We start from the raw sequence: 57,671 nt of genomic DNA, 5'->3' as shown, positions 1-57,671 counted from the left end.
ATGCCCGACTGGAACCACACCCAGGTGTCGCGGATCTCGGAATCGGGGAACGTCCGGGCGATCTCGTGCACCATGGCCTCGGTGCCGATCAGTGCCACCTCGTACTCGGTGATGCCGGCCTTGATGGCACCGCGGATGGCCTCGCCGCCGAGGTCGCCGATCCGGGCACCGTGCTTGATGACCTCGATCTCCTCCGCGGACTTGATCATGCGCTGGCGCATGGCGGCCTGGGCCACGTCCACGAGGGTCGCGTTCTCGAAGGCCGCCTGGATCTTGTTGCGGTTGTCCAGCGGCAGCGAATCGTCCTCGACGCCGAGGCGCTTCGCCTTGATACCGCGGGTACGCAGCGCCTCCTGGATCGCGAAGATGTAGTTGTCGCGGCGCCAGTCCGTGTAGACCACGTTGTCGCCGTAGCTGCGGCGCCACGGCATGCCGGCGTCGATGTTCGCGGTGACGGTGACGGTGTCGTCCGCCGTGACCACCATGGCGTAGGAGCGCCCGAAGTAGGTGAAGAGGAAGTCGGAGTAGTACTTGATGGACTGGTAGCTCGTCAGGACCACGGCGTCGAGGTCCTTCTCCGCCATGATGCGGCGGAGCCCGCCGAGGCGACGCTCGAACTCGGCGTCGGAGAAGGTGAGGGAGACCTTCTGCCCGTTGTTGAGGGTCTTGAGTCGGTCGAGCTTCGCGACGTCGGTGACGGCCTGGTCATCGGTGGTTGTCATGGGAGGGCCTTTCCTGGGTGGTCGTACGAGGCGCGGGGAGTGCTCCTCGGGGTTCATGTTGCGTGAGGTGCAACACTGTTGTTTGGAGTATTGAGCGTTGCCCGACCGAAGTCAAGCCCCCTCGGGATGTTCCGCCTGGTCGAGACCGAACTCGGTGGTGATGTCCGCCGAGAGGTCCTCCACCACCTGGTCGAAGAGCAGTCGGCCCTTGTCGGCGTCCGAACCGGCAGGCGCCGACAGACAGCCGGAATCCGGGGTGCGGCCCGCGACGACGGGCAACCGGTCGAACCGTGGGAGCGATGCCGCCGGATGCTGTATGGCTCGATCGAGCGACACCAGCGAGGGCTCCAGATGCAGCATGAGGGACGTCTCGAGGACACCGCCGTGCTCGATCGCCCAGCCCGGGAACCCGTCGGGGTAGACCTGCGCGAGCGTGGGCTCCGAGACGTAGTCCCAGTAGGACAGCAGCAGCACGCTCCGGTCGTCACCGCTGCCGATGCCGAGCTCGTCGAGCGCGAGATCGACGCCCTCGTAGAGGAACTGGTAGTTCTCGAAGTGCCCGTTGACGAATACGATCCGGCGGACGTCCTGTTTAAGGAGCGACACCGTGACGGATCGCGTCAGGGCGATGAGGGCTGCGGCATCCAGGCTCGTGGTGCCCCGGAGGTGGTTGCCGCCGCCGGATTTCTGCTGCGATTTGTAGCCGTAGGTGAATGGCTGGGCCACCAGTCCCCGGGTTCGCCGAGCCACTGCCGTGGCGATACTCGTGGACAGGACGGCGTCCGTGCCCATCGGGAGATGAGGCCCATGCTGCTCCAGGGCGCCGACAGGCACCAGGACCGGGCCCGGTTGTTCCTCCAGCCAGGTACTGAAGGTATGGGCGTCCATCTCGGACATCAGGACACTGTTTCCTGCGACGGCTGGTTCCGCGTGTATGGCGAGCCTCCTTGACGTGGGGCGTGGGGTTTGGGGCGTGGGGCGAGCACGCAGCGCCGCGAGGCGTCGCGGCGCTGCGTGCTTCGGGCACTAGTGCTCTGCGCGGTGCGCCAGCGGAAGGCCGTCGGCGTCGAGCTGGTCGTCCTCCGCGCGGTGCGCGGGATCATTGACCTCCTTCTCGAGCCTCTTGACCTCCTTGTTGCGCTTCCGCAGCCTCCGGATGAGATTCGCGATCATCAGGAGGATCACGAAGGAGAAGGGGAAGGCGCCGATGATGGTGCCGGTCTGTACGGTGTCCACCACGGCCGTGCCGCCGATGGAGAGCAGGATCAGCGCGACGGCAGCGATGCTGACAACGAGGATCACCCTGAACCAGGGACCCGACTTGTTGGGCGCCGAGACGAACTCCGCCAGGGCATAGGTGCCGGCGTCGAGGCTCGTGACGTAGTACGTGGCCACCAGGATGGTCGAGATCACCAGGAGCAACCCACCCACGATGGGGACCATGCTGAGCATCGAGAACAGTCCGCTGGAGGTATCGGCCGCAACTCCGTCCGAGATGGAGCGGTTCGACTGGTCGTCGTAATAGACGGCGGCCGAGCCGAGGATGCCGATCCAGATCATCACGATCAGCGAGGGGATCACGGTGACGCCGATGACGAATTCACGAATGGTCCGACCACGGGAGATGCGGGCGATGAAGCCGGCGACGAAGGGCGAGAAGGCGATGACCCAGCACCAGATGAAGACCGTCCACCAGCCGTTCCAGCTGTCCTGCCAGCTCTCGATGGGAGCTGCAGCCGTGGGTGAATCGGTCCAGAAGCTCATCGGGATGAAGTTGTAGAAGAACGAGCCGAACGTCTCCGAGATGTTGGAGATGATGTAGATGGTCGGTCCGAACACGAACACGGCAGCCATCAGGACGATGCTCAGGATCGAGTTGGCCTCGCTGACCCTCCTCATGCCCTTGTTGACCCCGAGGAAGGCCGAGATGGCGGTCAGGCCGCCGAGCCCGACAATGACGGCGATCCAGAGGCCGGGGCCTGCGCTGAGGCCCGTGAAGGAGGAGAGGCCGGAGGTGAACTGGAGGGCCGCGAAGCCGAACGAGGTTGCCAGGCCGAGGACCGTCGCGATGATCGCGAGCAGTTCGACGATCACGCCGGCGCCGCGCTGGGTCCTCTTGGGCAGGATGTCCACGGTGGCTTCCCGGAACGTCAGGGTCTTCCCGAGATTGTGGTGCGAATAGGCGAGGCAGACCGCAACCACGCAGTACATGGCCCAGGCGGTGACGCCCCAGTGGAAGTAGGACCAGACGATCCCGCCGCCGGACGTGTCGGCCTGGGGTGCGATGACGGGGCTCTCGTCGCGGAGCATGATCGGCTCGGCGACGGACCAGAAGATGAGGCCGATGCCCTGTCCGCACGCGAACAGCATGGAGTACCAGGCGAAATTGCCGTGCTCGGGCTTGGCCTGCGGGCCGCCGAGGCGGATCTTGCCCACGCGGCTGAAGGCGAGCCAGCCACAGACACCGAGGGCCACGAGGGAGTAGAGGACGAACAGCCAGGTGAAGCCGGAGGTGACGAAGGTGCGCAGCTCGCCGATGACTCCGGCGGCACCCTCAGGGTTCAGGGTGACGGCTACCACGAGGCCGATGATGAGCAGCGGCGGCAGGATCTTGATGATGGCCCGGTCCAGCGGCGGGATGACTCGGCCGCGGAAGCGGGGTAGGTCGACCTGACGCGGGGGCTGTGTTCCGTCGCCCCGCGTCGCCTTGGTCGAGGTCGATGTGCTGCCGCCTTCGGCACCGGCCTCGTTTCGGGATGCCGCTCGGGCCGGATCCGATTGCTCGTTGATGGACATGCCAACGTCTCTTTCGTTGGGCGGCCGCACGTGGACGGCTGCGAGGTTGCTCTCGAAGATTCGAGACACGGGGTTGTTGCGGACGTTGCAACGGTGTTCCACAGATCGTACAGTGGTGGGCGTCACAGTCAAGAGGTTGGACGATGTGCGGCCCGGGGAGTCAAGCACTCCGCGCCGGCCGGCCAGATCAAGCGGGAGTCTTGACCCGATGTGATCTTCCTCCTATGGTGGGTGCAATCTGATATATCAGTTGTCGACGGAAAGGCAGGGACCTTCGATGGTTCAGGAAACGACGATCTCCTCCGAGGAGACCAAAACGAACCCGACGACGGCGGCAGCACAGGGCAACCGCGGACAGGTCGTCTCGGCGTCGCTGACCGCCGATCTCGCCGACCTCGATCCGGAGATCGCAACACGCATCGACGCGGAGCTCAGCCGTCAGCGTGAAGGCCTCGAGATGATCGCGTCGGAGAACCACACGGCGCAGGCGATTATGCAGGCGCAGGGCTCGGTGCTGACCAACAAGTATGCCGAGGGATATCCCGGACGGCGCTACTACGGCGGCTGCGAGCACGTCGACGTCATCGAGCAGCTGGCGATCGACCGGGTCAAGGATCTCTTCGGCGCGGGCTTCGCCAATGTCCAGCCACACTCCGGTGCACAGGCCAACGCCTCCGTGATGCACGCACTGATCAGGCCGGGGGACACCATCCTCGGCCTGAACCTCGCCCACGGCGGACACCTGACCCACGGGATGAAGATCAACTTCTCGGGTCGGCTCTACAACGTGGCTGCCTACGGGGTGGACCCCGAGTCGCACCTGGTGGACATGGCCGAGGTTGAGCGACTGGCCGTGGAGCACCAGCCCAAGCTGATCATCGCCGGCTGGTCCGCCTACCCGCGCCAGCTGGACTTCGCCGCCTTCCGGCGGATCGCCGACCAGGTCGGCGCCTACCTCCTCGTGGACATGGCCCACTTCGCCGGGCTCGTTGCCGCAGGCCTGCACCCCTCCCCGGTGCCGCACGCCCACGTGGTGACATCCACGACGCACAAGACGCTGGCCGGCCCGCGCGGCGGGATCATCCTGTCCAACGACACCGACATTGCCAAGAAGATCAATTCCGCGGTCTTCCCGGGGCAGCAGGGTGGCCCGCTGGAGCACGTCATCGCGGGGAAGGCCGTAGCCTTCAAGATCGCCGCCACGGAGGAGTTCCGCGAGCGGCAGGAGCGCACCCTCGAAGGAGCCCGCATCCTCGCCGAGCGCCTGGGTCAACCCGATGTCGCAGAGCGCGGCATCGGCGTGCTCACCGGAGGCACCGATGTGCACCTGGTGCTCGTGGACCTGCGCCACTCCGAGCTGGACGGGCAGCAGGGCGAGGACCTCCTGGCCTCGATCGACATCACCGTGAACCGCAACGCCGTCCCGTTCGACCCGCGCCCACCGATGGTCACCTCGGGTCTGCGCATCGGTACACCGGCGCTCGCAACCCGTGGCTTCAGCACGGAGGCCTTCGTGGAGGTCGCGGACATCATCGCCCTGACCCTCGTGGCCGGCACCCAGCAGGGGCCGGCCGACACCGCGGTCCTCGACGACCTGCGGGACCGCGTCCTCGCGCTCGCCCGGAAGCACCCGCTCTACCCCGACCTCGCGCCCCTCTCAACCCCGATCGGAGCCTAAGACCATGGCCGACAAACTCCCGGAGCACCCGGACTTCCTCTGGCACAACCCGGACCCCAAGCCCTCCTACGATGCGATCATCGTCGGTGGCGGCGGTCATGGCCTGGCCACCGCGTACTTCCTCGCGAAGAACCACGGGATGACGAACATCGCGGTCCTGGAGAAGGGCTGGCTCGCCGGCGGGAACATGGCGCGCAACACCACGATCATCCGGTCGAACTACCTGTGGGACGAGAGCGCGGCGATGTACGAGCATGCGCTCAAGCTGTGGGAGACCCTGCCCGAGGAGCTCGAGTACGACTTCCTGTTCAGCCAGCGCGGCGTGATGAACCTCGCCCACACGCTCGGGGACGTCCGCGAGAGCATGCGCCGCGTGGGCGCGAACCAGCTCAACGGCGTCGACGCCGAGTGGTTGGACCCGAAGCAGGTCAAGGAACTCTGCCCCATCCTGAACATCAGCGACAACATCCGCTACCCGGTCATGGGTGCCACGTACCAGCCCCGCGCGGGGATCGCCAAGCACGACCACGTGGCCTGGGCCTTCGCCCGCAAGTGCGACGAGCTCGGCGTGGACATCATCCAGAACTGCGAAGTGACCGGCTTCGTCAAGGACGGCAACAGGGTGACCGGCGTCAAGACCAATCGCGGGACCATCAACACCGAGAAGGTGGGTCTGTGCGCAGCAGGTCACAGCTCGGTCCTCGCGGAGATGGCAGGTTTCCGGCTGCCCATCCAGTCCCACCCGCTCCAGGCCCTGGTCTCCGAGCTGCACGAACCAGTCCACCCGACGGTGGTCATGTCCAACCACGTGCACGTCTATGTCTCCCAGGCACACAAGGGCGAGCTCGTCATGGGCGCCGGCGTGGACTCCTACAACGGGTACGGCCAGCGCGGCTCGTTCCACGTGATCGAGCACCAGATGGCGGCCGCCGTCGAGCTCTTCCCCATCTTCGCGCGAGCGCACGTCCTGCGGACCTGGGGTGGAGTGGTGGACACCACCCTGGATGCATCTCCGATCGTGGGGACCACTCCCGTGGAGAACATGTTCGTGAACTGTGGCTGGGGCACGGGGGGTTTCAAGGGTACACCGTCCGCGGGCTATACCTTCGCCCACACCATTGCGACCGGGGCGCCGCACGAGCTCAATGCACCCTTCGCACTCGAACGCTTCGAGACCGGCGCCCTGATCGACGAGCACGGCGCAGCCGCCGTGGCCCACTAGCCGCCGTCCGCGACCTCAGACCCCAGAAAGAAGAAGCACATGCTGCTCATCTCCTGCCCCAACTGCGGCTCCCGCGACGAGACCGAGTTCCACTACGGTGGCCAGGCCCACGTGCCCTATCCGGAGAACCCGGACGAACTGACCGACCGGCAGTGGGCCGAGTTCCTGTTCTACCGTGACAACACCAAGGGCTCGTTCGCCGAGCGCTGGCTGCACAGTACCGGGTGCCGCCAGTGGTTCAACATGCTCCGCGACACCGTCACCTACGACATCCAGGCCATCTACCCGATGGGTGCGCCACGGCCGGCGCCGAACACCGATCAGCCGGCCGATTTCGGCACGGCCAGTCTGGCCCCCGACAGCACCACCACGGGAACCACGGGCCCGAGTGTCGCCTCGACCGATCTCGGCCCCGCGGAACCCGCCGCCACCGCCCCGAAGGGAGCAACGCAGTGACTTCCCAGAATTCCCGCCTCGCCGAGGGCGGGCGTATCGACCGCACCATCTCCTGGCGTTTCACCGTCGACGGCGAGGAACTCTCCGGGCACCCGGGGGACACCCTCACCTCGGCACTGCTGGCCAACGGCCGGATCGGGGCCGGCGACTCGCTCTACGAGAACCGGCCCCGTGGCATCGTCTCCGCCGGGGTGGAGGAACCCAACGCCCTGGTCCGCATCTCCCCGCGGTTCCCCGGCGACGTCGCCGAGTCCATGCTCCCGGCGCCCACGGTGACCCTCGTGGACGGGTTGAAGACCGAGTTCCTCAACGGCCGCGGGCGGCTGGACCCCGAGGAGGACCGCGCCGAGTACGACAAGAAGTATGTGCACACGGACATCCTGGTGGTGGGCGGCGGACCGGCGGGCCTCATGGCCGCGCGGGAGGCCATGCGTACCGGTGCCCGCGTGATGCTGCTCGACGATCAGTCCGAGCTGGGCGGATCGCTGCTTTCTGGATCCACGGCTCCCGAGCTGGCGGAGGCCATCGAGGGCAAGCCCGCGCTGGCCTGGGTGAACGACGTCGAGGCCGAACTGGTCTCGGGTGCCGAGTGCACCGTGCTCAATCGCACCACGGTCTTCGGAGCGTACGACGCCAACTACATCATCGCGGTCCAGAACCGCACCGACCATCTCTCCAGTCCGGCTGCTCCCGGTGTATCCCGCCAGCGGATCTGGCACATCCGCGCCTCGCAGGTCATCCTGGCCCCCGGCGCACACGAGCGCCCGCTGGTGTTCGAGAACAACGACCGCCCGGGCATCATGCTCGCCTCCGCGGTGCGCACGTACCTGAACCGGTACGCCGTCGGGGCCGGACGCAAGGTCGTCATCAGCACCACCAATGACAGCGCGTACGCCCTCGCCGCGGATCTCGCCGCAGCCGGTATCGAGGTCGCGGCCGTCGTCGACGCACGTCCCGAGCACTCGGACGTGGCCTCGGCCGCGGCGTCGGCGGGTACCCGGGTGCTCATCAGCAGCGCCGTGGCCGACACCTCGGCCTCCGCCGACAACCGGCTCGACGCCGTGACCGTCCGGGGCATCACCGACGACGGTGAGCTCACCGAGACCGTCGAGAAGATCGCCTGCGACCTGCTGGCGGTCTCCGGCGGCTGGAGCCCCGTGGTGCATCTCCACTCCCAGCGCCAGGGCAAGCTGCGCTGGGACGACGAGCTCGCGGCCTTCGTGCCGAGCACCGTGGTGCCCAACCAGCAGTCCATCGGCTCCGGCCGCGGCAGTTTCGCCCTCGAGGACTGCCTCGCAGAAGGTGGCGCCGCGGGCCTGACGGCGGCGATCGCCGTCGGTTCGAGCGACGGGGCGATGCCTGGCGCGCAGGCGGAGCCCACCGCGTCGGCCCCCACCCGCCAGCTGTGGCTCGTTCCGGGTCAGACCGGGACGCCGGACGAGTGGTACCACCACTTCGTCGACTTCCAGCGGGACCAGACCGTGGCCGATGTCCTGCGCTCCACGGGCGCGGGCATGCGGTCCGTGGAGCACATCAAGCGCTACACGTCCATAAGCACGGCCAACGACCAGGGCAAGACCTCGGGCGTGAACGCGATCGGCGTGATCGCCGCCGCTCTGCGCACCGCGGGCGAGGCCTCCCGCGGTATCGGCGACATCGGTACCACCACCTACCGGGCACCCTTCACCCCGGTGGCCTTCGCCGCACTCGCGGGCCGCCAGCGCGGCGAGCTGTTCGATCCGGCGCGCAAGACGTCCATCCAGCCCTGGCACGAGGCCCACGGCGCCCTGTTCGAGGACGTCGGGCAGTGGAAGAGGCCGTGGTACTACCCGCAGGACGGGGAGGACATGGACGCGGCCGTGCTGCGCGAGTGCGCCGCCACCCGCGACTCGGTGGGCTTCATGGACGCCACCACGCTCGGCAAGATCGAGATCCGCGGCAAGGACGCCGGTGAGTTCCTGAACCGGATCTACACGAACGCGTTCAAGAAGCTCAAGCCGGGCTCGGCACGCTACGGCGTGATGTGCACCGCGGACGGCATGATCTTCGACGACGGCGTGACCCTGCGCCTCGACGAGGACCGGTACTTCATGACCACGACCACCGGCGGTGCCGCGAAGGTGCTCGACTGGCTCGAGGAATGGCTGCAGACCGAGTGGCCGGAACTGGATGTGCAGTGCACATCCGTGACGGAGCAGTGGACCACCATCGCGGTCGTGGGACCCAAGTCCCGCGCGGTACTCGCGAAGGTGGCTCCCGAGCTCGACGCCGACGGCGGACTGGACGCGGAGGCCTTCCCGTTCATGACGTTCCGGGAGACCACGCTCGCGTCGGGTGTGCGGGCGAGGGTCTGCCGCATCTCCTTCTCCGGTGAACTGGCCTACGAGATCAACGTGCCGGCCTGGTACGGGCTCAACACCTGGGAGTCCGTCGCGGCAGCCGGAGCGGAATACGGGATCACGCCGTACGGCACGGAGACCATGCACGTCCTGCGCGCGGAGAAGGGCTACCCGATCGTGGGTCAGGATACCGACGGCACCGTCACCCCGCAGGACGCGGGCATGGAGTGGGTGGTCTCGAAGGTGAAGTCCTTCATCGGCAAGCGCTCCTACGCCCGGGCCGACGCCCAGCGCGAGGACCGCAAGCACCTGGTCAGCGTGCTGCCCGCCGACGGCAGTTTCAGGCTGCCGGAGGGGTCGCAGCTCGTGGCGAAGGGCGCCTCCACCGATCCGGCCGAGGGCCAGGTCTCCATGGAGGGCTTCGTCACCTCCAGCTACCACAGTGCGGCCCTGGGCAGGTCGTTCGCGCTGGCGCTGATCAAGAACGGGCGCGGGCGGATCGGCGAGACTCTCGTGGCCGTGGCCGGAGACAGAAGCGTCGACGTCGTCGTGTCAGATACCGTGCTATTCGACCCCGAAGGGACCCGCAAAGATGGCTAAGACAACAGCTCACACAGTACGAGACAACGATCTCTCCCGCAGGACGAGCCCGGCCGCACCGCTCGCGGACGCATTCGAGGCCGGCTCCGTGGCCGGCGTCGTCGAACTGCGCGAGGAGCCCTTCCTGACCATGGTGGGACTCAGGGTGCAGCACGGGACGGAGGTCGGCGATCGTATCGCCGCAGTCACCGGCGGTCTGCCGGAGGCCTCCGGAGGTGTCGGCGGGAACGACGACTGCTCCGTGCTCTGGCTCGGCCCCACCGAGTTCCTGGTGGTGGCCCCGATGGAGGCGCACGAGAGCCTCGGCGGAACCCTGATCCAGTCGCTGCGCGACGCCCTCGGCGACGGGGAGGGGCAGGTGGTGGATCTCTCCGCCAACCGCACCACATTCGAGCTGACCGGATCGCGGTCCCGTGCCGTCCTGGAGAAGGGCTGCTCGCTGGATCTGCACCCCCGTGTTCTCAAGGCGGGGACGGCGCTGTCCACGGAGATCGGCCAGATCCCCGTGGTCCTCTGGAAGACCGGTGACGAGAGCTTCCGGATCTTCCCCCGTGCCTCGTTCGCGGACTTCCTGGGCCGCTGGCTCCTGGACGCCATGCGCGAGTACGCCGCGCCCGAGGTGCCCTGAATGGCACTGAGTGTTTTGGATCTGTTCTCCGTCGGCATCGGGCCCTCGTCATCCCACACTGTGGGCCCCATGCGGGCGGCCAAGCTGTTCGCCGACGGCCTCGAGGAGGACGGCGTCCTGGGTACCACGCGGCGGGTCCAGGCCGAACTGTTCGGCTCCCTCGGTGCCACGGGTCGGGGCCACGGGTCTGACAAGGCGGTGGTCCTTGGGTTCAAGGGCCTGCTCCCCGAGACGGTCGACACTGCGGCGGCGGACGATCTCGTGGCCGCCGCCGCCCTCGACGCGGAGCTCTGGGTGGGCGGCAGCCAGCGCGTCGACTTCAACTGGGACGAGGACGTGGTGCTGCACCGGCGCAAGTCCCTGCCCGCCCATCCCAACGGGATGACCTTCCGCGCGCTGGACCATGCCGGCTCGGTCCTCACCGAACGGAGCTACTACTCGATCGGCGGCGGCTTCGTGGTGGACGGCGATGCCGACGCGGCCGACCGCGTGGTGGCCGACTCGACCGTACTGCCCTACCCGTTCACGTCCGCCGACGAACTGCTCGAGATCTGCAGTCGTGAGGGGATGTCCATCTCGCAGGTGATGCTCGCCAACGAGCTGACATGGCACACCGAGGCGGAGCTGCGCGAGAAACTGCTGAGTCTCTGGGCCGTCATGCGTGAGTGCGTGGACAACGGCTGCGCCGCCGAGGGGATCCTCCCCGGGGGGCTCAAGGTCAAGCGCCGCGCGCCGTCACTGTACCGGACCCTGAACGCCGACGTCGGTGTGAGCGATCCGCTGCGAGCCATGGAGTGGGTCAATCTGTTCGCGCTCGCCGTGAACGAGGAGAACGCAGCCGGTGGCCGTATCGTCACGGCCCCGACCAACGGCGCCGCGGGGATCATCCCTGCCGTGCTCCACTACTACACGAAGTTCGTCCCTGGCGCCGACGACGACGGCGTGGTCACCTTCCTGCTGACGGCGGCCGCCGTCGGCATCCTCTTCAAGCTCAATGCCTCGATCTCCGGTGCCGAGGTGGGCTGCCAGGGAGAGGTGGGATCGGCCTGCTCCATGGCCGCAGCCGGTCTGTGCGAGGTGCTCGGCGGCACGCCGGCGCAGGTGGAGAACGCCGCGGAGGTGGGGATCGAGCACAATCTCGGTCTCACCTGCGATCCCGTCGGCGGACTGGTCCAGATCCCGTGCATCGAGCGCAATGCGATCGCCAGCGTCAAGGCGATCAATGCGGCGCGCCTGGCCCTGCACGGCGACGGCAGCCATAAGGTGTCTCTGGACAAGGCGATCAAGACCATGCGGGAGACCGGAGCCGATATGAAGTCCAAGTACAAGGAGACCTCAAGGGGTGGCCTCGCCGTGAATGTCATTGAGTGCTGAGGCGGGGGACGAGTACGTCCTGACACTGGACTGCCCGGACAGGCCGGGTATCGTCCACGCGGTGTCCGGGTTCCTGCTGGAGCACGGCTGCGACATCCTGGACAACAAGCAGTTCGGGGAACGTTCTCAGCGGCACTTCTTCATGCGCCTGCACGTCCGGGCCGAGGGCGGTCCTTCCGTCGAGGCCCTCAGGGAGGCGTTCGGCGCGGTCGCGGAGGAGTTCGGGATGCGGTGGCGGCTGGAACCGCACAGCGCACGACGTCGGGTGCTCATCATGGTCTCCAAGTTCGGGCACTGCCTCAACGACCTGCTGTTCAGGACGAGGAGCGGTGAACTGAACGTGGAGGTGGTGGCCGTGGTGTCGAACCACACCGATCACCAGAGGCTCGTGGAATGGCACGGCATCCCGTTCTTCCACGTGCCGGTCACGGCGGACACCAAACCGGCCGCGGAGGCACGCCTCATCGAGCTGGTCGAGGAGCTCGACGTGGAACTCGTGGTGCTGGCACGGTACATGCAGGTTCTCAGCGACGGGCTGACCCGGAAGCTGGACGGACGGGCGATCAACATCCACCACTCGTTCCTCCCGAGTTTCAAGGGAGCCAAGCCGTACCACCAGGCGTACGCCCGCGGCGTGAAGACGGTCGGGGCCACAGCCCACTACGTCAACAGCGAGCTGGACGAGGGGCCGATCATCTCCCAACAGGTGGTCGAGGTCGATCACACCTACGGACCCGAGGACCTCGTCGCGGCCGGCAGGGACACCGAGTGCAAGGCGCTGAGCAATGCGGTGCGGTGGCACTGCGAGGGCCGGGTGATCCTGCACGGCAACAGGACCGTGGTCCTGCGCTAGGAGTACTACGCGAAGACTGCGGACAAGGCCGACCGGACCACCGGTCGGCCTTTTTCGTGCCCGCCCGGGCGTTGCGGGATCCGACGGTCTAAATACTTGACTGTGATGCGGCCCACTCCTATTGTTGTGCAACAACGTTGCAATCAGTGCAACCAATCGGAGGAGTAGTCCATGCCGCAGCGCGATGACGAACGGGCGTCGGTCCCGAAGGGAGCTTCCCCCACGAGCCTGGACGAGATGTCCGCCCCGGTGACGGTGGACCGCAGCACGCGCCGGCGCGTCGTTGCTGCGAGCTTCATCGGCAACTTCGTGGAGTGGTTCGACTACGCGGTCTACGGCTATCTGGCCGTGACCATCGCGGCGGTGTTCTTCCCCGAGTCCGATCCGCAGACAGGCCTGCTGCTCACGTTCGCGCTCTTCGCCATCTCCTTCCTGGTGCGTCCGATCGGCGGCTTCGTCTGGGGCCACATCGGCGACAAGGTGGGACGGCGGACCGCGCTCTCCCTCTCGATCCTCATCATGTCCGGTGCCACCTTCTGCATCGCGCTCATCCCCAGCTACGCCATCATCGGCATCTGGGCGCCCATCCTCCTCCTGCTCCTGCGCGTGGTCCAGGGCTTCTCCGCGTCGGGTGAGTATGCCGGGGCGTCGGCGTTCCTCGTCGAGTACGCCCCCGAGAAGAAGCGTGGTCTCTACGCGGCGGTGGTGCCGGCCAGCACGGCGGCCGGGCTCCTGCTCGGCTCGCTCATCGCGGGTCTCCTGACCACGCTGCTCGACGACGACGCCATGAGCAGCTGGGGCTGGCGACTGCCCTTCCTCCTCGCGGCCCCCATGGGCCTGATCGGGCGCTACATCCGGACAAAGCTCGAGGACACCCCGGTGTTCCGGGAACTCGCGGCCGAGGACGAGACCATCAAGGCGCCCGTCGCCAGCCTGTTCCGGCTCCACTGGCGCCTCCTGGTACGGGCGGGCGGCGCGGTGCTGCTCAACGCCGTCGGCTTCTACGTGATCCTCAGCTACATGCCCACGTATCTATCCGCGGAGCTGGGCCTCGGTGCCACTGAGTCCTTCCTCGCCACCACCATCGCGCTGATCACCTACATCGGCTTCATCTTCCTGACCGGGGCGCTCTCCGATCGCTACGGCAGGAAGAAGGTGCTCATCTCGGCGTCCGTCACCTTCATCCTGCTGACCGTGCCGGCCTTCGCCCTGCTGGGGACGGGGAACTTCCTGATCATCGTGCTCGTGCAGATCCTCCTCGGCGCCATGCTGACGCTCAACGACGGCACCCTGCCGTGTTTCCTCGCGGAGATGTTCCCCACTCGCGTCCGCTACACCGGGTTCGCGGTCAGCTTCAATCTCGCCAATGCGATCTTCGGCGGTACTGCACCGTTCGTTGCCACGTTCCTCATCGCCACATCGGGCAGCGACCTGGCTCCTGCCTGGTACCTCGTGGCCGCAGCGGTGGTCTCCCTGATCGCCGTCGCCCTCTCGCGCGAGACCTCTGCCGAACCACTGCGCCACGAGTAGCCGGAGTTCACAGCGCAGTTCACCACGGGGCGGGCACCGGAGCGGTCAGGTGTTCGCCCTGTCGGTGCGGCGGGTCCGCGCCGCGAACAGTGAGGCGGTCACGGCGGCCAGGACGAAGCCGACGCCGATGATCCACAGCACGCCCCACCAGAAGAAGAGCGGACGGCCGGCATCCGGTACCGAGACCAGGATGCCGGCCCGGACCGAGAAATAGAGCAGGGCGGAGACCAGCAGGCTGCCGACACCCAGCATCCAGCAGAGGGCGAGCCAGCGGCGTGAGGAGCCCCAGCCGCCGGGTGAGACCTGCCGGTTGCGCCTCCCTGACCCGTCCGCCCGCAGGATCACCGGTCCGGCGAGCAGCGCCCAGCCGCCGACCACGAGCAGGGCAGCCACCACGTCCGCCGGACGGTGCCACAGATTGACGAAGGTGGCCGCGCCCGCGAGCACCGCGTACGCCCCGCCCAGCATCGCGGTGAACGGACGCCACCTCGGTGTCACGATCAGGAAGACGGCGGCCGCCGTGGAGGCGGCGAGGGCCGTGTGCCCGGACGGCAGGGAATTGAAGTCCAGCGTCTGGACACCCCGGTCGGGCCGGTCGAGGACCACGTTCTTCAGCACCTGCGTGGTGATGTTCGAGGCGACGATGACGAGGCTCGCCACGACCGCAGCAGCGTAGCGGCGGCGCAGCACCGCGACGAACAGGATGGCCGCGGCCGCGAGGACGAGCGAGATGGTGGGGAGCGTGTCCAGGAACTGCAGGAACGGACCCTTCGTCTCCGGTGCGAGCAGCCCCGCCTCGCGCCACGCCGACTCGTCGGCGAACTGTCCCCGCGTCGTCCGGACGAAGGCCCAGTAGGTCCCACCGAGGGCGGCGGCGCAGGTCAGCGCGGCGAGGACGAAGGGGAGTGGGGACCCGGATCGGCCTGCGGGGCTGGTCGTCGACGGCATCCCACCGATCGTTCCACATGCAGCTGTGAGTTCCTGCAGGCGGCTGTGGGACCAGGCGGCAGCGTTGATGCCGGCTATCCCGTCTGGCGTGTGACTTGAAAAAAGATGGCCCCGCTAGGGTGCATTTCCCTCGACTTGTCCGCTGGGTGGTGCGACCGGTATCGACCTGTTCCATGGGGTACTCCCGAAGAAGGCGGTGCGTCGACCGGTCGAGGTCGCCATGGTTCCAGAGACAGCCACGAAGGGCTTCGAGCGATGGAGCGTCGAGCCAATCACAAGCTCGCTGTTCTGCGTCACGTCGAGGAGGTCAGCGGGAGCATTGCGGCGACCCGTCGCTACTACGGCCTGAGCCGGCAGGCGTGTTACAGGTGGCTGAAACGCTACGAAGCCGAGGGGCTCGAAGGGTTGAAGGACCGCTCGAGTGCCCCACATCATTCACCGATGGCGACGGCGACGGCGACGGAGGCGGACGTGGTCGAGAAGATCCTCTGGCTTCGTCAGCAGTACCACTTCGGTCCGGCGAGGATCACGATGTATCTGAAGCGGTATCACGACATCACGATCAGCGCCTCCGGTGTCTGGCGGGTCCTGAAGAACATGAATCTCAACCGCCTTCCTGCGTCGCAGCGCTACAAGCGGACGGAGACCCGTTGGAAGAGACATGAGAAGCAGCGGCCAGGCCACGCGCTGCAGGTTGATGTGCAGTTCATCGAGCCCCTCGGACAGACAGGGCGGAAGAAGCGCTACTACCAGTACACCGCGATCGATGACTGCACCCGCCTGCGCGTGCTCCGCGCCTACCCGACACATGATCAAAAGACCGCGATCCTGCTCACCGGCATCGACCCCGAAGCGCCAACGCTCTTCTGACAATGCGAGGGCACTGCAGCCATCGGCTTGTCAGGGCAGTGTTCTACGCTTCGTAGTGGACTCCTGTCCTTGGGTGTCCGTCGTACCCCGATCTACCGTCGTTGGAGCATCATGCCTCTCAGCTCGATTCCACGCCCCGCCGATCTGGGCCACCGCGTCCGCAACGCGTTTCGTGCCCGGGTTTCCGGTGACCCCACTGGGACACCGGACTGGGTGCGCGACATCGCCCTGGTGGGGGAGGGTCCGGGCTTGTTCGAACCCGACGGCGTCGTCTGGCAGGTCCACGGTGGCCTCTCGACTTTGGTCGGCGGCGTCGCGGCCCTCCTCGGCCAAGGCGCACACCCCCTCGCCATGGCCGGGGTCGCACGTCACTCCTCTTACCGCAGCGACCCCTGGGCACGCCTCGCCGGGACCGCGCGCTGGCTCACCATCACCACCTTCGGCTCCACTGAACTCGCCGAGCGGGACTCGGCACGCGTCCGCCGCATGCACGGGCGGGTCAGCGGCACCACCGACGACGGCCGCGCCTACTCCGCCTCCGACCCAGCCCTCCTGCGCTGGGTGCACCTGGCCTTCACCGACGCCTTCCTCGGCGCCCACGAAGCCGTCGGCCACGACCTCGCCCCACGGTTCGGCCGCACCTGGGCCGACACCTACGTCGCCGACTGGTCCCGAAGCGCACGAACCCTCGGAGCCGAAGACCTCCCGGCCAACCGCCGGGAACTTGCCGAAGCGCTGCGCGAGCTTGAACCCGACCTCGAACCCGTCCCCGCCGAGCTCCTGACGTTCCTCTCCGCACCGGACGGGCTGAACCGGGCCGAGCGGATCTTCTACAGCGGCATCGCCAGCGCAGGAGCGCTGGTCATCTCCCCGTCCGTGGCCCCCCTCGCCGGGGTGCCCGGCCGCGGCGACCGTTCACTCGCGAATCGCCTCCGGTTGCAGCGCACCCGCTTGCAGCTACGGACCTTCCAGCTGGCCCTCGGCCCACATAGCCCCTCCGTGGATGCGGCGCGCTACCGGCTCGGCCTCGCCGGCCCCCCGGACTGGCTCAACTAGACCCCGCCCGCACAGGCCTTCACCCAGGCAGCCCGGCTTCCTGGTCCTCGACGATGCCAATCGCTGAACGCTCACGTCGGTAGTCGATGATGGAGCAGATCAGGAACGCGGAGGCAGCCAGGACCATGGCAAGGATCGACGCGGGCCCCATCCTGCCGGTCACCGCCCGGCGAAGATCGTCGCGCCAATCCCGAACACGAGTGAGGCCCCGAACAGGTAGCGGCTCCAGAGACTCATGATCAGTCGTTCTGGTGGCGGAGCGCGATGATCGCCTTGGCGACGTACACGACGGCCAGGACCGCGATCAGGCCGAAGCCGATAACCAGGTACCAGGCGTCAACCCTCGAGAAGGTCATCACAGCAATCAGCGCGAGCATCGTACCCGCGAACCCATAGATCGCCGCGACGCGCTTCGAGTTGTGTGATCGTGGTGGTGTCTGTGCTTGTTCGTTCGTCGCCATAGTCATGGTCACAATTCTACGGAGGTGTCGTGGCTGGCGCCCGTAGGTGTTCCACGTTCTCGTGCTTCCCCGGTCTCCGCTGGCGCTCCAATCAGGGCAATGGACCTCTCGCTTCGCTCTGGCCTGATGAGGTCCGGGCGCTCCTTCGTCGCTCATTTCCTCCGAGACTTTCTGTCCGATTCCGCCCTACAGGTTGAACACTGCTCGGTCGGGAACGAGCGAGCGAGCTCGCCAGCAGTAAAAAACCACTGTGAGTTCCTGCAGACCGCTGCCGGCTTCGCGGATGTCCGCCGCCCACCGGACCGCCCGACGGCCCGCCGCGCTCCCGTACCCTGAGTGCGTGAGTTCCCACCCCGACGCCCGGCCCGGCTCCGACATGAATGACGACACCCCCGTGCCTCCCATCGAGGAGGTTCTGGCCTCCGCGCGCGTGGTCTCGATCCCCATGCGCGTGAAGTTCCGCGGGGTCCTCGAGCGCGAGGCCCTCCTGGTCCGCGGACCTGCCGGCTGGGGGGAGTTCTGCCCGTTCCCCGAGTACGACGACGCCGAGGCCGCACCCTGGCTCGCATCGGCGCTGGAAGCCGCGTGGCAGGGGTTGCCCGCGCCTGTGCGCTCGTCCATCCCCGTGAATGCGACGGTGCCCGCCGTCGGGCCGGACCGGGTGGAGGCCGTGCTGTCCCGCTTCGGCCGGGTCTCCGCGGTCAAGATCAAGGTCGCCGAGCGGGGCCAGCGCCTGGCCGACGACGTCGCCCGGGTCGCTGAGGTGCGTCGCCTCCTCCCCGACGCCGGCATCAAGCTCGACGCGAACGGCGGATGGACCGTGGACGAGGCGCTCGGGGCCGTCGAGGCGCTGCACCGCTTCGGGCTGCAGTACGTGGAGCAGCCGGTGGCGGACATCCCGGGTCTGCGCTCGGTGCGCCTCGAACTGCAGCGTCGCGGGTACGGTGTCCTCGTCGCCGCCGACGAGAGTGTGCGGCGCCAGGAGGACCCGCTGCTCGTGGCACGCGAGGACGCGGCCGATCTGCTGGTCATCAAGGCGCCACCCCTTGGCGGTGTCCGGCGGGCCCTGGACATCATCGCGCAGGCGGGTCTTCCCGCCGTCGTCAGCTCGGCGCTGGACACCTCCGTGGGCATCCGCTCCGGGGTGGCACTCGCGGCCGCGCTGCCGGAGCTGCCCTACGCCTGCGGTCTCGCCACGGTCTCGCTCATGGCCGGCGACGTGACCGAGTCCTCGCTGGTCCCGGACGGCGGGTTCCTGCCGGTCCGCGAGGTGGAGGTGTCGGAGGTACTCCTGGATCGCTTCGCTGCAGCGCCGGAGCGCAGGCGGTGGTGGCTGGACCGGCTCCGCCGCACGCATGCTGTCCTGTCGGGTGTGAGGATGGGAGCGTGACCGAATCAGCGACCTACCCCGATGCTCCCCTCGATGCCGCGACGGCGGCGGCCCGGGCGGTCGCCGCACTGATCGCGGGCGGCGTCACCGACGTCGTCGTCGCTCCGGGGTCCCGCAGCGCGCCGCTGGCCTACGCACTCGCCGATGCCGAAGCCGCCGGGAGAGTGCGTCTGCACGTGCGCATCGACGAACGGTCCGGATGCTTCACGGCACTGGGGCTCGCGCTCGGCGCGGGTCGCCCCGCGGCCGTCGTGACGACGTCGGGCACCGCCGTGGGCGAACTGCTGCCCGCCGTCATGGAGGCCAATCACGCGGCGGTGCCCCTCGTGGTGGTGTCGGCCGACCGGCCCGCCGAACTGCGGGGGACCGGGGCCAACCAGACCACCGTGCAGCCGCAGCTGTTCGGCGTGCACGTGCGCACGGAGTTCGACGTCGCCGCCGGGGACGACCCGACCGGTCCCGTCACGGCGGCACTCCGGGCCGCACGCGGGGGAGACGCGGAGGACACCCCGCGCGGCCCCGTGCACCTGAATCTCGCATTCCGGGATCCGCTGGTCCCCGACGGCCGAGCCGCGCCCGGGCCCGACACCGCCACCGACACCGCCACCGACACCGACAGCGTCTCCGGCACCGGCATCGCCACCGTCGATGTCACCGCATCATTGGCGGCGTCGGCCGTGCGGGTCACCACCGGGACGACGTTGGCGGACGCTGCCGTGTCAGCCGCCGCACGGCAGCGTCCGCTCCCGCAGGCGCGCGACGACGCGCGCACGGTGGTCGTCGCGGGGCACGACGCCGGCGAGGTCGCGGCTGCATTCGCCGCCCACCTGGAGCTCCCGCTGCTCGCCGAACCGTCGTCGAACGCCCGCTCCGGCAGTAGCGCCGTCGTCGCCTACCGCCTGCTCCTCGAACAGCTCGGGCCGAGCATCACGCGGGTGGTCGTCTTCGGGCGTCCCACTCTCTCACGGCCCGTCGCAGCGCTCCTCGCGCGGTCCGACGTGGAGCACGCGCTCTATCTGCCCGGGCCCGCCGCCTGGTTCGAGGAGGGTCGCCGCCCCGAGCGGATCATCGAAGATCTGTCGGAGCTGCTCCTTTTTGCCGGTCGCGGCGCCGACGGCTGGCTGCGGACGTGGCAGGAGGCTGGAGGGCGGGCGCAGGCGGCCATCCGTGCCGTGCTCGACGGTGAGGAGGCGCTCACGGGACTGCACGTCGCGGAGGCGGTGTGGGTGGGCACTTCCGGCAATCTGGTGCTCGGCTCCTCGAATCCCATCCGGGACGTGGATCTCATGGCAGCCACGGACCGTCACCCGCTGAGGGTCTTCGCGAACCGCGGTCTCGCAGGCATCGACGGCACCATCTCGACGGCCACGGGCATCGCGCTCGCGACGCGCGCCCCCACGCGTGTGCTGCTCGGGGACCTGACCTTCCTGCACGACGTCGGCGGGCTGCTGATCGGCACCGGGGAAGTGCAGCCGGAGCTGCAGCTGGTGGTGCTCAACGACGGCGGAGGCGGCATCTTCGGCCTGCTCGAGCACGGCGCGGAATCGACGGCGGACCGCTACGGCGCCGCCGTCGAGCGCCTCTTCGGGACCCCGCACGCCGTCGACCTCGCCGCACTGGCCGCCGCCCATGGGCTGGCGTACGAGGGGGCGACGACGTATGGGGAGCTGGTGGCGGCGCTGGAGCGGCCCATCCTGGGCCGCTCAGTCCTCGAGGTCCGGACGCAGCGCAGCACGCTCCGTGATCTCCATGCACGCATCCGCCGCGCCGTGCTGGACGCTGCGACGGACGTGGATGCGGCGGCGGAGCTGGGCGGCTAGAGCACCTTCGAGAGGAACAGTTGCGTCCGCTCGTGCTGCGGGTTCCCGAGGACGTCCTCCGGAACGCCCTGCTCCACCACCACGCCGCCGTCCATGAAGACCACGCGGTCGCCCACTTCCCGGGCGAAGCCCATCTCGTGCGTGACCACCATCATGGTCATTCCCTCACGGGCCAGCTGCTTCATGACCTCCAGGACGTCGCCCACGAGCTCTGGGTCCAGGGCGCTGGTCGGCTCGTCGAAGAGCATCATGTCCGGGTCCATCGACAGAGCGCGCGCGATGGCGACGCGTTGCTGCTGGCCACCCGAGAGCTGAGTGGGGAAGGCGTCCGCCTTCTCTGACAGACCCACCTTCTCCAGGTTCTTCCGGGCGACCTCGGCGGCTTCCCGCTTGCCACGCTTCTTGGCACGCCGCTGGGCGAGCGTCAGATTCTGCAGGACCGTCAGGTGCGGGAAGAGATTGAACTGCTGGAAGACGATGCCGATGCGCGTCCGGACGGCGTCGAGATCCGTCTCGCTGTCGGTGATGTCGATCCCCTCCACCACGATGGTGCCGCTGGTGGGCTCCTCGAGCCGATTGACGCAGCGCAGCAGCGTCGACTTCCCGGATCCGGATGGACCGATGACGCAGACCACCTCGCCCTGGTCAACATGGAAATCGATGCCCTTGAGCACTGCGTTGGTGCCGAACGTCTTGCACAGCTCGCGAACCTCGATAGCGGGTGCCGCTGCTGTCGGTCCGCGCCCTGTCTCCTCCGATGCTGTGTGGGACACCGGGATCACCGACCTCTCTTGTTGTGTCGTTCGAGCTTCGCCACCAGCTGCGTGAGCGGGAGCGTGATGACCAGGTACAGGAGGGCGGCGATCACGAGCGGGGTCGCATTGGCCGTGCTCGTCAGCCCGTCGCGCGCGAAGACCGTGAGTTCGCGGTCGCCGAGTGCCATGCCCGCAATGAACAGCAGCGAGGTGTCCTTGATGATGATCACGAGCTCGTTGGTCAGTGGGGGGGTGATGATGCGGAAGGCCTGCGGGAGAATGACCGTGATCATGGTCCACAGCGGGGTGAGACCGAGGGAGCGTGCTGCTTCCATCTGCCCCTTGGGGACGGCCTCGATACCGGCGCGAATAGTTTCCGCGATGTAGGCCGAGGACACGATGATGAGTCCGATCAGGCCGGCGCCCGTACTGCCCCCCGGTGGTTGCCAGGAGAGGGCGATGGGGAGGGCGTACGCGAAGCCGAAGATCACCAGCAGCGCCGGGAGCCCACGGAACAGCTCGATGTACCCGGTGGCGAGCCAGCGGTACGGCAGCACCGGTGAAAGCTTCATGAGGGCGAGCAGGAGTCCTAGGAGGACGCCACCGACGAAGGCGATCAGGGTGTAGATCACGGTGTTCTTCGCGGCCGTGAGCACGATCTCGGGGAAGAGCGAGGCAGCGACGTCGAGGTTGAAGAAGTAGGGCTGGATCCGCCCCCAATCTGCGGACAGTACGACGAACAGGACCACTGCGATGAATACGACGTAGAGAACGCCTTGAACCAGGTGCCTGCGGGTTGAACGTTTCACGCGCGGGATGTACCTTCCTTCGGCGGGGAGGCCCGTGCGGCCGGAGAGCGGTCCGGCCGCACGGGCGGGATCGGGCTACTCCGTGAAATAGGAGTCGTAGATCTCCTGGTACCTGCCGTTGTCGCGCATCGCGGTGAGCTGCTCGTTCACGGCAGCAACGAGATCCTCGGTGCCGTCCTTCTTCATGATGAACCCGTACTGCTCGTCCGTGGGGTACTCCTCGGCAAGCGTGAAGGCACCGTCCTCGGTATGCCCGATGTTGACCGGCAGATCCTGCAGCAGTGCATCTACGCCTCCCGCCTGGATGGAGGCGTACATCTCGGCGTCCGAGGGGAAGGAGACCACCTCGGTGTCCTCCGGCGCGTTCTCACGCGTGTAGGTCTCCCCGGTGGTGCCCTGCTGCACGCCGACGCGCTTCTTGCCCAGATCGTCGATGGAGGCGATATCGGAGCCCTCGGGGACCAGCAGGGACTGCAGGGAGTCGTAGTAGGGGTCGGAGAAGGCGAGACTGGCCTGGCGCTCCTCCGTGATGGTCACCGCGCTGGCACCGACGTCGCACTGCCCGGCGGCGAGGACCGCGCCGCTCTGGAGGCCGTCGAACCCGACGTCCTGCACGGTGAACTCGAGATCCATCCCCTTGGCGACCTCCTTCATGAGATCCATGTCGAAGCCGGTGTACTCCCCGTTCTCCTCGAACTCGAACGGCGGGTAGGGCACGTCGGAGCAGACGGTGAGGGACCCCTCCGAGACGAGGTCGAGGCCGCCGGCCCCGGCGCTGGGGTCGGCGCCGGCGTCGTCGGAACCTCCGCCGCACGCGCTGAGGAGGAGGGTGCCGGCGGCGAGTGCCGCCAGCATTGCGCTTCTGCTGCGATTCATGAATGCCTCACTTGGACGGGAGCGGAGAATGTCCTGCTGATTGTAGCGACGATCGTTGAGATGTGCGTCACAGGCTACAGGCTTTGCCTATTGGTAACCAGAGCCGGGATCAGCGCCGAATACCGAGGGCCTCGATCATCGGCCGGAACTTGCTCCAGGTCTCCGCCAGCTCGGCCTCGGGCGTGGAGCCCTCCACGATGCCGCAGCCGGCATAGAGCCGCACGCGGGTGGGTGTCTCGATCACGGCGCCGCGCAGCGCGATACCCCATTCACCATTGCCGCCGGCGTCGATCCAGCCCACGGGCCCGGCGTAGGGGCCGCGCTGCAGGTGCTCGAGTTCGCGGATCAATGCGCCGGCCACGGTGGTCGGGGTGCCGCAGACGGCTGCGGTGGGATGCAGCGCCTGCACGAGGGCGAGCGAGGTCGGCACGTGACCGTCGTCGTCCGCCGTCAATCGCGCCGTGACGTCCGAGGCGAGGTGCCACACATTGGGCAGCTGCAGGACGAACGGCTCGCTGTGGGAGGTCATCGAACTCGTGAACGGAGCGAGGGTCTCGGTGAGCGAGTCGATGGCGATCTGATGCTCGTGCAGTTGCTTCTCGGACCCGGCGAGGACGCGTTCGGCATAGCCGGGATCATCGGCCGGCGCATCGGCCCGATCCAGCGTGCCGGCCAGCACCCGTGCCTCGGCCGTGTTGTTCTCCACCTTGATGAGCATCTCCGGCGTCGAGCCGATCAGGCCGTCGACGGCGTAGGTCCAGCAGTCCTCGTACCGCACGGCGAGCTCGCGCAGAACGTGCGCCGTCGCGATCGGCCGCTCCAGCTCGGCGACGATGTCGCGTGCGAGCACGAGTTTGCTCAGCTCACCCCTCCGGACGTGCTCGACCCCCTCGGCGACGGCCCGCGTGTACTGATCCTCGGTCAGGACGCCGGGCGCGAGGCGGTCACCCGGGCTGGGGGAGCGGTCCGCGGCGGGCTCCAGGAGCCACGCGGCAAGGGCCGCCTCCGCGGCTGCTGCACTCAGTTCCGCCTCGGGATCGCGGGTGATGTAGGTCAGCCAGCTGCGACCCTCTGTGCACCCGACCACTACCTCGGGGACGATCAGGCGTGATGCGTGCGGTGAGGTCTTGGAGAACGCGAACGAGCCGAAGGCGATCAGGCCCGATCCGGGGATGCCGAGTTCATCGAGTACCTCGGCGCCGGCCAGCTCGCGCCGCCACCAGTCCTGCGCCCGGGTGAAACGGTCCGGTCCGGTCACGGTGAACCGGGTGATCTCCCCGTATCCCACCAGCCCGCCGCCCCGCCGGATCCAGGTGTGCGCGTCGTCGCGCACCACGTACTCGAGGAGTCCGGTCCGGGGGTCCAGGTCTTCTCGAGCCACCGTGATGCTGCGGAGCCCGCTGGACTGTCCGTGCGCAGGCGTCAGCGCGGTGAGGGACGGAGTGCTCATGATTCCCCAGCGTACTCCGGGGGCGCTGATCCGGACCGCCCGCTGCGGTGCAGGGACCGGCGTGGACGCCGTCGCCGGCCCTCATGGCAACCCGGGGGATCGTGATTGGGTGACCCGCGTTTGTTTGAGATGATGGACAGGTGAATCGTGCATCCCTGGAGAAGCGCCCTGACGAAGTGGCGGCCATGTTCGACGACGTGGCGCCGAAGTACGACGTCGTCAACGACGTCCTGTCCGTGGGACAGGCGCGCCGGTGGCGGCGCATCGTCGTGGACGCGGTGGGCTCCGAACCTGGGGGGCGCGTGCTCGATCTCGCGGCCGGCACGGGAACCTCGAGCGAACCCTATGCTGACGCCGGGATCGACGTCGTCGCGTGCGACTTCTCCCTCGGCATGCTGAAGGTGGGCAAGCGCAGGCGGCCCGACATCGACTTCGTGGCCGGGGACGCCACCGAGCTGCCCTTCGCGGACAACTCCTTCGACTCCTCGACCATCTCCTTCGGCCTGCGCAACGTGAACGAGCCCAAGAAGGCCCTCGAGGAGCTGCTGCGCGTCACCCGACCCGGCGGGAGGCTCGTCATCGCCGAGTTCTCGCAGCCCACCGCTGCACTCTGGCGCACCGCCTACACCGAGTACCTCATGCGAGCACTGCCGGCGATCGCCCGCAGGGTCAGTTCCAACCCGGACGCCTACGTGTACCTCGCGGAGTCCATCCGGGCCTGGCCGGGCCAGGACGGGCTCGCGGCGTGGATCGCCGAGAGCGGCTGGGAGGACGTCGAGTACCGGAATCTCAACGGGGGCATCGTCGCGGTACACCGTGCCTTCAAGGCGCCTGCCGCGCCCGGTGAGGAACCGCTGCGGCCCGGTCAGGTCCGCCTGACCCGCCAGACGACGGCCGTCTAGGTGTCGGTCCTCATCGTCGGTGCCGGCCCGGCCGGATCCACCGCCGCCTACTATCTCGCGAGCGCCGGCATCGAGGTCACGGTCCTGGAGAAGACGTTCTTCCCCCGCGAGAAGGTGTGCGGTGACGGGCTGACGCCCCGTGCCACGCGCGAGGTGCAGCTGCTCGGCCTGCCGCACGACGAGAGCGAGGGGTGGCGCCGGAACAAGGGCCTGCGCCTCATCGCGGGCACACGCACCGTCGAGGTGCCCTGGCCCGAACTCAGCGACTTCCCCGACTACGGCCTGGTCCGCACCCGGCTCGGTTTCGACGAGGCCCTGGCACTGCACGCCCGCACTGCCGGCGCCACCATCCTCGAGGGTCACGCCGTGTCCTCCGCGGTGCGCGACGACGCCGGGCGCGTCACCGGCGTGGAAGTGAACCTGCTCGACGCCGGCGGTCGCAAGACCGGCGAGACGCGCTCCTTCTCGGCCGACGTCGTCCTGGCCGCCGACGGCAATTCGACGCGCACGGCTGTCAGCCTCGGGATGCAGAAGCGGGACGACCGGCCCCTCGGCGTCGCCGTGCGCACCTACTTCACCAGTCCGCGCACCGATGACGAGTGGATGGAGGGCTGGCTGGAACTCCCCGACGCCACCGGCAAGCCCCTGCCCGGTTACGGATGGGTCTTCGGCGTAGGCGACGGCACCTCCAACGTGGGTCTCGGTATCCTCAACTCCTCCGCGGAGTTCGGCAGACTGGACTACAAGCAGGTGCTGCGCGACTGGACCGCGGCCATGCCCCCCGAGTGGGGCTTCACGCCGGAGAACCAGGTCGGTGAGATCCGCGGCGCGGCGCTGCCCATGGGCTTCAACAGGACGCCGCACTACAGCCCCGGACTGCTGCTCCTCGGGGACGCCGGCGGCATGGTCTCGCCGTTCAACGGCGAGGGGATCTCCTACGCCATGGAGTCCGCACGATACGCGGCCGAGTTCATCGAGCGCGCACAGGGCATCTCCTCTCCGCTCGGACGGGACCAGGTCATGTCCGGTTACGCGCCCTACGTGCGCAGCCGGTGGGGCAGCCACTTCACGCTCGGGCGGGTCTTCGCGCAGCTGATCGGGAAGCCCGCCGTGATGTCCCTGGCACTGCGGACCGGTATGCCGATCCCGCTGCTCATGCGGTTCGTGGTGCGCATGCTCGCCAATCTCACCGATGCCGGCGGCAAGGGATTCGAGGACCGCGTCATCCGCCTGCTCGAATCGCTCGTGCCCGCCACCACCAACCAGCCGCCGGCGGCGCGGCTGCTGCGTGCGCAGGGAGCGGGCGCACGTGGTTAGGCTTAGACGGTGACGCACTCCTTCAGCCCCGGCTGGACCAACGTGGGCCCGGGCAGCGCCCCGGACGCGGCGGACCCCCGGGACGAGGCGGATGCCCTGCGCCTGCCGCCGGGCTTCGCCCTGATCGCCGAGGACCCCCAGCTGGGGCCCTCGGTGTCGTCATGCCTCGCCGAGGTCGAGACGCAGCTCCGCCATGCCATCTCCAACTCGGATCCCCTGGCCGATGCCACGAGCCGGCACCTCGTCGAGGCCGGCGGCAAACGCATCAGGCCACTGCTCACCATCCTCGCGTCCCATCTGGGCACACCCGCCACGCCGCAGGTCGTCCAGGCGGCCGTCGTCGTCGAACTCACCCATCTTGCCACCCTCTACCATGACGACGTCATGGACTCGGCCCCGTACCGCCGCGGTGGACCCACCGCACACGAGGTGTGGGGCAACTCCGTGGCCATCCTCACCGGCGACCTCATCTTCGCCCGGGCCTCCATCCTCGTGTCCGAGCTGGGCGGGGAAGCGCTCGGTATCCAGGCGCGCACCTTCGAGCGACTGTGCCTGGGCCAGCTGCACGAGACCGTCGGACCCCGCGAGGGCCAGGACGACCTGGAACACTATCTCTCCGTGATCGCCGACAAGACCGGCTCGCTCGTCGCCGCTTCGGGCCAGCTGGGCGCCATCTTCGCCGATGCCCCCCGTGAGGTCGTGGACGTCATGGTCTCCTACGGCGAGAAGGTGGGCGTGGCCTTCCAGCTGGCCGACGACGTCATCGATGTCACCGGGCTGAAGGTCACCTCCGGCAAGGCGCCAGGCACCGATCTGCGTGAGGCGGTGCCGACACTGCCGGTGATCCTGCTGCGCCGCGCCGCGGCCGGGGGTGACCGGTCTGCCGCCGATGTCCTCGCGCTGGTCGACGGCGACCTCTCCTCGGACGAGGCCCTCGCCGGGGCCGTCGCCGCCCTGCGGGGACACCCGCAGACACAGGAGGCGTGGGCGGTGGCCCAGCGGTGGGCGGACGCCGCCGTCGCTGCCCTGGACCCCCTGCCGGACAGCGTGGTGAAACAGGCTCTGACGAGTTTCGCGCAGGCCGTGGTCAGCCGCGAGGTGTAGACCGCGCCCCCGGGTGACGGCTCCTACTGCGGCGGGAGGAAGGCACGCAGTTCGTCGGCTTTCCGGGCGCGGATCCCCGGGTCGACGACGGGCCGCTTCGGGGTGAAGTAGAAGCCGTCGTCCTCCCAGCGCGGCAGGACGTGCTGGTGGTAGTGCCACACGTGCTGGCTCCCCGCGGGTTCGTTGTGCTGCCGGGTGGAAATGCCGTCGGGTGCCCAAGCACGCTTGATCGCGATCGCGATGTCGCGCGTGAGCGTCATGATCCGGGCCGCGACGTCGTCGGGCAGTTCGTAGAGCAGCTCGACGTGGTCGCGGGGTGTGATGAGCACGTGGCCGGGATTCGGTTCGAATCCGTGCGAGGCGATGAACGCCAGGGCGAGATCATCGGAGTGGATGACATCGCCGGGTCGGCACAGATTGCCGGGATTGCCGAAGTCCCCTCGCGCCAGATCGCAGAACGGGCACTGGTAGCCCTCGGGCGCATGGTGGGTGAAGTCCATCAGTCGTCCTCCCCTTCTTCGAAGACCCACTCGAACAGGTCCAGGACGTACTCGCTGAACGTGCCCTCCTCGCTCTGCCATTCGCCGCGGGCATTGTTGCGACGCCAGACGATGGGATCGGGGACATCGAGCTGGTCGGCTCTCATGCCCCAGGCGTACTGCTCGTCCTCGTCCTCGAGGAAGAGCAGGAAGCCGTCCTCGATCTCGAGTTCGTCGGGGTCCCAGAAGAAGTGGAACGCCTCCATGATGTCCTCGGTGGCGCCCACCGCGCGGTAGAACTCCCACAGGGCCAGCGGCGGGTCGATCCCCTTGCCGTGGAGCATCTCGGAGAGTTCGAGCTCGGACAGGCCGTCCTCCTCGACCCACTCGTCCTCGAAGTACTGGGGCACGAGGCCACGGAATTTGTCGGCGAAAAGCTCGGTCACAGGTACTCCAGGAGAGGTGGCGGGCCTCCCATCCTAGCCGCCGGCGACACGGCCGGAGCTACGGACGTGCACTCCAGGTCCTCGCCGCCAGCGGTGCGTGCCAGCCGTAGCGCCAGGCGAGGACGCGCAGGGAGAACACGAGGGAAGCCGCAAGGATCCCGGTGACGATCGTGAAGGTCCCCGTCAGGTACAGGACGGTGACGATGGTGGCCCCGAGCAGGGCGGGCAGGGCATAGATGTCGCGTGGGTCGAACAGCTGCGGGATCTCATTGGCGACGACGTCGCGCAGCAGGCCGCCGCCCACCGCCGTGGTGACACCGAGCAGGGCCGCCGAGACGGGATGCTGCCCCAGCTCGAGGGCCTTGACGGTCCCGGTGATGCAGAAGAGTGCGAGCCCGGCCGCGTCGAACAGGACCAGGACCTGCCGCACGCGCTCCACGCCGGAGAAGACGAAGTAGACCAGCACCGTGGCGAGCAGCGGGGGTACGAGGTACGCGGGGTTGTTGAAGGCCGCCGGGGGCACGTCGAGGATGACATCGCGGACCACGCCGCCGCCGAGCGAGGCGAGGGACGCGAGCAGGAGCGATCCCACGAGGTCGAAGCTCTTCCGCGCGGCCAGCAGGGACCCGGAGACCGCGAAGAAGAGGACGCCGAGGAGATCGGCGGCGAGGGCTATCTGTGATGCGGTGTCCATGTCCTCCTTCGGCATGCCGGTTGCTGTGGTTGCACCGGGTGGATCGACGTGCCCGGCAGCAGGCGGGCGGAGTCGCCGGGTCCGGCGGTGGAGCCCTGATCAGCATGACAGAGGCGGCGGCATCGGACGCGTCAGCACTAGGCTGGGCCGATGACGAACGGATCCGCTCCCTCCGAGAGTATCGAACCGAGCGCGCAGGACGGCTCCCGTGCCATGCGCCTCGCGTCCCGCCTGATCAGCTTCCTGCCCACGAAGAAACAGCTCGCCGACACCGACTGGGTCAAGCGGACCTACGGGGGCCGCTCCTACCCGGCGGCGGCGGCGATCCCCTGGACGTTCAAGCAGAAGCACACCATCCAGGAGACGACGATCGACGGTGTGCGCACCATCACGGTGCGGCCCGTCCTCGGAGCCACGCGCTCGCACATCATCTACACGCACGGCGGCATCTACATCAACGAGCTGGGCCGTCCGCACTGGTGGATCATCGCGGAGCTGACCCGGCGCACGGGCGCCGCCGTCACCGTTCCCCTCTATCGCCTCGCCCCGGAGAGCACCTACCGCGAGGCGTTCGGCTATCTGGTCTCCGTGTACCGCGAGGTGCTGCGCACGGCTGCTCCCGGGGACGTCACCCTGATGGGTGACTCCGCGGGCGGCGGTCTTGCGATAGCCCAGCCGTGGGCCTTCCGTGAGGCCGGGCTGCCCGCGCCCGGCCGGATCGTCGCGTTCTCCCCCTGGCTCGATGTCACGGGAACGAACCCGCAGATCCCGAAGTACGACGCCGTGGACCCCATGCTCTCGGTGGCCGGGGGTGTCCAGGCCGGGCTGTGGTGGGCCGCCGGGGACGATCCGCGCACGCCGCTGATCAGTCCGGCGTGCGCGCCGGCCACGCTGCTGGAGACGGTGCCGACAACACGGATCTACCAGGGCACGCGCGACATCTGCATGGCCGACGCCGCGGTGTTCCGGGACCGTGCCGTAGCAGCAGGAGCGAACGTCACCATGAGGGTCTATCCGGGTGGATTCCATGTCTTCCCGGCGTTCCCCCGCCTGCCGGAGTCGAAGGAGGTCTACGCGGACATCGCCGAATTCCTCGGACGGCCCGCACTGCCCTGACCCGCCCCCGGACGGGAGGCCGGTCGAGGGTCAGCGATCGTTGCGGTGCAGGGCTCTGACCCGCAGGGCGAGATAGAGGTGGACCCGATCCGCGGTGACGGCCGGATCGTAGCCTGAGAGGGTGACGACCTGCTGGAGGCGATAGCGGATGGTGTTGCGGTGCAGGTCCAGATCCGCGGCCACGGCGGCCACCGAGCCGTCGAGATCGAGGTACCGCTGGAGCGTGAGGGTGAGCCCGGCCCCGTGGGCGTCGTCGAAGGCCTCGAGGGGGCGCAGGGTCTCCGCCGCCAGATCGGCCAGGGGTACGTCGGCACTGGACAGCAGCAGCGAGGTGAGGCTGAGACGGTCCGCGATATTCAGGCTCTGCCCGCGCAGGAGGGCCTCGCGGGCCTCGTAGTAGCTCCAGCGCAGGCCGTTCGGCTGGGTGTAGGTGCCGCCCACGCCGATGCGCGCGGTCAGCCCGGCGCCGTGCAGATACCGGGTGAGGTGCATCGGATCGGGGGTTCCCGACGACGGCAGTACCAGCACGAGCTGATCGTCGACGAGCCCGGACGAGACGCCGTCCCACCCGTCCGGCAGCGGGAGGGTGCGCAGGGCCCGACGCTGCCCCGACGCCACGGCGACGATCAGCACACTGTGGCGCTTCGTCGTGTCCATGCCGGAGCTGGCGAGTCTCGCGGCGGCGTCCGGCCCGGCCAGGGTGCCCCGGACCACGTCCTCCAGCAGCTGACCGAGGGCCATCCGTGCTCCCGTACGATTGCGCGCCTGATTGGTGAGCTCCACCGAGATGAGGCTCTGCGCATAGTCCACCACGGCGGTGCGGACGTAGGGTTCACCGATCGCCAGCGTGCATCGGTCCTTGAGCCCCGTGGCGATCGGCAGGCGGTGCCACGCCGGATCGGCGGTCCGTTCGGACACGCCTGCCGAGCGCACGGTCGTGCGTCGGGGCGCGGGAGCGCCGGCGATCCGCGCGCCGTACTGGAACAGCGCCACCTCGGTGCCGAGCATCCGTGCCAGCTGAGCGAGGAGGGCGCCGAGTCCTCCGGCGCCGAGCAGGGCCGAGGCCAGCACGGCGTGTCCCTCGAGCAGGTCCTCCAGCCCGGCGTAGTGGTCGGCCGACAGGGCATCGGAGACCTTCTTCCCGATGGCGATGAAAGGCACCTCGTACGGGACGAGGAAGACGGGCAGTCCGACGGCGTCGGCCGCCGCCACCAGGACGGGAGGGACCCGGTCGTGGGCGAAGCCCACACCGAAGCCGATGGCGAGGGCGCCTGCAGCATGCGTCCGTCGGACGAAGCGGCGCTGGGAGGACTCCGTGAGCAGTCGCACCCCGGTGGTCAGCACCACCTCGGCGCCGTTGAGGAAGGGCGCCGGATCCTCCAGTTCTGTCAGGGCGACCCATTGGATGGGGAGCGAAGAGGCTTCGGTACGACCCACCGGCACCAGCTCGAGGGCGGGATCGGCAAGGAGGTCGGGGAGCGAGAGAGCCATAGGACCATGCTAGGAGAAGTCTGTGCTGCTGCACCACCGACCAGGCCTCGCCCTGTGCAACTAGCTGTGGCGAGGGCTTGCCGGCGCCGGTACCGTGACCACAACAGATGTGACCGGATGTCCGATGATGCCGTGTCATCACCCTCGTGAAAGGCAGTGCAGCGTGGCCGAGACCCTTCAGAACTTCATCGACGGCGACTTCGTGACGCCCGCCGGAACCGACCTCCTGGACATCGTGAATCCGACCAACGGCGAGGTCGTGGCGCAGTCGCCCGTCTCGTCGGACGCCGACGTCGACGACGCCATGCAGGCGGCTGCCCGGGCGTTCCCCGCCTGGAAGCGGACCACGCCGGGTCAGCGCCAGCTGATGCTGCTCAGGCTGGCCGATGCCGTCGAGGCCGCCGCCGAGGAGCTCGTCGAGGCCCAGCACCGCAATACGGGCCAGGTGCGCGAGATGATCGCCACGGAGGAGGTTGCAGCCGGGGCCGACCAGCTTCGGTTCTTCGCCGGAGCGGCCCGCATCCTCGAGGGCAAGTCCGCGGGGGAGTACATGGAGGGCCACACCTCCTACGTGCGGCGGGAGCCCATCGGCGTCGTAGCGCAGGTGGCACCGTGGAACTATCCGTTCCTCATGGCCGTCTGGAAGATCGGCCCGGCGCTCGCAGCGGGCAACACCGTGGTGCTCAAGCCCAGCGACACCACCCCGGAATCGACCCTCGTCCTCGCCCGGCTCACGCAGGGCATCCTTCCCGACGGCGTGCTGAACGTGGTGCTCGGCACCGGGGAGACAGGGGCGGCCATGGTGGAGCACCCGGTACCCGGACTGGTGTCCATCACCGGGTCGGTGCGCGCGGGTATCGCCGTCGCCTCGGGTGCCGCCAAGGGACTCAAGCGGGCCCACCTGGAGCTGGGCGGCAAGGCCCCCGCCGTCGTGTTCGCCGACGCCGACCTGCAGAAGACGGCGCAGCAGATCACCGAGTTCGCGTTCTTCAACGCCGGGCAGGACTGCACCGCCATCACGCGGATACTCGTCCACGAGGATGCCCACGACGAGCTCGTCGCGGCGATGGTCGAGCACACGAAGACCCTGACCACGGGCAGCGCCGACGATTCCGAGAACTACTTCGGACCGCTCAACAACATCAACCACTTCAATGCGGTCAATGCCGTGATCGATGCGCTGCCGGCCCACTGCAGCATCGCCACGGGCGGCAAGCGAGCGGGTGAGAAGGGCTACTTCTTCGAGCCCACCATCGTCACCGGGGCCAGGCAGGACGATCGGGTGGTGCAGCAGGAGACCTTCGGCCCGGTCCTGACCGTGCAGACGTTCAGTACGGAGGAGGAGGCCGTGGAACTGGCGAACGGGGTCGACTACGCCTTGGCCTCCAGCGTCTGGACCACCGACCACGGCACGGCGATGCGCGTCTCCCGGGACCTCGACTTCGGTGCGGTCTGGATCAACACGCACATCATGCTCACCGCCGAGATGCCGCACGGAGGGTTCAAGAGTTCCGGCTACGGCAAGGACCTCTCCATGTACGGCGTGGAGGACTACACCCGCATCAAGCACGTCATGACCGTGCTGGACGCCTGAAGAACTCCACGAGGAAGGGAAGTCGCATGACAACGTATGCAACAACGCCGGGAGCCACGGCACCGGCCACCAGGATCGAGCAGAAGCGCCACATCAACGGCACCTTCCCCGGCCCGAAGTCCGCAGCACTGGCTGCGCGCCGCGCGCAGGTGGTCGCCAAGGGCGTCGTCTCCGGGGTCCCCGTCTACGCGGCGGACGCGGACGGGGCGATCGTCCGTGACGTGGACGGCAATTCGTTCATCGATCTCGGCGCCGGCATCGCGGTGACGAGTGTGGGTGCCTCCGATCCGGCCGTCGTCGCCGCCGTCAGGGACCAGGTGGAGCATTTCACGCACACCTGCTTCATGGTGACGCCCTACGAGGGCTACATCGCCGTCGCGGAGCAGCTCGCAGAGCTGACACCGGGGGACTTCGAGAAGCGCACGGTCCTGTTCAACTCCGGTGCCGAAGCCGTGGAGAACGCCGTGAAGGTGGCGCGCCTGGCCACCGGTCGGAACGCCGTCGTCGCCTTCGACCACGCCTATCACGGCCGCACCAATCTGACCATGGCGCTGACCGCCAAGACGATGCCGTACAAGACCGACTTCGGTCCGTTCGCACCGGAGATCTACCGGGTACCGATGAGCTACCCGTTCCGCGAGGAGAACCCGGACATCACGGGTCCCGAGGCCGCCCAGCGTGCCATCACGATGATCGAGAAGCAGATCGGCGCCGGCTCGGTGGCCGCGATCATCATCGAACCCGTGCAGGGGGAGGGCGGCTTCATCGTGCCGGCTCCCGGTTTCCTCCCGGCCCTCGCCGAGTGGGCCGCGGCCAACGGCGTCGTGTTCATCGCCGACGAGGTGCAGTCCGGGTTCTGCCGCACCGGTGAGTGGTTCGCCGTGAACCACGAGGGTGTGGTGCCGGACATCATCACGATGGCCAAGGGTATCGCCGCGGGTATGCCGCTCTCGGCGATCACCGGACGCGCGGATCTGCTCGACGCGGTCCACGCCGGCGGGCTCGGCGGGACCTACGGCGGCAATCCCGTGGCCTGCGCAGCGGCGCTCGGTGCCATCCGGACCATGAAGGACCAGGACCTGGTGGGCCGGGCCAGGTCCATCGAGGCGCAGGTGATGGAGCGCTTCGCCACGCTGCAGTCCGAGCTCGGGGAGCACAGCATCATCGGTGAGATCCGCGGCCGGGGGGCCATGCTGGCCATCGAGTTCGTGGAGCCCGGCGGTAAGGTCCCCAACCCGGAGGCCACGAAGGCCATCGCCGCACAGTGCCTGCGGGAAGGCGTGATCATCCTGACCTGCGGGACCTACGGGAACGTGATCCGGCTGCTCCCGCCGCTCGTCATCAGCGACGAACTGCTCGCCGACGGACTCGAGGTGCTCGCGCACGCGATCCGGAGCGTCCAGCCCGGCTGATCACCTGCCGCGCCGTGGGCGCCGGCCGGACCATGAAGACCCCGCAGCCCGGCTGCGGGGTCTTTCTGCTGTTGCCGTCAGTCCTGTCGTGGTTCCAGCCCGGACGTGGCCTCAGCCCAGCGGGATGAGGGCCTGGAAGTGCGGATTCCCGGCCAGGAACGCCTGTGCGTGGCGGCAGTAGGGAATCGGGGCGAGGCGCCGGCGGTGCGCGTTGAGCAGCGATTCGCGGACGAGGACCGCTTCGAGCCCGGAGTCCTGATGGTCCGTCCCCACGATGGTCTCCAGCAGGCGCAGGCGGCCGGCGCGCAGATCGTATTTCACGTAGCCCACCATGACGCCGTCGTGGAAGAGCTCGAAGCGCGACGTGACGGGATTGTCGCGGAACTTCTCCCGCACGCGCTCCGCCTCGACGCGCTGTGCTGCATGCGCGGCGCGATCGTCGAGTTCCTCGATCACGGCCTCGTAGTCCTCGAGCGCACCGAACGGCGCATTGTCGGTGTCCAGTACGCGATAGAGCTGATTGCTCAGGGAACGGAGTTCCCGATCGGTGGTCGCGGAGAGATCGCGCGGTATCACCGGGGCGGACCGGGCCGGGCGGCCGGGCAACTCCCGCACGACGAGGCCGAGGACGTCCTCGCTGATCCACGGGGCGTCATCGAGAGCGTCGGGGGAGAGGGAGATCGGGGTAAGGGGTGTAACGGACACTGTGGACCTCACTGAGCCAGAAGTGCCGGCCGCTACTTGACCGTGACGCGATCGTAACAGCGTTGCGGAAGGGGGTAAAGGCGCCCTCAGCCGCGGCTGGCCGCCAGTTGGGCGCGGAGGCCGTCGAGCATGGCCTCGAGGCCGGTGTGGAATGCGGCGTCCGCGGCGCTGCGGGCGCCGTCGGCCTCCCTCGCGGTCCGTACGGCGGAGGTGAAGACCGGGAAGTGCGGACCCAGGCTTCCCGAGTCGAAGATGTCGCTGGGCGCTGCGACGTCGAGCGCGGATCCGAAGATGAAGGACTCGAGGGCCACGATCGACGGGACGATCAGGGCCTCGGGCCATCCTGCGGCGAGGAAACCGCGGGCCACCTCCTCGTACATGCGCAGTGTCTCGGCCGCGTCGGTGACCGGCATGACGGCGATGACCGGCACCAGGGGGCCGTGACGGGCCAGCACCGTCCGGTAGGACCTGGCCCACTCCCGGACGGCGTCCTCCCACGGCTCCTCCGCGAAGGTGCTGAAGTCGACCATCGTCATGACGTGGTCCTGCACCCAGCCGAGTACCTCCCGCTTGGAGGCCGCGTGGTTGTAGAGTGCCGACGGCGCGACCCGGAGCCGGCGCGCCAGGGCCGACATCGTCAGTCCCTCATAGCCCTCGTCCTCGATCAGGGTGAGGGCGGCCGCGGTGATGCTGTCCCGTGAGAGCACACCGCGCGGTGGACGCCCGGCCCGGCGCGGCGAGGCTGGTCCTGCGCTCATGGATCGACCCCTGCTGCGATAGACGGATTCCGGTTCGACTCTTCCCCCGGAGAAGCCTCAAGGCTATAGTAGGGCGAAATAATGAACGTCATTCATTTTGTGGTCCGCGTCATGCGGCCGGGAGGATCATATGGGAACCATCGAGCGCGACGTCGTCATCATCGGAGCAGGCCCTTCCGGCCTGACCGCCGCACGCGACCTGACGAAGGCCGGGCACTCGGTCGCCGTCGTCGAGGCCCGGGACCGGGTGGGCGGCCGGACCCACACCGACATCATCGACGGGGCGATGTTCGAGGTGGGGGGCCAGTGGGTCTCACCGGACCAGACCGAACTCATCGGCCTGCTCGGCGAGCTCGGTCTGGGGACCTTCTCCCGCTACCGCGAGGGTGAGTCCGTCTACATCGGCCCCGCGGGCGAACCCGTCCGCTACACCGGGGAGATGTTCCCGGTGGGCGATCACACCCGTGAGGAGATGGAGCGCCTGATCGCCCTCCTCGACCGGCTCGTCGCCGAGGCGGGCCCCGAGGAGCCCTGGAACCACCCGGACGCCCGTGCGCTCGACACCATCTCCTTCCACCACTGGCTGCGTCAGCAGTCGGACGACGAGGAGGCCTGCAACAACATCGGGCTCTTCATCGCGGGAGGCATGCTGACCAAGCCCGCCCACGCGTTCTCCACGCTGCAGGCCATCCTCATGGCCGCCACGGCCGGATCCTTCTCGAACCTCGTCGACGAGGACTTCATCCTCGACAAGCGCGTGATCGGCGGGATGCAGTCCGTCTCCGAGCGGATGGCCGAGGAGCTCGGAGAGGACGTCATCCTCGCCAGCCCGGTACGCACCCTGCGCCGGAACGGGCCGGAGGGGCGCGACGGCGTCACGGTGGTCTCCGACACGGTCACGGTGCATGCGCGCTACGCGGTCGTCGCCGTGCCGCCCAATCTCTACTCGCGCATCAGCTACGACCCGCCCCTGCCGCGGCGCCAGCACCAGATGCACCAGCACCAGTCGCTGGGCCTCGTCATCAAGATCCACGCCGTCTACGCCACACCGTTCTGGCGGGAGGACGGACTCTCCGGCACCGGCTTCAGCGCGGGCTCGATCGTGCAGGAGATCTACGACAACTCGAACCACGAGGACCCGCGCGGTACCCTCGTCGGCTTCGTGTCCGACGAGAAGGCCGACGCGATGTTCGAGCTCACCGAGTCCGAGCGGCGCGCGCGCATCCTCGAGTCGATCGCCGGCTTCCTCGGCCCGCAGGCCCTCGAGCCGGAGGTCTACTACGAATCGGACTGGGCGTCGGAGGAGTGGACCCGCGGTGCCTACGCCTCGAGCTACGACCTCGGCGGACTCCACCGGTACGGGCGGGACCAGCGGACGCCAGTGGGCCCCATCCACTGGTCGTGCTCGGACATCGCGGCGGAGGGCTACCAGCACGTGGACGGCGCCGTCCGGATGGGTAGACGCACGGCAGCGGCAATCCATGAGGCGCTCGCGTCCGGACGGCAGCCCGCCGGTTCCGCGAAGGAGGCCTGAGCATGCGCTATGTCGTCGGTTACACCGCGGACGCACGCGGGCACGACGCCGTGTGCCTCGCCGTCGCGCTGGCCCGCCGCCAGGAGGCCAGCCTCGATCTCGTGCTCGTCACCCCCGAGCACTCCCTGTTCGCCGGGACGTACCCGCCGGCCAAGAACTTCGACGGGGTCCTCTCCGACCAGATGAAGGAGTGGATGGACGAGGGGCTGGCCCTCGTTCCCGCGGACGTCACGGCGCGCGGCGTGGTGCTGCGAGCGGAATCGAACGCCGAGGGCCTCATGAGGGCCGCCGCCGACCCGGATGTCGCCCTGATCGTCATCGGCGCGAGCTCGCGCGGGCCGGGCGCCCGATTCAACGTGGGCAACGTGGCACGCAGCCTGCTCCACGCCGCCGAGGTCCCCGTGGCGCTCGCGCCGAAGGGTTACCGTCGCATGGAACCTGTGACTCGCCTGACGTGTGCCGTAGGACGACGCGCGGGTGCCGGTGACGTCGTGGAGGTCGCGGTGTCATCGGCGCGCCGTCGCGATCTGCCCCTGCGACTGGTGTCCCTCGTTCCGCTCGATGCCGGCCGGCCGGATCCGGACGGGGCCGAGGACGCCGCGAATCTCCGGCTCCGGGAGGCAGCCGCGTCGATCGGCGGTCCGGTGAGCGTCGAGACGGCGCACGGCACGTCCGTCGAGGAGGCCATCGAGTCCATGGAGTGGGACGACGGGGAGATCCTGCTGGTCGGCTCCAGCCGACTCGCCCAGCACCTGAGGATCTTCCTCGGCACCACGGCGAACAAGATCCTGCGCACGCTGACCATCCCCATGGTCGTCGTCCCGCGCAGCTACACCTCGCCCCGCACCACGCCCGGCCAGGGCGCCCCGACCACGGAGATGGACGCATGAGCATCGAGGAGACCACCAGGACCGAGGGCGGACTGAGCAGGAAGGGTCTGGCGCCCGGGAAGGTGGGGCTGGTCGGGGCTGTCGTAATCGGGGTGTCCTGCGTGGCTCCGGCCTACACGCTCACCGCCGCCCTCGGCCCCACCGTGGCGGAGGTGGGCGTGAATCTGCCTGCCATCTTCCTCGTGGGGTTCATCCCCATGCTGCTCGTGGCGCTGGGATACCGCGAGCTGAACAACTCCATGCCGGACTCGGGGACCTCCTTCACCTGGGCCACCCGCGCCTTCGGGCCCTGGGTCGGCTGGATGGGCGGGTGGGGGCTGATCGCAGCCACGATCATCGTGCTGTCCAATCTTGCCGCCGTCGCCGTGGACTTCTTCTATCTACTGCTCTCACAGCTCCTGGGTGATCCGGCGATCGCCGATCTCACCCTGAATCTTCCGCTCAACATCGCGACGACCCTCGTGTTCATCGCCCTCGCGTGCTATGTCTCCTATCGCGGCATGGAGACCACCAAGACCGTCCAGTACGTCCTGGTCACCTTCCAGCTGATCGTGCTGGGCTGGTTCGCCGTAGCGGCCTTCATCCATGTGGCCAACGGCACCGCCTTCGATGCCACCGGGATCAGCGCCGAGTGGTTCAACCCCTTCGCCGTCGGCTCCTTCTCCGCCTTCGCGGCCGGGGTGTCCCTGTCGATCTTCATCTACTGGGGCTGGGACGTCACCCTCACCATGAACGAGGAGACCAGGAACCCGGAGAAGACACCCGGCCGGGCCGGTGCGCTCACGGTCATCGTCATCGTGGTCATCTACCTCACCGTCGCACTCGCCACACTCGCCTATGCGGGGATCGGCGACGGCGAACTCGGTGCCGGCAATCCCGACAACCAGGGGAGCATCTTCGCGGCCCTGGCCGGCCCCGTGATGGGCCCCTTCGCCATCCTGATGTCCATGGCGGTCCTGAGTTCCTCGGCCGCTTCGCTCCAGTCGACCTTCGTCTCCCCGGCGCGCACCCTCCTGGCCATGGGGCATTACACGGCCCTGCCCACGAGCTACGGGCGTATCAGTCCCCAGTACAAGTCCCCGAGTGTCGCCACCGTTGCTGCCGCCGTTGCCGCCGCAGGCTTCTACGTGTTCACACGCCTCGTCTCCGAGAACGCGCTGTGGGACACCATCACGGCCCTCGGGCTGATGATCTGCTTCTACTACGGCATCACGGCGCTCGCCTGCGTCTGGTACTTCCGCGCGCAGGCCTTCGCCAGCGGTCGGAATCTGGTCTTCAAGTTCCTGGCGCCGCTGCTGGGAGGGGTGATCCTCCTGGTCATGTTCGTGAAGACGGCGATGGACTCCATGGATCCGGCCTACGGTTCGGGCTCGGAACTGTTCGGGATCGGCATGGTCTTCATCCTCGGCATCGGTGTGATCCTCCTCGGGGCTGTCCTCATGCTCGTCTGGGCCAGGATCAACCCGGCCTTCTTCCGGCAGGAGATCCTCACGAAGGGCTCGGCGCCGAAGCAGTAGCTGCCGGCGTGGCAGCCGCCCCGATCAGCGGTTCATGGGCCGGCTGCTGCGCTAGAGTGAACCGACTCTGCGGCTCGTCATCGTTCTGCCGTGGCCGCCACTGATCGAGGAAGAGGAAGTCGCCGTGCGCTACGTCGTTGGCTATACCGAGAATGATCGCGGGAGGGATGCCCTGGAGCTGGCGACCTCCCTGGCCGTCACCCAGTCGGCCGGCATCGATCTTGTCACCGTCCTCGACTGGCCGCAGGACGGCAGTGTGGCCCCGGGTGGGGTCCGCGCACAGGAGGCACTCGATCGCGCGAGCGAGAACGTGCCCGACGGCGTCGAGGTCACCACGCACGTGCGCCTCGCGGACTCCTTCGCCGCGGGGCTGGTGGAGCTGGCGAACGACATCGGTGCCGGCCTGATCGTGATCGGCGCGTCCAGCAACGGTCTGCTGCGGCGCTTCACCGTGGGCAGCGTGGCGAACGCGGTGCTGCACAGCTCCAGCGTCCCGGTGGCTCTCGCGCCACGCGGCTACCGGCACCGCGCGGCATTCACCCGCATGACCTGTGCGGTGGGAACGCGCGCAGGTGCGGAGTCGGTGCTCGAGGTCTCGGTCGAATCGGCTGCGCGGCGCGGCCTTCCGCTGCGCCTGATCTCGCTCGTGGCGCTCGATGTGCATGAGGCCTCCGACTCGGGCGAAGCCATCAACAGGGCGCACCAGCATGCGGAGTCGGTGCTGGCCCGCGCCGTCGAGCAGCTCCCCGAGGGCCACGAGGCGTCCATCACGGTGGCGCACGGCCGCACCATCGAGGAGGCCATCGACGACATCGAATGGGATGCGGGCGAACTCGTGATCGTCGGCTCCAGCCGGCTCGCCCAGAATCGTCAGATCTTCCTGGGATCCACCGCGAACAAGATGCTGCGGGCCCTGCCCGTCCCCATGGTCGTCGTCCCGCGGGACTGGGTGCGCACCCCCCGCTGACAGGCGATCGGCCGCACCTCCGCGTTCACGGGGTCAGGAGTTTGCGGCCGGGGCAGGCACGGGCTTCCTCGCGGGTCGGGGCTGCCGGCGCACGGTCCGCACCATATCGATCGTGAGGAGGGCCAGACCCACCCACACCAGTCCGAAGCCGATCCACCGCTCGAACGGCATCTCCTCGTGGAGGACCAGCAGGGCGAGGAGGAACTGGAGCACGGGGGCGAGGTACTGGAGCATTCCGATGGTCGTGAGGGGCAGTCTGCGTGCAGCGGCCCCGAAGAAGATCAGGGGGACCGCGGTGATCACACCCGAGGCGGCCATGATCCAGAAGTGCCCCGTGCCCTCGCTCGTGAGGGTCGCGGCGCCGGTCGAGGAGAGCCAGAGCATGACGATGGCGGCGATGGGGGCCAGGACGACCGTCTCGATGCTCAGGCTCGAGACGGCGTCCACCCTGGAGCCCACCTTCTTCTTCACGAAGCCGTAGGTGCCGAAGGAGAACGCCAGGGTCAGTGCGATCCACGGGACGGATCCGTAGCCGACCGCGAGGACGATCACGGCGAGCACGCCCATCCCGATGGCGGTCCACTGCAGGGGTCGCAGCTTCTCGTGGAGGACGAGTACGCCCAGCAGGACGGAGACGATCGGATTGATGAAGTAGCCCAGGGAGGCCTCGATAGCCTGGCCCGAGGTGACGCCGTACGTGTAGACGAGCCAGTTGACCGCGATCAGCATGGCCGCGAGGGTGAGCGGCCCGACGATCTGCGGGGTACGCAGTGCCGTCAGCACCGGCCGCCACGAGCGCATCGCCGTGAGGAGCAGGGCGCAGAAGACCAGCGACCACAGCACACGGTTCGCCACGATCTCCACGGGCCCGGCCGGCGCCAGGATGATGAAGTAGAGGGGGAGGAGACCCCAGAGGCCGTAGGCGCTGATCCCGAAGAGGATGCCCAGGGAATTTTCGCTTCTCGCCGGGCGTTGGGGTCTTGCCTCTGTTCTGCTCACGAGAGCTGAACGATCGGCCTCGACGCTTTATTCCCGCAGGTGTCGGGGTGCGGTGGGCGGGTCGAGGAGACACCCACCACTATTTTGGCAGGTGCCGCCGGACGGCAATTAGAATAGGTGACTGTGCGCCTGGTACGCGTCACGGTATCCATCGGGAGCAGTTCCACCGGGAAGAAGGCTATTCAGTGTCTACCTCAGCTGCGGGACGACCGCTGCGGGTCGCGATCATCGGCGCGGGTCCGGCGGGTGTCTACGCTGCCGACATCCTGACGAAATCCAACGAGGTGCAGGGTGGCGACTTCGCCGTCAGCATCGACCTGTTCGATCAGTATCCGGCGCCCTACGGCCTCATCCGCTACGGGGTGGCGCCCGATCACCCACGTATCAAGGGCATCGTGAACGCACTTCACAAGGTGCTGGATCGGGGGGACATCCGCTTCCTGGGCAACGTCAACTACGGACGGGATCTCACCCTCTCCGACCTCCGCCGCTTCTACGACGCGGTGGTGTTCGCGACCGGCGCCATCAAGGACGCCGATCTTCCCATTCCGGGTGTGGAGCTGGAGGGCTCCTTCGGCGCCGCCGACTTCGTGTCCTGGTACGACGGCCACCCTGATGTGAGCCGGGACTGGCCGCTGGACGCCACCGAGATCGCAGTGATCGGGAACGGCAATGTGGCGCTCGATGCCGCGCGCATCCTCTCGAAGCATGCCGACGATCTGCTCTCCACGGAGATCCCGGACAACGTCTATGCCGGGCTGCGGGCCTCGCCCGTCACGGATGTGCACGTCTTCGGGCGGCGCGGCCCCGCCCAGATCAAGTTCACCCCGCTGGAACTGCGGGAACTGTCCCACTCCCGCGACGTCGATATCGTCCTCTACCCGGAGGATTTCGACTTCGACGCCGGCTCGGAGCAGCAGATCGCCTCGAACAACCAGACCAAGACGATGGTCAAGACCCTGACCAACTGGCTCGTCGAGGATGAACCGACCGGCGCCTCGCGTCGACTGCACCTGCACTTCCTCCACTCGCCGGTCGAGATCCACGACTCGGCGGAGACCCCCGGCAGGGTTGCCGGAATGAGGTTCGAGCGCACCGAACTGACCGGGGACGGCAGCGTGCGCGGCACCGGGGAGATGCTCGACTACCCCGTCCAGGCCGTCTATCGCGCCATCGGGTACTTCGGGTCCGAGCTCCCGGAGATCGGGTTCGACGCCGAGCGCGGTGTCATCCCCAACGCAGGCGGACGGGTGATCGACGAGTCCGGCGCGCCCGTGCCCGGTCTCTACGCCACCGGGTGGATCAAGCGCGGACCGGTGGGCCTGATAGGCCACACGAAGGGCGACGCGCTCGAGACCATCGGTTTCCTGCTCGAGGACCGGCTCAACCTGCCTGCCGCCGAGGAGCCTTCCGAAGCAGCCGTGACGGCGCTGCTGGAGGAGCGAGGCGTGCGCTACACCACCTGGAGCGGGTGGCTGAAGCTCGACAGCCACGAGATGAAGCTCGGCGCGAACTTCGTCAACACCTCGGGTAATGCCGAAGTGGTCCGCGAGCGCGTGAAACTCGTACCTCGCGAGGACATGGTGGCCATTTCCCGCGGTGAGTAGCCCCCGCTAGACTGTGATCTGCCCCACGCCGTTCCGTGGAGCAGACCACGAAGCGGAGTGTCGATGTCGCCGTCCCGTTCAGTCGCCGCTGCGGCGCTGTCCTCCGAGATGCTGCAGCGCACGGCGCTCGCCGCCCATGAAGCCCTGTGGCAGGGACGGGTCGAGGGAGATCTCCGCAGTGTGGTCCAGCAGTCCTGGCTGCGATCACTGTCGTTCCTCCCGGACCCCTCGACCGCCCAGGCGCACCTCTTCTGCGCGGATGACGAACTCGAGTCGTACCGCCAGTCCCATCCACTGATCACGGTCATGCCCGTCATCGACCGGCTGCTGGTCCAGCCGAGCCTTCGCGCCGGTCTTCTCGTGGCGGTCGGCGACGAGAACGGCCGGTTGCTGTGGGTCGAGGGTGACCGTGGGTTACGCCGACGTGCCGAGGGCATGCTCTTCATGGCGGGAGCCGACTGGTCGGAGGCCACAGTGGGGACCAGTGCTCCGGGGACAGCCCTGGCGCTCGGGTGCAGCGTCCAGATCGCTGGGGCCGAGCATTTCAGTCCGGATGCACGGCCCTGGAGTTGCACGGCTGTGCCGCTGCACGACCCCGATTCGGGGACGGTGCTCGGGGTCATCGACATCACCGGCTCCTCCGATGCCGTGGCTCCCCAGACCCTCTCGCTCGTGGAGGCGGCGGTGGCCGCAGCCGAGGCGCAGCTGAAGATCCACCGCCTGACGAGCCGGGAGCCCGCGGGTGGGCGGACGTCCCGAAGGGCCCGCTCCTCCACAGCGCTGTACCGGAACAGTCTGCAGATCCTGGGGAGTGACCTCGGCGTGGTGCACGTCGGTGGAGCCTCCGTGAAGCTGAGTCTGCGGCACGCCGAACTGCTCACACTCCTGGCACTGCACCCGGAGGGGCTCACGGCGGAGCAGCTCGCCGCCATGGTCTACCCCGATGATGCGGCGGGTGTGACCGTCCGCGCGGAGATGCTCCGACTGAGGAAGGTGCTGGTACCCTGCGGTGCCGAGATGGTGACCCAGTCCAGGCCGTACAGGTTGCCGGGTGAACTCGTCGTCGATGCGATGCAGGTCCTCGGCTATCTGCGGCGCGGAGCCCACCGGACGGCGCTCGGCATCTACCGGGGTCCGGTCCTACCGCGGTCCCAGGCTCCGGCGATCGTGCGCCTGCGCAGCGAGGTGTCCACCCTGCTGCGCGATGCTGTGCTCAGTGATGGTGCGCCGGACGCCGTGATGCAGTACCTGGCACTTCCCGAGGCAGAGGACGACACCGAGGCCTGGGAACTGGCCTTGAGGGTCCTGCCTCCACGCTCCCCGAGGAGGGGCGCCGTCGTCGCCCACGTGGAACGGCTGACCGCGGAACTGTCCGCGCCCCGGCAGGCTCAGGATTCGCCGAAGTTTGTCACCGAACCGCAATAGAACATCGCAATCCGGACCACGTTGGGGCTACCGTTGTATCCGGTGGCCGATGTGCCCGGCGGGCAATGCTGCCTGCTGGTCCGGATCACCGCAGAATGCACTTCCAAAAGGGGATCTTCGTGACGCAGGCTGGAAAGCACCGGAGCATGGCGAGGGTGCCGGGGCGCAGCCGAGGCGTACGCCGCACGAAGATGAACGCGAGCCTCGCGATGGTCGTGTGCTTCGTCGGATTCCAGGGCGTCGTCCCGCAGTCGTGGGAGGCCGCCGATGCCATGTCGCGGGCTTCCGTGCAGACGGACTCCTCCCTTCTCGGGCTCGACGACGCGCTGTCGGCAACGGGCTCGGTCGGTTCCTCCCTGATGGTTCCCCTCCGCTACGCCGATGCGCTCGATGCGACGAAGCCGCGGGAGGTGGCGCCGTCGGCGGACAGTTCCGCTGCTACCGCACCACTCCTCACCGACATCTCCACTGCCGTCCAGCGGCCTCTCGCGGGCACGCTTTTCGCCCCCCTCGGCGAACTCACCCCCACCTCGCCCTTCGGACCGCGAACGAGTCCCATCACGGCGGAGGAGGGAGAGCTCCACACCGGCCAGGACTTCGCAGCCCCCTGCGGCACCCCGGTGTACGCGGCGGATGCAGGGACAGTACGCGGTGTCGGATGGCACCAGTGGGGTGGCGGCAACCGCGTCGAGGTGGACCACGGCAACGGCCTCATCACCACGTACAACCACCTCCAGGGAATCTCGGTGGAAACGGGCGATGTGGTCGACGGCGGCGATCCGATCGCAGAGGTGGGTACCAGCGGATCGTCAACAGGTTGCCACCTGCATCTCGAGACAATCCTCGACGGTGAGCACGTGGACCCGGTGGGCTGGACTTACGTCCCCGCGACTCATCGGGCCCGTCCTGGCGTGATGAAGGACTACACACCCGGCGGTTCCAGCGTTTCCGCCGTCCCGGCCTGGGCCCAGTCGAGCACCCGGTCCGATCAGGTGTTCGGCGCAGATCTTGGCGCTGTCCCGCCGATCCTCGATCTTCAGCCAGTCCTCGGCGCCGGTAGCAGTGAGCTGCGCGGGCTGCTCCCGACCCAGCTACCCCGGGTCCCGGCCGCCACGCGCTCGAGCGGCGTCGCGGGAGCATCGGCATCTACCACCGCAGCGGCGCCCGAGCCCGATTCGGCCGTGAACCTGTCGTCCGAGCCGTCGAAGCCCGTCGTGAAGCGGCAGGAGGCGCTCGCGCAGGCGAGGCCGTCCGCGACCGCGAAGCCGAAATCGTCCGGGACGACGGAATCGAGAACGCAGTCCAAGCCGTCGAAGACCACCAAGCCCCCGGTGAAGTCGGAGCCGACGAAGTCCACGAAGCCCGAGACCCCGAAGTCGGAGCCGACGAAGACCACGAAACCCGAGCCCCAGAAGCCCGAGCCGACGAAGACCACGAAACCCGAGCCCCAGAAGCCCGAGCCGACGAAGACCACGAAACCCGAGCCGACCGAGACGACCAAGCCCCCGGTGAAGTCGGAGCCGACGACGCCCGAGACGACCGCGCCCGAGCCGCCCAAGGCTCCCGCGCCCAAGCCGACCGAGACCACGAAGCCGGCAGACCCGGTCGTGCAGCCGCAGGTCGTTCCCGAGGCAGGAACGGACCTGGCGTGCAGCCCCGATCCCGCGGTGGAGGCAGAGGCAGGTACCGAGCCGGTGCCCGCGACCCCTGCGCCCGGCGGAGAGTCCGCGAGTGTCCCGGGAGTACCGGCCGCGGATGCACCGGTGGATGCCGACGGCGCCGAGGAGACAGCCTGCGACGACGACGCGCTACCGGGGGAGGCCTCGGGCAAAACCGATCCTTCCCGGGGCCCTGACCCTGCGCCAGTGGGCCCGTCCACGCCCGGTGCGCCGTCGGTGGCACCCCGCAACGAGGGCTGAACGGAGCCCGCACCGGGATCACCGTTCCGGTGTCCATGCAACGTCGATGCAACCATCCGGCTTCTACGCTGTGGTCAGTGGACTGTACATGTCCCTCACCCGCGGAATCCGAGGAGTTCGACAATGACTGTTTATGCCCAGCCCGGCCAGGACGGATCGAAAGTCTCTTTCAAGTCCAGGTACGAGAACTGGATCGGCGGTGAATGGGTGCCGCCCCTGAAGGGCCAGTACTTCGAGAACATGTCGCCGGTCACCGGCAAGGTCTTCTGCGAAGTTGCCAGGGGTACTGCCGAGGACATCGAACTGGCCCTCGACGCAGCCCACAAAGCGGCTCCGGGATGGGGGAAGACCTCCGTCGCGGAACGAGCCTCCATCCTGAACCGCGTCGCGGACCGCATGGAGGAGAACCTGGAGATGCTCGCGGTCGCGGACTCCTGGGACAACGGCAAGCCGGTCCGGGAGGCCCTGGCTGCCGACATCCCGCTCGCCATCGACCACTTCCGCTATTTCGCGAGTGCCATCCGCGCTCAGGAGGGGCGCCTGTCGCAGCTCGACGAGGACATGACGGCGTACCACTACCATGAGCCCCTCGGCGTCGTCGGGCAGATCATCCCCTGGAACTTCCCGATCCTCATGGCCACCTGGAAGCTGGCGCCGGCGATCGCCGCAGGCAACGCCGTGGTGCTCAAGCCAGCCGAGCAGACGCCGGCATCGATCCTCGTCCTCATGGAGTTGCTCAGCGACATCCTCCCCGCGGGTGTGCTGAACGTGGTCAACGGCTTCGGCGTGGAGGCGGGAAAGCCGCTCGCCTCGAGCAAGCGGATCCGGAAGATCGCCTTCACCGGCGAGACGACCACCGGCAGGCTCATCAGCCAGTACGCCAGCCAGAATCTGATCCCCGTCACCCTGGAACTCGGCGGGAAGAGCCCGAACATCTTCTTCGCGGACGTCGCGGAGAGCAACGACTCCTTCTACGACAAGGCCCTCGAGGGCTTCGCGCTCTTCGCGCTGAACCAGGGTGAGGTCTGCACGTGCCCGTCCCGCGCGCTCGTCCAGGGCTCCATCTACGACTCCTTCATGTCGGACGCGATCGCCCGGGTGGAGAAGATGGTCCAGGGGAATCCGCTGGACACGGAGACCCAGGTGGGTGCACAGGCATCCAACGACCAGCTGGAGAAGATCCTCTCCTACATGGACATCGGCCGGCAGGAGGGCGCAAAGGTGCTCATCGGCGGTGAGCGGAACATGCTCGACGGCGATCTTGCCGAGGGGTACTACGTTCAGCCCACGGTGTTCGAGGGAACGAACAGGATGCGGGTGTTCCAGGAGGAGATCTTCGGCCCGGTGGTGTCGGTGGCCCGCTTCGACGACTACGCAGAGGCCATGGAGATTGCCAACGACACCCTCTACGGCCTGGGTGCCGGTGTCTGGTCCCGGAACGGCAATGTTGCCTACCGTGCGGGTCGTGAGATCCAGGCGGGCCGCGTGTGGGTGAACAACTACCACGCATACCCGGCGGGAGCGGCGTTCGGAGGATACAAGTCCTCCGGCATCGGTCGCGAGAACCACGCCATGATGCTCGATCACTACCAGCAGACCAAGAACCTCCTGGTCAGCTACTCGGAATCCAAGCTCGGGTTCTTCTAGGCGATGGGGACGCCATGACCGTCGAGGCATCGGTGACCATCCCGGGGGAGACCTTCTCCCGGGTGGCGCTCACCGAGAGCGCCGTCGAGTTGCTGGACAAGCTGTGGCTCCTCCACGGACCCCTGATGTTCCACCAGTCCGGCGGATGCTGCGACGGCTCGTCGCCGATGTGCTATCCGGCGGGCGAGTTCATCACGGCCGAGGCCGACGTGCTCCTCGGCGTCCTCGACATCTCCTCCGATACGCCCGGGACCGACGCCGACTCCCGACCGATCGAGTTCTGGATGTCGCGGGAGCAGTTCGAGTACTGGCGCCACACGCATCTGACGGTCGACGTGGTGCCGGGACGGGGGAGCGGGTTCTCCGTGGAAGCTCCCGAGGGCAAGAGATTCCTGATCAGGTCCCGACTGATGGGCTGACCGGCCTCGACGCCGCGGCATCGCGGATGGCAGGGCCCGGGCGGACACGACGATCCGCCGGGGCCCTGCCGTTCTCGCGTTCGGTCGGGCCGGCGTCGTGCTTCGGATCCACGGCCAGGACGACGCCGAGCAGATCGGTGATCGCGTGACCGAGTTTCGGGTCCACGAGCTCGTAGCGTGAACGCCGGCCCTCGGGCACGAAGACCACGAGACCGCACCCGCGCAAGCACGAGAGGTGATTGGACAGGCTCTGCCTGCTGACCCCGAGGAGATCGGCGAGCTCGCTGGGGTATGCGGAGGCATCCCGCAGCGCTACCAGGATGCGGACCCGCGTGGGATCCGACAGGGCCGTCCCCACGCGCTCCAGGACCGACGTCGAGGTCAGGGCGTGCAGCATCAGTGTGCGAGTTCCGTCTCGTGCGGCACATGCCCCAGGGGCTCGATCTGGAAGGTGCAGTGATCGATACCCACCTCGAAGTGTTCGCTCACGCACTCCTGGAGCTGATCGAGTACGGCGTGGGCGGAGCCGTCCCTGTAGCACTCGTCGTCCACCACCACGTGCGCCGTGAGGACCGGAAGCCCCGTGGCGATCTGGGTGATGTGCAGATCGTGGACGTCGCGGACCCGGGGCAGGCGCGCGAGGTGCGACCGGACAGCATCGAGATCGATGCCCACTGGAGTGGATTCGAGCAGCACATCGATGGTCTCGCGCAGCAGCTTGACGGTCCGCGGGATGATCAGGGCGCCGATGAGCAGAGCCACGAGGGCGTCGGCGCGCATCCATCCGGTGAGCGTGATGACGACGGCCGCGACGATCACGGCCACCGAGCCGAGAGCGTCGTTGAGCACCTCGAGGAAGGCAGCCCTCAGATTGAAGCTGGCAGCGCGGTGTCGCGACAGGAGCCCCAGGGCAACCAGGTTCCCCAGGAGGCCGACGACGCCGAAGACGATCATCTCCGGGGCGGCGACATCCTCGGGTGTGATCAGGCGCTTGACCCCCTCGACCAGCACGTAGGCGCCGACGGCCAGGAGGAAGGCTGCCTGGAGCAGGGCCGCAATCACCTCGGCCCGGCGGAAACCCCAGGAACGTCGCGCCGTTGCGGGGCGGATCGCGAGAGTCGCGGCACCGAGAGCGATTGCCAGACCGGCGGCGTCCGTGAGGACGTGGACGGAGTCGAAGAGCAGGGCAAGGCTCCCTGTCCACAGGGCTCCGATGATCTGCAGCACGAAGACGAGGACAGTGATGCCCAAAGCCGCGGCCAGGGGCCCACGGCTGGAGGAAGCGCTCGAGGTGTGATGCTGGTGCGACGCCATGGATCCAACAGTACAGTGCTGGATGAACACACGCTTCGTTGCACGGAGTGCAAAAATTGCAGTATTCTGGAGCAGTGCTGAAGGCGAACCATCACGCCGAGCCCCTGGGCCGCCGTGAACAGAACAAGATCGACACCCGTCATGCCATCGCGGACGCGGCGTTCGAGCTGGCACGGTCCGTCGGACCGGGTGCCTTCACCGTCGACCAGATCGTGGAGCGCGCGGGAGTCTCCCGGCGCACGTTCTTCAACTACTTTCCAAGTGCCGAGGACGCCCTTACCGTCCGGATGGACCTGTTCATCGATCTGGCCCTCGGCGTCTTCGAGCAGCTCCCCGCGAACGAACCGCTGTTCGGTGCAATCATCCGCGCCTTCACCGAGACGACGAGGATGGAAGGGTTGTCCCAGCACGGCGAACTGTTCCGCATGGCGGGTGCCGACCCCGATCTGTTGAGGGCCCAGTTGCATTCCTGGGAGCGCGCGGAGGCGAGGATCGGCGAGGCGCTGCGCGCCAGACTCGGTACCGCTGCCTCCGAGCTCTATCTGACGGCGCTCGTGGGCTGCGTGATGTCCAGCACCAGGGCCGCCCTGCGCGACTGGGCCGTGCACACGCCGCCATCGGCCTCCGATTCGGGCAAGCAACTCGAGGCTCGTATCCTCGCCGCACTGACGATGCTGCGCGACGGCTTCGCTGATCCGGGTGCGCTGATCGCGCCGGATCCCCCGGACATTCCCGCTCGTTCCTGATCTTTCGTCCTCTTCCCGTCCGTCCCTCCCCGCAAGGATCACTCCATGGCATTTCTGCTCTATCGGCTCGGCTCGTTCGCCTATCGGAGGCGATGGTGGGTGATATCCGCCTGGCTGGCGATCATGCTCGCCGTCGGCGGAGCCGCCGCTGCGTTCTCCGGAACCCTCACGAACAACTTCTCGATACCCGGTACCGAGTCCCAGCGCATCTCCGACCGGCTGAAGGACGAACTGCCCGAGGCCGTGGGAGGCACGGGCACCGTGGTGTTCACCACGGACGACGGCTCGGCGTTCTCGACCGAGCAGCAGGACGAGGTACAGGCCGTCCTCGCCTCCATCGCCGGGTTCGACGGTGTACGCGGGGTCGTCGATCCGTTCGACGTGGCAGCGCAGGTCGACTCGGGCAAGGAGGAGATCGAGTCCGGGCGCGCGGAACTCGAGGCCAGCGAGCAGAAGCTCACGAGCGGCGAGGAGCAGCTCGAGCAGGGCCAGGCCGAGCTCGACGAGCAGCGGTCCCAGTTCGAGAGTGCCCGTGATCAGCTTCCGGCAGCGAGGGAAGCGGCCACGGAGCGGCAGCTCGAGCAGGGTCAGGCCGAACTTGATGCCAGCAAAGCGGAGCTCGAGTCCGGCCGGGAGCAGTTCGAGTCCGGTACCACCGAACTCGATCAGGCCCAGCGGCAGCTCGAGGCCACCTCCGGAGTGAGCCTGCTCTCCGACGACGGATCCGCCGCCGTCGCGAACGTCCAGTTCGACGGGCAGATCAACGGTGTGTCCCCGGAGCTCCGCGAGAAGGTGCAGGAGACAGCGTCCGAAGCCGACTCGGCCGGTGTCACGGTCGATTTCAGCAAGGAGATCGTCGAGGACGTCTCCGGCATCGCCGGCGCCGCCGAACTCATAGGCCTGGCCGTTGCCGCGATCGTGCTGATCCTGATGCTCGGAACGCTTGTCGCCGCCGGTCTGCCGCTGCTCATGGCGGTGGTCGGTGTAGGCGTGGGTGTGGGTATCACCTTCGCCCTCTCCGGTGTCATCGAGATGAACAGTATCTCGCCCGTCCTGGCCCTGATGCTCGGCCTTGCCGTGGGGATCGACTACTCCCTGTTCATCGTCAATCGCCACAGGACCCAGCTGCTCCGCGGCATGGAACTGCGGGAATCCATCGCCCGGGCCACGGGAACCGCGGGTAACGCGGTCCTCTTCGCGGGGATCACCGTCGTCGTGGCCCTTGCCGCGCTCGCCGTACCCGGTCTGCCGTTCCTGACGGTGATGGGTCTGTCCGCGGCCGGAACGGTCGCGGCCGCCGTGCTCGTGGCACTCACCCTGACGCCGGCCCTGCTCGCCGTGATCGGGCGCCGGATCGTGTCGAAGCGCCGCTGGGCGCGGGGGAACGGCGGAAAGCACTCCGCCAAGGCGCCAGTCGAGGGCCAGGATCCCACGGAGGCCGCCGACGAGCGGGCCGCCAAGGGGGCCGGCTGGGGTGGGATCGCCACCCGGAAGCCCATCCTCACGGTTCTCGCGGGGGTGGTACTGCTCGGGGTGATCGCCATCCCGGCCACGCAGCTGCGTGTCGGACTGCCCGACGGCGGTGCGGAGCCGGCCGATTCCACGGCGTTCCAGGCGTACACCACCATCGGCGACAAGTTCGGCGAGGGAACGAACGGTCCACTGATCGTGGTCGGGTCCTTCCCCGAGACACAGGACGAGACCGAACTGACCGCGCTCCAGCTGGATGTCAACGACCTCCTGTTGGACGTGGACAATGTTGCAGCCTCGGTGCCGGCCACCGTCAGCGAGGACGGACGGACGGCCATCTTCCAGCTCATTCCGGAGGAAGGCCCGTCCAGCGAGAGCACGGAGAACCTGGTGCGCGACCTGCGCTCCGCCTCGGACAGCATCGAGGAGCAGACCGGCGTGCCGGTCGCCGTCACCGGACAGACGGCTGCGAATATCGACGTGTCGGAGAAGCTCGTCCAGGCGCTGCCGCCCTACCTCGGCATCGTCGTGGGGCTGTCCCTGATCCTGCTGCTGCTCGTCTTCCGCTCCATCCTCGTGCCGGTGATCGCGACGGCGGGCTTCCTGCTCTCCCTGCTCGCCAGCTTCGGAGCCACGGTCGCCATCTACCAGTGGGGGTGGCTCGGAAGCCTCTTCGCGGTCTCGAACCCCGGGCCCATCCTGAGCTTCCTGCCCATCATCCTGATCGGCGTGCTCTTCGGCCTCGCGATGGACTACCAGATGTTCCTGGTCTCGGGCATGCGGGAGGCCTTCGTGCACGGTGCCGATCCCAAGGCGGCGGTGCGCATCGGGTTCAGCCACGGCGCACGGGTCGTCACCGCCGCGGCCATCATCATGGTCTCGGTGTTCGCCGGCTTCGTCTTCTCGGAGCTCGCCATGGTGCGTCCCATCGGGTTCGGGCTCGCGTTCGGCGTCCTCCTGGACGCGTTCGTGGTCCGTATGACGCTCATCCCGGCGGCCATGTACCTGCTGGGCAGGCACGCCTGGTGGCTGCCGGCCTGGCTGGAGCGCATCCTGCCGGATGTCGACGTCGAAGGCGCCAAGCTCGAGCGCGGCGAGGAGGCGAAGCCGGCGCCCGAGGAGAAGGCAGAGCTGGAACGCGGGGAGAAGGTCTCGGTCTAGCACTGTCGATGCGTGCCCGGGCGGCTCCGGCCTCCCGGGCACGCATCGTTCACCGGACGGGCGGGGGAGTTTTCAGCGTGGGCTGGGACCTCAGCCAGGACCGGGCCGGTGCCTCGGTGGCGAAGTACCCCACGGGGAAGGGCGGCTCGTACACCTCGAGATACAGGTCCACCAGCGGCTGGTCGAGGATCGAGGGGCCCACGAGCGCAACGGCGGAGAGCTGGACGTGCTTGGCGAAGTAGGCCAGGACGTCCCGGCTCAGGGACGTCATGTCGTTCAGGAGCATCAGTAGATGCACACGCTGACCGGGGAGGGCGCGGCGGATGTCCTGGCTCAGGAGCGCCCCGTCGACGTGGCGGAGCACGATGGTCGGAGCCCACTTCACGCAGACCAGATTCTCCTGCTCGACAGTCACCGAGAATCGGCGTTCCAATCCCATACCTGCCGCCCCCTTTCGACGAGTCTAGTGACCGGTGGGGCCTGCCCCAAGAGCTGGCACAGCGGTCTGTCGGTCCCGTCGTGGCGGGGCCCTACGGATACTGCGCAGCGGCGTCCACTACAGTGCTCGAATGGGCAGAGCGATCATCCTGGGCGGAACCGGCGTCATCGGCCTCGCCGTCGCACGCCACCTGGTGGGGGCGGGCTGGGACGTGGAAGTGGCGGCCCGGGATGCCTCGCGGGTGCCCGCCGATCTGCTGGCCGCGGGAGCCTCCTTCACTGCCTTCGAGCGCCGTGACGGCGCCGGGGTCGCTGCGGTCCTGTCACCCGGTGCGGACCTGCTGGTCGACTGCCTCGCCTTCACCCGCGCTGACGCCTGCCTGGTGCTGCCGCATCTGGGTGGTGTCGGCTCCACGGTGATGCTTTCGAGCAAGGCCGTCTATGTCGACGCGGAGGGGCGCCACGTGAATTCGTCCCAGGCGCCCCGTTTCGCGGCTGCGATCCGCGAGGACAATCCCGTCATGACCCCGCGGCATATCGATCACCGCTCGGCGGAGGGCTATGGGTCCAATAAGGTCGCGGCCGAACAGGCCTACCTGGAGTCGGGTCATCCCGTCTCGGTGATCAGGGCCTCGAAGGTCCACGGCGTCGGCGCTCTGCCGGCGCGGGAGTGGCACGTGGTGCGGCGTGTCCTCGACCGCCGCGGCGCCGTCCTCCTGCGCGTGCCGCACGCGGTCAACCACACGAGTGCCGCGGTCAACATCGCCGCGCTCGTCCAGGTGGTGGCGGAGGTACCCGGTGCGCGCATCCTGAACAGTGCGGATCCCGATGCACCGTCCGTGGTGGAGATCGTCCGCACCATCGCAGCGCGGCTCGGCCACGAGTGGCAGGAAGTGGTCCAGGACCGGGCGGCGGACGATCGGCTCGGACGGACCCCCTGGGACGCCGCAGCGCCGATCGTCCTCGATCTCTCGGCTGCTCTGGAACTCGGGTACCGACCGGTGGGGGACTACGCGAGCACCATCGGACCCACCGTCGACTGGCTGGTGGACGAGGCAAGGCGTCAGGGCATCGCCCCGATGCAGCCGACGGACTTCTTCGAGAACGACTTCGACTACGGAGCCGAGGACCGTTTCCTGGCGGCGCGGAGGCACTAGGGGTACCACCGTCACAGCCAGGGACGTCGGCCCGGACCACGGAAGGGCGGACCCCCGAGGGTCCGCCCTTCCTTCGTCGATCCTGAGGATCCGGTGCCCGGCCCCCTAGTAGAGCGCGGCCTCGGACTCGGTGGCCGGCGTGGTGCCCTGCCCGAGGTTGGAGGCCAGCTTGGCTCCCAGCTCCGCATCCACGTTGGTCCAGTACTGGACGGCCCGGGCGCGGATCTCCTCGCTCTTCACGCCTCCGACGGCGCCGCTGATGGTCTCGAGGAAGCGTGCGCGCTGGGCGTCGTCGAACACCTCACGGTAGAGCGTTCCGGCCTGCCCGAAATCGTCGTCCTCGGCGTGCAGGGAGTGGGCGGCGTAGACGAGCTCGCCGTCGTTCTCCCATCCGCCGTGCGCCCCGTACTGGGCCGGATCCGCGACGGGTCCGCCCATGGAGTTCGGCGCGTACACCGGGGTGGAGGCGGAGTTGAAGTGATAGCGCGCCGCGCCGTCCTTCGAGTAGTTCCGCACCTCGTTCTTCGGCATGTTCACCGGCAGCTGTGCGTGGTTGGCACCCACGCGGTAGCGGTGAGCGTCCGCGTAGGAGAAGACACGGGCCTGCAGCATGCGGTCGGGGCTGGCTGCGATCCCGGGCACGAAGTTCGACGGCGCGAAGGCGGCCTGCTCGATCTGCGCGAAGTAGTTCTCCGGATTCCGGTTGAGCGTGAGCTTGCCGACGGGGATGAGCGGGTAGTCCTGCTGCGACCAGGTCTTCGTCACGTCGAACGGATTGAAGCGGTAGGTCTTCGCATCCTCGTAGGGCATGATCTGGACCTTGAGGTCCCAGCTCGGGAAGTTGCCCTCGTCGATGTTCTCGGAGAGATCGCGCAGGTGGTAGTCGGCGTCGGAGCCGGCGATCAGTTCGGCTTCCTCTCCCGTCAGCGTCTCGTGGCCCTGGTTCGTCTTGAAGTGGTACTTGACCCAGAACTTCTCATCGGCCGCGTTGATCCACATGAAGGTGTGCGAACCATAGCCGTTCATGGTGCGCCACGAGTTGGGGATGCCACGATCGCCCATCAGCCAGGTGACCTGGTGGGCCGACTCGGGGCTGAGCGTCCAGAAGTCCCACTGCATGTCGGCGTCGCGCAGATTGGTGCCGGGAAGGCGCTTCTGCGAGTGGATGAAGTCGGGGAACTTGATGCCGTCGCGGATGAAGAACACCGGGGTGTTGTTGCCCACGAGGTCGTAGTTGCCCTCGGTGGTGTAGAACTTCAGCGAGAAACCGCGCGGATCGCGCCAGGTGTCAGGGGAGCCCTGCTCTCCGGCGACGGTGGAGAACCGGAGGAGCGTCTCCGTGCTCGCGCCCTGCTGGAAGAGCGCGGCTCGGGTGTACATGCTGACGTCCTCGGTGGTCTCGAAGATGCCGAAGGCGCCGCCGCCCTTGGCATGGACAACGCGCTCGGGGACTCGCTCGCGATTGAACTGGGCCAGCTTCTCGATGAGGTAGTGATCGGTCAGCGGGATGGCGCCGTCACGGCCGATGACGGACGAGTTGCCGTCGTCGATGACCGGCGCGCCGGACTGCGTGGTGCTGAAGTTCGCGGACATGGTGCTCCTTTTCCTGGAATGGGGGTTAGGGGTGGCTGGTGGCTGCCTGGCGGCAGTCCTCGCAGAGGCCCTGGTACACGACCTCCGCGATGTCTATGGTCATCCGGTGGGCGCCGGGCGACCACTCGGGAGTGAGGCAGGGGGCGTGACCCACCGCGCAGTCGACGTCCTCGATCCGGCCGCAGCCCGAGCAGATGGCGTGGTGGTGGTTGTCCCC

At 68.2% G+C, this 57,671-nt stretch carries 50 protein-coding genes and 1 pseudogene (2 of these 51 running past the window's edge); 30 read left to right on the top strand and 21 right to left on the bottom strand.

What is annotated here, in order from left to right; translation table 11 throughout:
- The 3 genes from FQ377_RS01360 to FQ377_RS01350 all read right to left on the bottom strand — a co-directional run.
- On the bottom strand, positions 1-722 hold the 5' portion of the coding sequence (locus FQ377_RS01360) for an aminopeptidase P family protein (protein WP_148599451.1). It extends 535 nt beyond the left edge of the window; only the first 722 of its 1,257 coding nucleotides appear in the window; the start codon lies at positions 720-722; its stop codon lies off the left edge, out of view.
- A 111-nt stretch (positions 723-833) separates the two neighbouring features.
- Positions 834-1,619, bottom strand: a complete 786-nt coding sequence (locus FQ377_RS01355; RefSeq protein ID WP_148599450.1) for a creatininase — start codon at positions 1,617-1,619, stop codon at positions 834-836.
- A 129-nt stretch (positions 1,620-1,748) separates the two neighbouring features.
- A complete protein-coding gene (locus FQ377_RS01350) occupies positions 1,749-3,518 on the bottom strand; it encodes a BCCT family transporter (RefSeq protein ID WP_148599449.1) in 1,770 nt (589 codons plus the stop codon).
- Between the two features lie 277 nt (positions 3,519-3,795).
- On the opposite strand from FQ377_RS01350, the gene glyA reads away from it, so the two are divergent.
- The 8 genes from glyA (at position 3,796) to FQ377_RS01310 (ending at position 14,198) form a co-directional block, all read left to right on the top strand.
- On the top strand, positions 3,796-5,196 hold the full coding sequence (glyA, locus tag FQ377_RS01345; RefSeq protein ID WP_148599448.1) for a serine hydroxymethyltransferase: 1,401 nt from the start codon (positions 3,796-3,798) through the stop codon (positions 5,194-5,196).
- Positions 5,197-5,200: 4 nt separating this feature from the next.
- Positions 5,201-6,418 carry a sarcosine oxidase subunit beta family protein gene (locus FQ377_RS01340; protein ID WP_148599447.1) on the top strand — a complete coding sequence of 406 codons (1,218 nt, stop codon included), beginning with the start codon at positions 5,201-5,203 and terminating at the stop codon, positions 6,416-6,418.
- A gap of 39 nt (positions 6,419-6,457) precedes the next feature.
- Entirely contained in the window at positions 6,458-6,874 is a 417-nt protein-coding gene (locus tag FQ377_RS01335) for a sarcosine oxidase subunit delta (RefSeq protein ID WP_148599446.1), read from the top strand.
- Positions 6,871-9,813 carry a 2Fe-2S iron-sulfur cluster-binding protein gene (locus FQ377_RS01330; protein WP_148599445.1) on the top strand — a complete coding sequence of 981 codons (2,943 nt, stop codon included), beginning with the start codon at positions 6,871-6,873 and terminating at the stop codon, positions 9,811-9,813. Before FQ377_RS01335 ends, FQ377_RS01330 begins: the two co-directional genes overlap by 4 nt.
- Positions 9,806-10,441: a sarcosine oxidase subunit gamma gene (locus tag FQ377_RS01325; RefSeq protein WP_148599444.1), complete on the top strand. Its 636-nt coding sequence runs from the start codon at positions 9,806-9,808 to the stop codon at positions 10,439-10,441. Before FQ377_RS01330 ends, FQ377_RS01325 begins: the two co-directional genes overlap by 8 nt.
- Positions 10,442-11,815: an L-serine ammonia-lyase gene (locus tag FQ377_RS01320; protein WP_148599443.1), complete on the top strand. Its 1,374-nt coding sequence runs from the start codon at positions 10,442-10,444 to the stop codon at positions 11,813-11,815. It begins immediately after the preceding gene.
- Complete coding sequence (gene purU / locus FQ377_RS01315; protein WP_148599442.1) at positions 11,799-12,668, top strand: formyltetrahydrofolate deformylase; 870 nt, start codon at positions 11,799-11,801, stop codon at positions 12,666-12,668. Before FQ377_RS01320 ends, purU begins: the two co-directional genes overlap by 17 nt.
- Before the next feature lie 237 nt (positions 12,669-12,905).
- The gene (locus FQ377_RS01310; protein ID WP_262364263.1) at positions 12,906-14,198 is read left to right on the top strand and encodes an MFS transporter; all 1,293 of its coding nucleotides are present in this window, start codon (positions 12,906-12,908) and stop codon (positions 14,196-14,198) included.
- A 45-nt stretch (positions 14,199-14,243) separates the two neighbouring features.
- On the opposite strand, the gene FQ377_RS01305 is transcribed toward FQ377_RS01310, so the two are convergent.
- Positions 14,244-15,146, bottom strand: a complete 903-nt coding sequence (locus FQ377_RS01305; RefSeq protein ID WP_148599440.1) for a phosphatase PAP2 family protein — start codon at positions 15,144-15,146, stop codon at positions 14,244-14,246.
- Positions 15,147-15,401: 255 nt separating this feature from the next.
- Between FQ377_RS01305 and FQ377_RS01300 the strand changes: the two genes are divergently transcribed.
- Both FQ377_RS01300 and FQ377_RS01295 read left to right on the top strand, forming a co-directional pair.
- A complete protein-coding gene (locus tag FQ377_RS01300; protein WP_187393210.1) occupies positions 15,402-16,016 on the top strand; it encodes a helix-turn-helix domain-containing protein in 615 nt (204 codons plus the stop codon).
- Between the two features lie 111 nt (positions 16,017-16,127).
- Complete coding sequence (locus FQ377_RS01295) at positions 16,128-17,072, top strand: oxygenase MpaB family protein (RefSeq protein WP_148599438.1); 945 nt, start codon at positions 16,128-16,130, stop codon at positions 17,070-17,072.
- A gap of 239 nt (positions 17,073-17,311) precedes the next feature.
- Here FQ377_RS01295 and FQ377_RS01290 read toward each other — a convergent pair whose 3' ends face one another.
- Complete coding sequence (locus tag FQ377_RS01290; protein ID WP_148599437.1) at positions 17,312-17,539, bottom strand: hypothetical protein; 228 nt, start codon at positions 17,537-17,539, stop codon at positions 17,312-17,314.
- 370 nt (positions 17,540-17,909) lie between these two features.
- Between FQ377_RS01290 and FQ377_RS01285 the strand changes: the two genes are divergently transcribed.
- A complete protein-coding gene (locus FQ377_RS01285; RefSeq protein WP_148600032.1) occupies positions 17,910-18,923 on the top strand; it encodes an o-succinylbenzoate synthase in 1,014 nt (337 codons plus the stop codon).
- Positions 18,920-20,743: a 2-succinyl-5-enolpyruvyl-6-hydroxy-3-cyclohexene-1-carboxylic-acid synthase gene (menD, locus tag FQ377_RS01280; RefSeq protein ID WP_148599436.1), complete on the top strand. Its 1,824-nt coding sequence runs from the start codon at positions 18,920-18,922 to the stop codon at positions 20,741-20,743. Before FQ377_RS01285 ends, menD begins: the two co-directional genes overlap by 4 nt.
- On the opposite strand, the gene FQ377_RS01275 is transcribed toward menD, so the two are convergent.
- The 4 genes from FQ377_RS01275 to FQ377_RS01260 form a co-directional block, all read right to left on the bottom strand.
- Complete coding sequence (locus FQ377_RS01275; RefSeq protein ID WP_316245901.1) at positions 20,740-21,516, bottom strand: amino acid ABC transporter ATP-binding protein; 777 nt, start codon at positions 21,514-21,516, stop codon at positions 20,740-20,742. The genes menD and FQ377_RS01275 overlap by 4 nt on opposite strands.
- 5 nt (positions 21,517-21,521) lie before the next feature.
- Positions 21,522-22,307 (bottom strand): amino acid ABC transporter permease, encoded by a 786-nt coding sequence (locus FQ377_RS01270; RefSeq protein WP_148599435.1) that lies wholly within the window; start codon positions 22,305-22,307, stop codon positions 21,522-21,524.
- A 75-nt stretch (positions 22,308-22,382) separates the two neighbouring features.
- Positions 22,383-23,183, bottom strand: coding sequence for a transporter substrate-binding domain-containing protein (locus tag FQ377_RS01265; RefSeq protein ID WP_148599434.1), 801 nt, complete (start codon positions 23,181-23,183; stop codon positions 22,383-22,385).
- Positions 23,184-23,292: 109 nt separating this feature from the next.
- Positions 23,293-24,633: an isochorismate synthase gene (locus FQ377_RS01260; protein ID WP_148599433.1), complete on the bottom strand. Its 1,341-nt coding sequence runs from the start codon at positions 24,631-24,633 to the stop codon at positions 23,293-23,295.
- A gap of 140 nt (positions 24,634-24,773) precedes the next feature.
- Between FQ377_RS01260 and FQ377_RS01255 the strand changes: the two genes are divergently transcribed.
- Genes FQ377_RS01255 through FQ377_RS01245 form a run of 3 tightly spaced genes read left to right on the top strand, consistent with a single transcriptional unit; the run spans position 24,774 to position 27,956 of the window.
- A complete protein-coding gene (locus FQ377_RS01255) occupies positions 24,774-25,535 on the top strand; it encodes a demethylmenaquinone methyltransferase (protein WP_148599432.1) in 762 nt (253 codons plus the stop codon).
- Positions 25,536-26,852: a geranylgeranyl reductase family protein gene (locus FQ377_RS01250; RefSeq protein WP_148599431.1), complete on the top strand. Its 1,317-nt coding sequence runs from the start codon at positions 25,536-25,538 to the stop codon at positions 26,850-26,852. It begins immediately after the preceding gene.
- Positions 26,853-26,861: 9 nt separating this feature from the next.
- Positions 26,862-27,956, top strand: coding sequence for a polyprenyl synthetase family protein (locus tag FQ377_RS01245; RefSeq protein WP_148599430.1), 1,095 nt, complete (start codon positions 26,862-26,864; stop codon positions 27,954-27,956).
- Positions 27,957-27,979: 23 nt separating this feature from the next.
- On the opposite strand, the gene FQ377_RS01240 is transcribed toward FQ377_RS01245, so the two are convergent.
- From FQ377_RS01240 to FQ377_RS01230, 3 genes are read right to left on the bottom strand one after another with little or no spacing between them, the layout of a single operon-like run.
- Positions 27,980-28,456: an HIT family protein gene (locus FQ377_RS01240; protein WP_148599429.1), complete on the bottom strand. Its 477-nt coding sequence runs from the start codon at positions 28,454-28,456 to the stop codon at positions 27,980-27,982.
- Positions 28,456-28,881, bottom strand: a complete 426-nt coding sequence (locus FQ377_RS01235; RefSeq protein ID WP_148599428.1) for a hypothetical protein — start codon at positions 28,879-28,881, stop codon at positions 28,456-28,458. Before FQ377_RS01235 ends, FQ377_RS01240 begins: the two co-directional genes overlap by 1 nt.
- Positions 28,882-28,939: 58 nt before the next feature.
- A complete protein-coding gene (locus FQ377_RS01230) occupies positions 28,940-29,575 on the bottom strand; it encodes a trimeric intracellular cation channel family protein (protein ID WP_148599427.1) in 636 nt (211 codons plus the stop codon).
- Between the two features lie 150 nt (positions 29,576-29,725).
- On the opposite strand from FQ377_RS01230, the gene FQ377_RS01225 reads away from it, so the two are divergent.
- Positions 29,726-30,691, top strand: coding sequence for an alpha/beta hydrolase (locus FQ377_RS01225; protein ID WP_148599426.1), 966 nt, complete (start codon positions 29,726-29,728; stop codon positions 30,689-30,691).
- Positions 30,692-30,721: 30 nt separating this feature from the next.
- Here the strand turns inward: FQ377_RS01225 and FQ377_RS01220 are convergent, their stop codons facing one another.
- Entirely contained in the window at positions 30,722-32,182 is a 1,461-nt protein-coding gene (locus tag FQ377_RS01220) for a PucR family transcriptional regulator (RefSeq protein WP_148599425.1), read from the bottom strand.
- A gap of 163 nt (positions 32,183-32,345) precedes the next feature.
- Here FQ377_RS01220 and FQ377_RS01215 point away from each other — a divergent pair, with 163 nt between their 5' ends.
- Together FQ377_RS01215 and gabT are read left to right on the top strand one after the other, a co-directional pair.
- Positions 32,346-33,776 (top strand): gamma-aminobutyraldehyde dehydrogenase, encoded by a 1,431-nt coding sequence (locus tag FQ377_RS01215; protein WP_148599424.1) that lies wholly within the window; start codon positions 32,346-32,348, stop codon positions 33,774-33,776.
- A gap of 26 nt (positions 33,777-33,802) precedes the next feature.
- Positions 33,803-35,188, top strand: coding sequence for a 4-aminobutyrate--2-oxoglutarate transaminase (gabT, locus tag FQ377_RS01210; RefSeq protein ID WP_148599423.1), 1,386 nt, complete (start codon positions 33,803-33,805; stop codon positions 35,186-35,188).
- 111 nt (positions 35,189-35,299) lie between these two features.
- On the opposite strand, the gene FQ377_RS01205 is transcribed toward gabT, so the two are convergent.
- Positions 35,300-35,893, bottom strand: coding sequence for a GNAT family N-acetyltransferase (locus FQ377_RS01205; protein ID WP_148599422.1), 594 nt, complete (start codon positions 35,891-35,893; stop codon positions 35,300-35,302).
- Between the two features lie 86 nt (positions 35,894-35,979).
- The gene (locus tag FQ377_RS01200) at positions 35,980-36,651 is read right to left on the bottom strand and encodes a TetR/AcrR family transcriptional regulator (RefSeq protein ID WP_148599421.1); all 672 of its coding nucleotides are present in this window, start codon (positions 36,649-36,651) and stop codon (positions 35,980-35,982) included.
- 130 nt (positions 36,652-36,781) lie between these two features.
- Here FQ377_RS01200 and FQ377_RS01195 point away from each other — a divergent pair, with 130 nt between their 5' ends.
- The 4 genes from FQ377_RS01195 to FQ377_RS01180 all read left to right on the top strand — a co-directional run bounded on the left by FQ377_RS01195 (position 36,782) and on the right by FQ377_RS01180 (position 41,559).
- The gene (locus FQ377_RS01195; protein WP_148599420.1) at positions 36,782-38,185 is read left to right on the top strand and encodes a flavin monoamine oxidase family protein; all 1,404 of its coding nucleotides are present in this window, start codon (positions 36,782-36,784) and stop codon (positions 38,183-38,185) included.
- A gap of 2 nt (positions 38,186-38,187) precedes the next feature.
- Positions 38,188-39,075 carry a universal stress protein gene (locus FQ377_RS01190; protein ID WP_148599419.1) on the top strand — a complete coding sequence of 296 codons (888 nt, stop codon included), beginning with the start codon at positions 38,188-38,190 and terminating at the stop codon, positions 39,073-39,075.
- Positions 39,072-40,592, top strand: coding sequence for an APC family permease (locus FQ377_RS01185; RefSeq protein ID WP_148599418.1), 1,521 nt, complete (start codon positions 39,072-39,074; stop codon positions 40,590-40,592). The genes FQ377_RS01190 and FQ377_RS01185 overlap by 4 nt, the downstream gene beginning before the upstream one ends.
- A gap of 124 nt (positions 40,593-40,716) precedes the next feature.
- Complete coding sequence (locus FQ377_RS01180) at positions 40,717-41,559, top strand: universal stress protein (protein ID WP_148599417.1); 843 nt, start codon at positions 40,717-40,719, stop codon at positions 41,557-41,559.
- Between the two features lie 33 nt (positions 41,560-41,592).
- On the opposite strand, the gene rarD is transcribed toward FQ377_RS01180, so the two are convergent.
- Positions 41,593-42,558 carry an EamA family transporter RarD gene (gene rarD, locus FQ377_RS01175; RefSeq protein ID WP_148599416.1) on the bottom strand — a complete coding sequence of 322 codons (966 nt, stop codon included), beginning with the start codon at positions 42,556-42,558 and terminating at the stop codon, positions 41,593-41,595.
- Positions 42,559-42,743: 185 nt separating this feature from the next.
- Here rarD and FQ377_RS01170 point away from each other — a divergent pair, with 185 nt between their 5' ends.
- From FQ377_RS01170 to FQ377_RS01150, 5 genes are all read left to right on the top strand, one after another.
- Positions 42,744-44,165, top strand: a complete 1,422-nt coding sequence (locus FQ377_RS01170; RefSeq protein ID WP_148599415.1) for an FAD-dependent oxidoreductase — start codon at positions 42,744-42,746, stop codon at positions 44,163-44,165.
- A 63-nt stretch (positions 44,166-44,228) separates the two neighbouring features.
- Positions 44,229-45,590: a helix-turn-helix domain-containing protein gene (locus tag FQ377_RS01165; RefSeq protein ID WP_148599414.1), complete on the top strand. Its 1,362-nt coding sequence runs from the start codon at positions 44,229-44,231 to the stop codon at positions 45,588-45,590.
- 119 nt (positions 45,591-45,709) lie between these two features.
- Positions 45,710-47,509: a peptidoglycan DD-metalloendopeptidase family protein gene (locus FQ377_RS14970; protein ID WP_262364200.1), complete on the top strand. Its 1,800-nt coding sequence runs from the start codon at positions 45,710-45,712 to the stop codon at positions 47,507-47,509.
- Between the two features lie 123 nt (positions 47,510-47,632).
- A complete protein-coding gene (exaC, locus tag FQ377_RS01155) occupies positions 47,633-49,156 on the top strand; it encodes an acetaldehyde dehydrogenase ExaC (protein WP_148599413.1) in 1,524 nt (507 codons plus the stop codon).
- A 14-nt stretch (positions 49,157-49,170) separates the two neighbouring features.
- Positions 49,171-49,575 carry a DUF779 domain-containing protein gene (locus FQ377_RS01150; protein ID WP_148599412.1) on the top strand — a complete coding sequence of 135 codons (405 nt, stop codon included), beginning with the start codon at positions 49,171-49,173 and terminating at the stop codon, positions 49,573-49,575.
- Positions 49,576-49,678: 103 nt separating this feature from the next.
- On the opposite strand, the pseudogene FQ377_RS01145 reads toward FQ377_RS01150, so the two are convergent.
- Positions 49,679-49,972, bottom strand: a pseudogene (locus FQ377_RS01145) (ArsR/SmtB family transcription factor); the annotation flags it as partial.
- Complete coding sequence (locus FQ377_RS01140; RefSeq protein WP_148599410.1) at positions 49,972-50,889, bottom strand: cation diffusion facilitator family transporter; 918 nt, start codon at positions 50,887-50,889, stop codon at positions 49,972-49,974. The pseudogene FQ377_RS01145 and the gene FQ377_RS01140, both read right to left, overlap by 1 nt.
- Positions 50,890-50,963: 74 nt before the next feature.
- On the opposite strand from FQ377_RS01140, the gene FQ377_RS01135 reads away from it, so the two are divergent.
- Both FQ377_RS01135 and FQ377_RS01130 read left to right on the top strand, forming a co-directional pair.
- A complete protein-coding gene (locus tag FQ377_RS01135) occupies positions 50,964-51,635 on the top strand; it encodes a TetR family transcriptional regulator (protein ID WP_187393209.1) in 672 nt (223 codons plus the stop codon).
- 45 nt (positions 51,636-51,680) lie between these two features.
- Complete coding sequence (locus FQ377_RS01130) at positions 51,681-54,266, top strand: MMPL family transporter (RefSeq protein WP_148599408.1); 2,586 nt, start codon at positions 51,681-51,683, stop codon at positions 54,264-54,266.
- A 49-nt stretch (positions 54,267-54,315) separates the two neighbouring features.
- Here the strand turns inward: FQ377_RS01130 and FQ377_RS01125 are convergent, their stop codons facing one another.
- Entirely contained in the window at positions 54,316-54,705 is a 390-nt protein-coding gene (locus FQ377_RS01125) for a DUF7793 family protein (protein ID WP_148599407.1), read from the bottom strand.
- Positions 54,706-54,835: 130 nt separating this feature from the next.
- Here FQ377_RS01125 and FQ377_RS01120 point away from each other — a divergent pair, with 130 nt between their 5' ends.
- Complete coding sequence (locus FQ377_RS01120; RefSeq protein WP_148599406.1) at positions 54,836-55,861, top strand: Rossmann-fold NAD(P)-binding domain-containing protein; 1,026 nt, start codon at positions 54,836-54,838, stop codon at positions 55,859-55,861.
- Between the two features lie 105 nt (positions 55,862-55,966).
- Here the strand turns inward: FQ377_RS01120 and FQ377_RS01115 are convergent, their stop codons facing one another.
- Together FQ377_RS01115 and FQ377_RS01110 are read right to left on the bottom strand one after the other, a co-directional pair.
- Positions 55,967-57,454 carry a catalase gene (locus FQ377_RS01115; RefSeq protein WP_148599405.1) on the bottom strand — a complete coding sequence of 496 codons (1,488 nt, stop codon included), beginning with the start codon at positions 57,452-57,454 and terminating at the stop codon, positions 55,967-55,969.
- Positions 57,455-57,479: 25 nt separating this feature from the next.
- Positions 57,480-57,671 carry the 3' end of a Fur family transcriptional regulator gene (locus FQ377_RS01110; RefSeq protein WP_148599404.1) on the bottom strand. It continues 279 nt past the right edge of the window, so the window shows 192 of its 471 coding nt (coding positions 280-471); the start codon falls outside the window, past its right edge — the gene reads right to left on this strand; its stop codon occupies positions 57,480-57,482.

It is taken from the genome of Arthrobacter echini, assembly GCF_008107445.1.
Classification (GTDB): domain Bacteria; phylum Actinomycetota; class Actinomycetes; order Actinomycetales; family Micrococcaceae; genus Arthrobacter_D; species Arthrobacter_D echini_A.
Note: the sequence above shows the minus strand (reverse complement) of the source record. Positions and strands in the feature narration are given on the sequence as shown.

Excerpts from the sequence above, each read along its gene's own strand:
- FQ377_RS01355 (WP_148599450.1), bottom strand. The coding sequence starts at position 1,619 with ATGTCCGAGATGGACGCCCATACCTTCAGTACCTGGCTGGAGGAACAA.
- FQ377_RS01350 (WP_148599449.1), bottom strand. The coding sequence starts at position 3,518 with ATGTCCATCAACGAGCAATCGGATCCGGCCCGAGCGGCATCCCGAAAC.
- glyA (WP_148599448.1), top strand. The coding sequence starts at position 3,796 with ATGGTTCAGGAAACGACGATCTCCTCCGAGGAGACCAAAACGAACCCG.
- FQ377_RS01340 (WP_148599447.1), top strand. The coding sequence starts at position 5,201 with ATGGCCGACAAACTCCCGGAGCACCCGGACTTCCTCTGGCACAACCCG.
- FQ377_RS01335 (WP_148599446.1), top strand. The coding sequence starts at position 6,458 with ATGCTGCTCATCTCCTGCCCCAACTGCGGCTCCCGCGACGAGACCGAG.
- FQ377_RS01325 (WP_148599444.1), top strand. The coding sequence starts at position 9,806 with ATGGCTAAGACAACAGCTCACACAGTACGAGACAACGATCTCTCCCGC.
- FQ377_RS01320 (WP_148599443.1), top strand. The coding sequence starts at position 10,442 with ATGGCACTGAGTGTTTTGGATCTGTTCTCCGTCGGCATCGGGCCCTCG.
- purU (WP_148599442.1), top strand. The coding sequence starts at position 11,799 with ATGTCATTGAGTGCTGAGGCGGGGGACGAGTACGTCCTGACACTGGAC.
- FQ377_RS01310 (WP_262364263.1), top strand. The coding sequence starts at position 12,906 with ATGTCCGCCCCGGTGACGGTGGACCGCAGCACGCGCCGGCGCGTCGTT.
- FQ377_RS01305 (WP_148599440.1), bottom strand. The coding sequence starts at position 15,146 with ATGCCGTCGACGACCAGCCCCGCAGGCCGATCCGGGTCCCCACTCCCC.
- FQ377_RS01300 (WP_187393210.1), top strand. The coding sequence starts at position 15,402 with ATGGAGCGTCGAGCCAATCACAAGCTCGCTGTTCTGCGTCACGTCGAG.
- FQ377_RS01295 (WP_148599438.1), top strand. The coding sequence starts at position 16,128 with ATGCCTCTCAGCTCGATTCCACGCCCCGCCGATCTGGGCCACCGCGTC.
- FQ377_RS01290 (WP_148599437.1), bottom strand. The coding sequence starts at position 17,539 with ATGACTATGGCGACGAACGAACAAGCACAGACACCACCACGATCACAC.
- FQ377_RS01285 (WP_148600032.1), top strand. The coding sequence starts at position 17,910 with ATGAATGACGACACCCCCGTGCCTCCCATCGAGGAGGTTCTGGCCTCC.
- FQ377_RS01265 (WP_148599434.1), bottom strand. The coding sequence starts at position 23,183 with ATGAATCGCAGCAGAAGCGCAATGCTGGCGGCACTCGCCGCCGGCACC.
- FQ377_RS01260 (WP_148599433.1), bottom strand. The coding sequence starts at position 24,633 with ATGAGCACTCCGTCCCTCACCGCGCTGACGCCTGCGCACGGACAGTCC.
- FQ377_RS01240 (WP_148599429.1), bottom strand. The coding sequence starts at position 28,456 with ATGGACTTCACCCACCATGCGCCCGAGGGCTACCAGTGCCCGTTCTGC.
- FQ377_RS01230 (WP_148599427.1), bottom strand. The coding sequence starts at position 29,575 with ATGGACACCGCATCACAGATAGCCCTCGCCGCCGATCTCCTCGGCGTC.
- FQ377_RS01225 (WP_148599426.1), top strand. The coding sequence starts at position 29,726 with ATGACGAACGGATCCGCTCCCTCCGAGAGTATCGAACCGAGCGCGCAG.
- FQ377_RS01220 (WP_148599425.1), bottom strand. The coding sequence starts at position 32,182 with ATGGCTCTCTCGCTCCCCGACCTCCTTGCCGATCCCGCCCTCGAGCTG.
- gabT (WP_148599423.1), top strand. The coding sequence starts at position 33,803 with ATGACAACGTATGCAACAACGCCGGGAGCCACGGCACCGGCCACCAGG.
- FQ377_RS01200 (WP_148599421.1), bottom strand. The coding sequence starts at position 36,651 with ATGAGCGCAGGACCAGCCTCGCCGCGCCGGGCCGGGCGTCCACCGCGC.
- FQ377_RS01195 (WP_148599420.1), top strand. The coding sequence starts at position 36,782 with ATGGGAACCATCGAGCGCGACGTCGTCATCATCGGAGCAGGCCCTTCC.
- FQ377_RS01190 (WP_148599419.1), top strand. The coding sequence starts at position 38,188 with ATGCGCTATGTCGTCGGTTACACCGCGGACGCACGCGGGCACGACGCC.
- FQ377_RS01185 (WP_148599418.1), top strand. The coding sequence starts at position 39,072 with ATGAGCATCGAGGAGACCACCAGGACCGAGGGCGGACTGAGCAGGAAG.
- FQ377_RS01165 (WP_148599414.1), top strand. The coding sequence starts at position 44,229 with ATGTCGCCGTCCCGTTCAGTCGCCGCTGCGGCGCTGTCCTCCGAGATG.
- exaC (WP_148599413.1), top strand. The coding sequence starts at position 47,633 with ATGACTGTTTATGCCCAGCCCGGCCAGGACGGATCGAAAGTCTCTTTC.
- FQ377_RS01150 (WP_148599412.1), top strand. The coding sequence starts at position 49,171 with ATGACCGTCGAGGCATCGGTGACCATCCCGGGGGAGACCTTCTCCCGG.
- FQ377_RS01140 (WP_148599410.1), bottom strand. The coding sequence starts at position 50,889 with ATGGCGTCGCACCAGCATCACACCTCGAGCGCTTCCTCCAGCCGTGGG.
- FQ377_RS01130 (WP_148599408.1), top strand. The coding sequence starts at position 51,681 with ATGGCATTTCTGCTCTATCGGCTCGGCTCGTTCGCCTATCGGAGGCGA.
- FQ377_RS01125 (WP_148599407.1), bottom strand. The coding sequence starts at position 54,705 with ATGGGATTGGAACGCCGATTCTCGGTGACTGTCGAGCAGGAGAATCTG.
- FQ377_RS01120 (WP_148599406.1), top strand. The coding sequence starts at position 54,836 with ATGGGCAGAGCGATCATCCTGGGCGGAACCGGCGTCATCGGCCTCGCC.
- FQ377_RS01115 (WP_148599405.1), bottom strand. The coding sequence starts at position 57,454 with ATGTCCGCGAACTTCAGCACCACGCAGTCCGGCGCGCCGGTCATCGAC.